Annotated in this window: 53 protein-coding genes (1 of these 53 running past the window's edge); 32 read left to right on the top strand and 21 right to left on the bottom strand. The window is 45.5% G+C overall.

Going from position 1 to position 57,671, the window contains the following annotated elements:
* Positions 1–29 precede the first annotated feature (29 nt).
* A complete protein-coding gene (gene deoD, locus PG915_RS17705) occupies positions 30–740 on the bottom strand; it encodes a purine-nucleoside phosphorylase (protein WP_042495091.1) in 711 nt (236 codons plus the stop codon).
* A 347-nt stretch (positions 741–1,087) separates the two neighbouring features.
* Between deoD and PG915_RS17700 the strand changes: the two genes are divergently transcribed.
* The 4 genes from PG915_RS17700 to PG915_RS17685 are packed head-to-tail and all read left to right on the top strand — an operon-like array spanning position 1,088 to position 5,160.
* Positions 1,088–2,038: a YbgA family protein gene (locus PG915_RS17700; RefSeq protein WP_353499739.1), complete on the top strand. Its 951-nt coding sequence runs from the start codon at positions 1,088–1,090 to the stop codon at positions 2,036–2,038.
* A complete protein-coding gene (locus PG915_RS17695; protein WP_353499738.1) occupies positions 2,028–2,846 on the top strand; it encodes a MerR family transcriptional regulator in 819 nt (272 codons plus the stop codon). The genes PG915_RS17700 and PG915_RS17695 overlap by 11 nt, the downstream gene beginning before the upstream one ends.
* Positions 2,843–4,249, top strand: a complete 1,407-nt coding sequence (gene phrB, locus PG915_RS17690) for a deoxyribodipyrimidine photo-lyase (protein ID WP_353499737.1) — start codon at positions 2,843–2,845, stop codon at positions 4,247–4,249. The genes PG915_RS17695 and phrB overlap by 4 nt, the downstream gene beginning before the upstream one ends.
* Positions 4,249–5,160, top strand: a complete 912-nt coding sequence (locus tag PG915_RS17685; RefSeq protein WP_353499736.1) for a L,D-transpeptidase family protein — start codon at positions 4,249–4,251, stop codon at positions 5,158–5,160. The genes phrB and PG915_RS17685 overlap by 1 nt, the downstream gene beginning before the upstream one ends.
* A 100-nt stretch (positions 5,161–5,260) precedes the next feature.
* Here PG915_RS17685 and PG915_RS17680 read toward each other — a convergent pair whose 3' ends face one another.
* Complete coding sequence (locus PG915_RS17680) at positions 5,261–5,509, bottom strand: Lpp/OprI family alanine-zipper lipoprotein (RefSeq protein WP_042495096.1); 249 nt, start codon at positions 5,507–5,509, stop codon at positions 5,261–5,263.
* A 411-nt stretch (positions 5,510–5,920) separates the two neighbouring features.
* Here PG915_RS17680 and PG915_RS17675 point away from each other — a divergent pair, with 411 nt between their 5' ends.
* Positions 5,921–7,252 carry a DEAD/DEAH box helicase gene (locus tag PG915_RS17675; protein ID WP_353499735.1) on the top strand — a complete coding sequence of 444 codons (1,332 nt, stop codon included), beginning with the start codon at positions 5,921–5,923 and terminating at the stop codon, positions 7,250–7,252.
* Between the two features lie 49 nt (positions 7,253–7,301).
* Here PG915_RS17675 and PG915_RS17670 read toward each other — a convergent pair whose 3' ends face one another.
* Positions 7,302–8,162, bottom strand: a complete 861-nt coding sequence (locus tag PG915_RS17670; RefSeq protein WP_353499734.1) for a LysR family transcriptional regulator — start codon at positions 8,160–8,162, stop codon at positions 7,302–7,304.
* A gap of 387 nt (positions 8,163–8,549) precedes the next feature.
* Between PG915_RS17670 and PG915_RS17665 the strand changes: the two genes are divergently transcribed.
* The 6 genes from PG915_RS17665 (at position 8,550) to pstB (ending at position 13,476) form a co-directional block, all read left to right on the top strand.
* Positions 8,550–8,846 (top strand): hypothetical protein, encoded by a 297-nt coding sequence (locus PG915_RS17665; protein WP_353499733.1) that lies wholly within the window; start codon positions 8,550–8,552, stop codon positions 8,844–8,846.
* Positions 8,847–8,933: 87 nt separating this feature from the next.
* Positions 8,934–9,563 carry an outer membrane beta-barrel protein gene (locus PG915_RS17660; protein ID WP_353499732.1) on the top strand — a complete coding sequence of 210 codons (630 nt, stop codon included), beginning with the start codon at positions 8,934–8,936 and terminating at the stop codon, positions 9,561–9,563.
* Positions 9,564–9,912: 349 nt separating this feature from the next.
* Entirely contained in the window at positions 9,913–10,734 is an 822-nt protein-coding gene (locus tag PG915_RS17655; RefSeq protein ID WP_353499731.1) for a phosphate ABC transporter substrate-binding protein, read from the top strand.
* Positions 10,735–10,827: 93 nt separating this feature from the next.
* On the top strand, positions 10,828–11,760 hold the full coding sequence (gene pstC, locus PG915_RS17650; RefSeq protein WP_353499730.1) for a phosphate ABC transporter permease subunit PstC: 933 nt from the start codon (positions 10,828–10,830) through the stop codon (positions 11,758–11,760).
* Between the two features lie 5 nt (positions 11,761–11,765).
* Positions 11,766–12,629 (top strand): phosphate ABC transporter permease PstA, encoded by an 864-nt coding sequence (gene pstA / locus PG915_RS17645; RefSeq protein ID WP_353499729.1) that lies wholly within the window; start codon positions 11,766–11,768, stop codon positions 12,627–12,629.
* A gap of 97 nt (positions 12,630–12,726) precedes the next feature.
* Positions 12,727–13,476, top strand: a complete 750-nt coding sequence (gene pstB, locus PG915_RS17640) for a phosphate ABC transporter ATP-binding protein PstB (protein ID WP_353499727.1) — start codon at positions 12,727–12,729, stop codon at positions 13,474–13,476.
* Positions 13,477–13,742: 266 nt separating this feature from the next.
* Here the strand turns inward: pstB and PG915_RS17635 are convergent, their stop codons facing one another.
* The 3 genes from PG915_RS17635 to PG915_RS17625 all read right to left on the bottom strand — a co-directional run bounded on the left by PG915_RS17635 (position 13,743) and on the right by PG915_RS17625 (position 15,626).
* On the bottom strand, positions 13,743–14,039 hold the full coding sequence (locus PG915_RS17635; RefSeq protein ID WP_353499726.1) for a hypothetical protein: 297 nt from the start codon (positions 14,037–14,039) through the stop codon (positions 13,743–13,745).
* A 171-nt stretch (positions 14,040–14,210) separates the two neighbouring features.
* Positions 14,211–15,431 (bottom strand): MFS transporter, encoded by a 1,221-nt coding sequence (locus tag PG915_RS17630; RefSeq protein WP_353499725.1) that lies wholly within the window; start codon positions 15,429–15,431, stop codon positions 14,211–14,213.
* A gap of 12 nt (positions 15,432–15,443) precedes the next feature.
* On the bottom strand, positions 15,444–15,626 hold the full coding sequence (locus tag PG915_RS17625; RefSeq protein ID WP_353499724.1) for a hypothetical protein: 183 nt from the start codon (positions 15,624–15,626) through the stop codon (positions 15,444–15,446).
* 201 nt (positions 15,627–15,827) lie between these two features.
* Between PG915_RS17625 and yjjG the strand changes: the two genes are divergently transcribed.
* The 6 genes from yjjG (at position 15,828) to PG915_RS17595 (ending at position 23,598) form a co-directional block, all read left to right on the top strand.
* A complete protein-coding gene (yjjG, locus tag PG915_RS17620) occupies positions 15,828–16,502 on the top strand; it encodes a pyrimidine 5'-nucleotidase (RefSeq protein WP_353499723.1) in 675 nt (224 codons plus the stop codon).
* A gap of 216 nt (positions 16,503–16,718) precedes the next feature.
* Positions 16,719–18,761, top strand: a complete 2,043-nt coding sequence (locus PG915_RS17615; protein WP_353499722.1) for a sensor domain-containing protein — start codon at positions 16,719–16,721, stop codon at positions 18,759–18,761.
* Positions 18,762–19,060: 299 nt separating this feature from the next.
* Complete coding sequence (locus PG915_RS17610) at positions 19,061–19,405, top strand: c-type cytochrome (RefSeq protein WP_420884629.1); 345 nt, start codon at positions 19,061–19,063, stop codon at positions 19,403–19,405.
* Between the two features lie 10 nt (positions 19,406–19,415).
* Complete coding sequence (gene ccoN / locus PG915_RS17605) at positions 19,416–20,837, top strand: cytochrome-c oxidase, cbb3-type subunit I (protein WP_353499721.1); 1,422 nt, start codon at positions 19,416–19,418, stop codon at positions 20,835–20,837.
* On the top strand, positions 20,834–21,445 hold the full coding sequence (locus PG915_RS17600; protein ID WP_353499720.1) for a cbb3-type cytochrome c oxidase subunit II: 612 nt from the start codon (positions 20,834–20,836) through the stop codon (positions 21,443–21,445). The genes ccoN and PG915_RS17600 overlap by 4 nt, the downstream gene beginning before the upstream one ends.
* A complete protein-coding gene (locus PG915_RS17595; RefSeq protein WP_353499719.1) occupies positions 21,442–23,598 on the top strand; it encodes a c-type cytochrome in 2,157 nt (718 codons plus the stop codon). Before PG915_RS17600 ends, PG915_RS17595 begins: the two co-directional genes overlap by 4 nt.
* 71 nt (positions 23,599–23,669) lie before the next feature.
* Here the strand turns inward: PG915_RS17595 and PG915_RS17590 are convergent, their stop codons facing one another.
* From PG915_RS17590 to PG915_RS17570, 5 genes are all read right to left on the bottom strand, one after another.
* The gene (locus PG915_RS17590; RefSeq protein WP_353500150.1) at positions 23,670–25,292 is read right to left on the bottom strand and encodes a peptide MFS transporter; all 1,623 of its coding nucleotides are present in this window, start codon (positions 25,290–25,292) and stop codon (positions 23,670–23,672) included.
* Positions 25,293–26,232: 940 nt separating this feature from the next.
* Complete coding sequence (locus PG915_RS17585; protein ID WP_353499718.1) at positions 26,233–29,292, bottom strand: efflux RND transporter permease subunit; 3,060 nt, start codon at positions 29,290–29,292, stop codon at positions 26,233–26,235.
* An 8-nt stretch (positions 29,293–29,300) separates the two neighbouring features.
* Positions 29,301–30,383, bottom strand: a complete 1,083-nt coding sequence (locus PG915_RS17580) for an efflux RND transporter periplasmic adaptor subunit (RefSeq protein WP_420884628.1) — start codon at positions 30,381–30,383, stop codon at positions 29,301–29,303.
* A 157-nt stretch (positions 30,384–30,540) separates the two neighbouring features.
* Positions 30,541–31,494: a LysR family transcriptional regulator gene (locus tag PG915_RS17575; RefSeq protein WP_353499717.1), complete on the bottom strand. Its 954-nt coding sequence runs from the start codon at positions 31,492–31,494 to the stop codon at positions 30,541–30,543.
* A 96-nt stretch (positions 31,495–31,590) separates the two neighbouring features.
* Positions 31,591–32,109: a porin family protein gene (locus PG915_RS17570; RefSeq protein ID WP_353499716.1), complete on the bottom strand. Its 519-nt coding sequence runs from the start codon at positions 32,107–32,109 to the stop codon at positions 31,591–31,593.
* A gap of 270 nt (positions 32,110–32,379) precedes the next feature.
* Here PG915_RS17570 and PG915_RS17565 point away from each other — a divergent pair, with 270 nt between their 5' ends.
* A complete protein-coding gene (locus PG915_RS17565) occupies positions 32,380–33,009 on the top strand; it encodes a GNAT family N-acetyltransferase (protein WP_353499715.1) in 630 nt (209 codons plus the stop codon).
* A 70-nt stretch (positions 33,010–33,079) separates the two neighbouring features.
* On the opposite strand, the gene PG915_RS17560 is transcribed toward PG915_RS17565, so the two are convergent.
* Both PG915_RS17560 and PG915_RS17555 read right to left on the bottom strand, forming a co-directional pair.
* The gene (locus PG915_RS17560) at positions 33,080–33,289 is read right to left on the bottom strand and encodes a hypothetical protein (protein ID WP_353499714.1); all 210 of its coding nucleotides are present in this window, start codon (positions 33,287–33,289) and stop codon (positions 33,080–33,082) included.
* The gene (locus tag PG915_RS17555) at positions 33,289–34,233 is read right to left on the bottom strand and encodes an SDR family oxidoreductase (protein ID WP_353499713.1); all 945 of its coding nucleotides are present in this window, start codon (positions 34,231–34,233) and stop codon (positions 33,289–33,291) included. Before PG915_RS17555 ends, PG915_RS17560 begins: the two co-directional genes overlap by 1 nt.
* Positions 34,234–34,412: 179 nt before the next feature.
* Between PG915_RS17555 and PG915_RS17550 the strand changes: the two genes are divergently transcribed.
* The 3 genes from PG915_RS17550 (at position 34,413) to PG915_RS17540 (ending at position 36,625) form a co-directional block, all read left to right on the top strand.
* Positions 34,413–35,306 carry an AraC family transcriptional regulator gene (locus PG915_RS17550; protein WP_353499712.1) on the top strand — a complete coding sequence of 298 codons (894 nt, stop codon included), beginning with the start codon at positions 34,413–34,415 and terminating at the stop codon, positions 35,304–35,306.
* Between the two features lie 116 nt (positions 35,307–35,422).
* Positions 35,423–36,121 carry a fibrobacter succinogenes major paralogous domain-containing protein gene (locus PG915_RS17545; RefSeq protein ID WP_353499710.1) on the top strand — a complete coding sequence of 233 codons (699 nt, stop codon included), beginning with the start codon at positions 35,423–35,425 and terminating at the stop codon, positions 36,119–36,121.
* Positions 36,122–36,190: 69 nt separating this feature from the next.
* Positions 36,191–36,625: a hypothetical protein gene (locus PG915_RS17540; protein ID WP_353499709.1), complete on the top strand. Its 435-nt coding sequence runs from the start codon at positions 36,191–36,193 to the stop codon at positions 36,623–36,625.
* A gap of 72 nt (positions 36,626–36,697) precedes the next feature.
* Here the strand turns inward: PG915_RS17540 and add are convergent, their stop codons facing one another.
* Positions 36,698–37,702: an adenosine deaminase gene (add, locus tag PG915_RS17535; protein WP_353499708.1), complete on the bottom strand. Its 1,005-nt coding sequence runs from the start codon at positions 37,700–37,702 to the stop codon at positions 36,698–36,700.
* A 134-nt stretch (positions 37,703–37,836) separates the two neighbouring features.
* On the opposite strand from add, the gene PG915_RS17530 reads away from it, so the two are divergent.
* Both PG915_RS17530 and PG915_RS17525 read left to right on the top strand, forming a co-directional pair.
* On the top strand, positions 37,837–38,751 hold the full coding sequence (locus tag PG915_RS17530; RefSeq protein WP_353500148.1) for a LysR family transcriptional regulator: 915 nt from the start codon (positions 37,837–37,839) through the stop codon (positions 38,749–38,751).
* 30 nt (positions 38,752–38,781) lie between these two features.
* Positions 38,782–39,813 carry an alpha/beta hydrolase gene (locus tag PG915_RS17525; RefSeq protein WP_353499707.1) on the top strand — a complete coding sequence of 344 codons (1,032 nt, stop codon included), beginning with the start codon at positions 38,782–38,784 and terminating at the stop codon, positions 39,811–39,813.
* A 173-nt stretch (positions 39,814–39,986) separates the two neighbouring features.
* Here the strand turns inward: PG915_RS17525 and PG915_RS17520 are convergent, their stop codons facing one another.
* Both PG915_RS17520 and PG915_RS17515 read right to left on the bottom strand, forming a co-directional pair.
* Positions 39,987–40,781 (bottom strand): sulfite exporter TauE/SafE family protein, encoded by a 795-nt coding sequence (locus PG915_RS17520; protein ID WP_353499706.1) that lies wholly within the window; start codon positions 40,779–40,781, stop codon positions 39,987–39,989.
* A 79-nt stretch (positions 40,782–40,860) separates the two neighbouring features.
* On the bottom strand, positions 40,861–42,753 hold the full coding sequence (locus PG915_RS17515; protein WP_353499705.1) for a DUF3604 domain-containing protein: 1,893 nt from the start codon (positions 42,751–42,753) through the stop codon (positions 40,861–40,863).
* A 456-nt stretch (positions 42,754–43,209) separates the two neighbouring features.
* Between PG915_RS17515 and PG915_RS17510 the strand changes: the two genes are divergently transcribed.
* The 3 genes from PG915_RS17510 (at position 43,210) to PG915_RS17500 (ending at position 45,948) form a co-directional block, all read left to right on the top strand.
* Positions 43,210–44,646: a PTS transporter subunit EIIC gene (locus PG915_RS17510; RefSeq protein ID WP_353499704.1), complete on the top strand. Its 1,437-nt coding sequence runs from the start codon at positions 43,210–43,212 to the stop codon at positions 44,644–44,646.
* A 196-nt stretch (positions 44,647–44,842) separates the two neighbouring features.
* On the top strand, positions 44,843–45,466 hold the full coding sequence (locus PG915_RS17505) for a Crp/Fnr family transcriptional regulator (protein WP_353499703.1): 624 nt from the start codon (positions 44,843–44,845) through the stop codon (positions 45,464–45,466).
* A 2-nt stretch (positions 45,467–45,468) separates the two neighbouring features.
* Positions 45,469–45,948: an AAA family ATPase gene (locus tag PG915_RS17500; protein WP_353499702.1), complete on the top strand. Its 480-nt coding sequence runs from the start codon at positions 45,469–45,471 to the stop codon at positions 45,946–45,948.
* Between the two features lie 79 nt (positions 45,949–46,027).
* On the opposite strand, the gene truD is transcribed toward PG915_RS17500, so the two are convergent.
* Both truD and PG915_RS17490 read right to left on the bottom strand, forming a co-directional pair.
* Positions 46,028–46,981: a tRNA pseudouridine(13) synthase TruD gene (gene truD / locus PG915_RS17495; protein WP_353499701.1), complete on the bottom strand. Its 954-nt coding sequence runs from the start codon at positions 46,979–46,981 to the stop codon at positions 46,028–46,030.
* Positions 46,982–47,030: 49 nt separating this feature from the next.
* Positions 47,031–47,624 carry an NADPH-dependent FMN reductase gene (locus tag PG915_RS17490; RefSeq protein WP_353499700.1) on the bottom strand — a complete coding sequence of 198 codons (594 nt, stop codon included), beginning with the start codon at positions 47,622–47,624 and terminating at the stop codon, positions 47,031–47,033.
* Between the two features lie 429 nt (positions 47,625–48,053).
* Here PG915_RS17490 and PG915_RS17485 point away from each other — a divergent pair, with 429 nt between their 5' ends.
* A complete protein-coding gene (locus PG915_RS17485) occupies positions 48,054–48,953 on the top strand; it encodes a class I SAM-dependent methyltransferase (RefSeq protein ID WP_353499699.1) in 900 nt (299 codons plus the stop codon).
* Positions 48,954–49,062: 109 nt separating this feature from the next.
* Here the strand turns inward: PG915_RS17485 and phnX are convergent, their stop codons facing one another.
* The 3 genes from phnX to phnW are packed head-to-tail and all read right to left on the bottom strand — an operon-like array spanning position 49,063 to position 52,370.
* Entirely contained in the window at positions 49,063–49,881 is an 819-nt protein-coding gene (gene phnX, locus PG915_RS17480; protein WP_353499698.1) for a phosphonoacetaldehyde hydrolase, read from the bottom strand.
* Positions 49,882–49,899: 18 nt separating this feature from the next.
* Positions 49,900–51,267, bottom strand: a complete 1,368-nt coding sequence (locus PG915_RS17475) for an aspartate aminotransferase family protein (RefSeq protein ID WP_353499697.1) — start codon at positions 51,265–51,267, stop codon at positions 49,900–49,902.
* Positions 51,267–52,370 carry a 2-aminoethylphosphonate--pyruvate transaminase gene (phnW, locus tag PG915_RS17470; protein ID WP_353499696.1) on the bottom strand — a complete coding sequence of 368 codons (1,104 nt, stop codon included), beginning with the start codon at positions 52,368–52,370 and terminating at the stop codon, positions 51,267–51,269. Before phnW ends, PG915_RS17475 begins: the two co-directional genes overlap by 1 nt.
* A 242-nt stretch (positions 52,371–52,612) precedes the next feature.
* Between phnW and PG915_RS17465 the strand changes: the two genes are divergently transcribed.
* From PG915_RS17465 to PG915_RS17445, 5 genes are all read left to right on the top strand, one after another.
* Positions 52,613–53,620, top strand: a complete 1,008-nt coding sequence (locus PG915_RS17465) for a putative 2-aminoethylphosphonate ABC transporter substrate-binding protein (protein ID WP_353499695.1) — start codon at positions 52,613–52,615, stop codon at positions 53,618–53,620.
* 194 nt (positions 53,621–53,814) lie between these two features.
* A complete protein-coding gene (locus tag PG915_RS17460) occupies positions 53,815–54,921 on the top strand; it encodes a putative 2-aminoethylphosphonate ABC transporter ATP-binding protein (protein WP_353500147.1) in 1,107 nt (368 codons plus the stop codon).
* A gap of 45 nt (positions 54,922–54,966) precedes the next feature.
* On the top strand, positions 54,967–56,670 hold the full coding sequence (locus PG915_RS17455) for a putative 2-aminoethylphosphonate ABC transporter permease subunit (protein WP_353500146.1): 1,704 nt from the start codon (positions 54,967–54,969) through the stop codon (positions 56,668–56,670).
* Between the two features lie 49 nt (positions 56,671–56,719).
* Positions 56,720–57,427, top strand: a complete 708-nt coding sequence (phnR, locus tag PG915_RS17450) for a phosphonate utilization transcriptional regulator PhnR (protein WP_353499694.1) — start codon at positions 56,720–56,722, stop codon at positions 57,425–57,427.
* Positions 57,428–57,514: 87 nt separating this feature from the next.
* A protein-coding gene (locus PG915_RS17445) for a multidrug transporter (RefSeq protein ID WP_420884631.1) crosses the window boundary here: on the top strand, positions 57,515–57,671 show its 5' end (the start). The gene runs 746 nt beyond the window's last position; the window shows 157 of its 903 coding nt (coding positions 1–157); its start codon is at positions 57,515–57,517; its stop codon lies off the right edge, out of view.

The following is a 57,671-nucleotide window of genomic DNA, read 5'->3' as shown; positions in this document are numbered from 1 at the left end:
CACTTCAGGCTTGAGCTGGCTTTCTTGTTTTATAGGTTGATCGCTGTTTCTAGCGCAACGACCATCATATCGTTGAACGATTTTTGGCGATCTTCTGAGCTTAGTTTCTCACCACGGATGATGTGGTCAGATACCGTCAGTACCGTCAGAGCTTTTGCGCCAAGATCTGCAGCAACGCCGTAGATACCCGCCGCTTCCATATCGACACCTAGGATGCCAAGGTGCTTCATTTTGTCGAAGATATCTGCTTCTGGAGTGTAGAACAGGTCTGCCGAGAAGATGTTACCTACTTTAACCGGTACTTCTTTAATGCGTGCTTGCTTCACGGCTTCTTCTAGAAGACCGAAGTCAGCAATCGCAGCAAAATCGTGGTCATTGAATCGAATACGGTTCACTTTAGAGTCTGTTGACGCGCCCATACCGATCACAACATCCATTAGGTTTACGTCGTCACGTACCGCACCACAGCTACCTACGCGAATTACGTTTTTAACGCCGTAATCTTTGATAAGTTCGTGAACGTAGATACAGCAAGAAGGGATGCCCATACCGTGACCCATCACTGACACTCGCTTGCCTTTATAGGTACCTGTGTAGCCAAACATGTTGCGAACGTCACACACTTTCTCTACGTCTTCTAAGAAAGTTTCTGCGATGTATTGTGCGCGAAGTGGATCGCCTGGCATTAGTACTGTCTCTGCGAAATCACCTGGTTTTGCATTGATATGAGGGGTTGCCATGGGGGTCGCTCCTAAAGTTTTAACTAATTATGTTGAACGCTATGTTCGTTGTTGATGAGGATTTTAACGCGCCCAGCAAGGGCTCTATGAGAGTTTAGTCACAAATTTGTCGGTAACGAACAGAAATTCGCTTGATGATAACTAATTTTGTTGAAAGTGGCTGGGCAATCGATTTTATCGATGATTGAAAGTGGGGGAAATATTTGTCTCGTGAGTGAACCATTTGTCTGCGACAACCATACAATTGTACAAAAGAAAATTTTGTATCACTCAACAAAGTGATCTAAAACTTATACATAAGCGTATTTTGTACAATGTAAGCGACGGCAAGGTGTGAGGAAAGGACGATGAGCGAGAAAATTACCGTAGGGATCAGTTCCTGCCTATTAGGCGAAAAAGTGCGTTTCGATTCTGGTCATAAGCAGAGCACGTACGTCAACAAAGAACTAAGAGACTACTTTGACTTTGTTTCTGTTTGCCCTGAAGTAGGGATGGGCTTACCTGTACCAAGACCGACGATTCGATTGATGAGCAACGAAGAGCGTATTGCACTTGTGGATACCAAAGATGCATCAAATGATCACACAGATGGCATGATGCATTTTACTCGAGAAAAAGTCGCCGAGCTAAAAGATACAGAAATGTGTGGCTATATCGTTTGTGCCAAATCTCCAAGTTGTGGAATGGAGCGTGTGAAGGTTTACACTCGTGGTCATGCTCGAACCGATGGTGTTGGCTTATATACCGAGCACTTAATGAAAAAAATGCCTTGGCTGCCAGTTGAGGAAGATGGGCGACTTAACGATCCTGTATTGAAAGAGAACTTTGTAGCGCGTGTTTACAGCTTAAAGGATTTTTATGCGTCAATGGGTGGAGAGCCAACGCCAGGTAAAATCGTCGCTTTCCATTCTCGCTACAAGTTGACGCTCATGGCACACGATCCACAGTCTTATAAGAGTCTTGGACGTTTAGTTGCAAACCAGGCCGACTACCAGCCAGACGAATTTTATCAAGCCTATCGCCTAGGGTTGATGGAAGGATTGAAAAACCGCGCAAGCCGAAAAAATGTGACCAACGTGCTCATGCACATTCAAGGGTACTTCAAGCGCTCGCTCAATAAAGACGAGAAAGCGGAGTTGGCTCATGTCATCGACGACTACCGTACAGGACTGCTACCGATATTAGCGCCATTGACGCTGCTTAAACATTACCTCAATGCTTACCCAGATGACTACTTGTCACATCAGCAGTTTTTGCAGCCTCACCCAGAGGAGATGCGTTTAAGATATGGCTTGTAGTAATACCTTGAGTAATACCATGTACGCGATCCGTGAAGTGGCGGATATTACGGGCGTTAAGCCCGTTACGCTTCGGGCTTGGCAACGACGGTACAACTTGATTCAACCACAGCGAACTGACAAAGGGCATCGTCTCTATACAGAGAAAGACGTTGAGCGTATTAACAATATCCAAAGCTGGCTCAGTAAAGGAGTCTCCATAGGTAAAGTTAAGGCGCTCATTGATTCTGATACATTGTCTCAAACCGATGTTGAAACCGAGCAGTTGGAAGAAGTTACGACGTTACTGGATGCCCTTGGCGCTTTAAGCAGTAACAAAGTCGACGTCATTATTGATACTGTGTTGAAAGAGTATCCTTTAGATGTGGTGGAGATGAAGTTTGTTATCCCAGTCCTTAACGCAACGGACTACTTGAAACTAAGCCCCAAAGCGATACAGCAGTCACTGTTTAAAACAGCGATGATTCAAAAGCTTGCCATCATGGCTAATGTAGAGCGCAAACGAAAACGCTCAACATCCACTTTGCTGGTGAGTATGGATGTCACCGGCAATCTATTTGCCTGGCTGAATTATGCACGGTTGTCTGAACAGGGCGTCAACGTCACCTTCATTGATGGGGTCGAAGATGTGTCGGCGCTTCAGCTGGATTCAGTGAATTTCGACTCGGTACATCTCTTTGCGGAGAAATCCTTGTCTGAAAAACAACTTGATGCAATTCGAGTGCAGCGCGAGCAGGATAAACCGGCTTGGTTACTGTCTCCAGTCGTTGAGCACTTAATCAGTAACAATGCGGGTAAGCTGTCATGAAACTAATGCTGTTTAATCGTGATCTTAGAACCATTGATAATACAGCGCTCATCGCTGCTATTGATGGTGTCACACCTGTGGTTGCCTGTTTTATCGTTACGCCGCAGCAATGGGCTGAGCATGACCTTGCTCCTATCCAAGCCGATCTGATATTTAGACGTTTGAGAGAGCTTGAAAACGAGCTTAGTGCGCTGAACATACCTTTGATAGTGGCGAGTACAGATAACTTCGATGGAGCCAATCAATGGCTCGTAGAATTCTGCGCGAAACATGATGTCGGTGATATCTACCTAAACCGAGATTACGAGTTCAATGAACGTCAGCGAGTAGAGCAATTAGAGGCACTGGCGGCTAAAAATGGCGTAAATGTGCATGCCTTTGACGATAAGTGTATGTTGTTGCCTGGTAGCGTTCTCAACAAACAAGGCGGTTACTTTAAAGTTTTCACGCCATTTCGAAAGGCATGGCAAAATCAGTTTTCAAAGGCTGAAGTTGTTAAGCCACCAGCATCTGCACCATGCATTTCCGACTTCCAAGGTTTACATTCTTTAGAGGAATGTTTTACTTATCCAAGGCAAGATAGCAGTCAATACCACGTATCGACAGATTCAATATTGACCCGTTTAAGGCAGTTTTCTGACGAATCAGTACGCAATTATCACAATGAACGTGATATACCGGCGATTGATGGTACGAGTCAATTAAGCCCCTATTTAGCGATTGGCGCCCTGTCCGTTCGTCAATGCATAGCTCGTCTTTACTATGATGCTGAAGGTGAGCCTTTGTCTGAAGGGGCGCAAGTATGGCTTAGTGAGCTTATTTGGCGAGAGTTCTACCAGCATCTCATCCACTTTGAACCGAAGCTCTCGAAGCACAAAGGCTATCTAGAGTGGGAGAAGGGGCTGCGCTGGCCTGGAGAGGATGTGTGGTTTGAGCGTTGGTGTGAAGGAAAAACAGGCTATCCGATTGTAGATGCGGCGATGCAGCAGCTTAACCAAACAGGTTGGATGCACAACAGACTGCGGATGATTGTAGCGAGTTTCTTGACCAAAGACCTCAACATCGATTGGCGTCGCGGGGAGCGTTACTTTATGAGTAAATTGGTGGATGGCGACTTTGCAGCCAATAATGGCGGTTGGCAGTGGTGTGCGTCGACAGGGTGTGATGGACAGCCCTATTTTAGGATTTTTAATCCCATCACTCAGGGTGAGCGATTCGATGCCCAAGGGGAGTTTATTCGCACTTGGTTGCCTGAGCTTAGCGATGTTCCTAATAAATTTATTCATAAACCATGGATGTGGCCGCACTTCGATGGAGTGGCATATCCGGCACCAATAGTTGATCATAAGACGCAAAGAGAGATAACCTTAGCACTATACAAAGAAGCTAAGGATCAATATTGATGTTACGTAAGACCTTACTGGCAGCTTGCTTAGGATTTTCTCAGTGGTTAAGTGCAGCGACTTTTGAGCTTCCAACCGATGGTAGTAATATGGTTGGAACACTCCAGTACCACAGTGTTGAAGCGGGCGAGACCATGTCTGACATTGCCAAGCGTTACGATGTAGGCTTTTTGTCACTGATGGCCGCCAACAAAGGCGTCGACCCATTTTTGCCATCCGAAGGCTACGTATTGACGATACCGTCTCAGGCCATTCTGCCTGAGGTGGATTACGAAGGTATCGTGATCAATTTGGCTGAATTACGTCTGTATTACTTTGAGCCGGACAAGAATTTGGTGCACATTTTCCCTGTGGGTATTGGGCGTATAGGTCAAGACACCCCTGAAATGACCACTACGATCAGTCAATTGCGTGAGAACCCAACCTGGACACCACCCACTTCTATCCGTAAAGACTATTTAGCTAAAGGGATTGAACTTCCGGATGTTGTGCCGGCAGGTCCCGAAAATCCGCTTGGTGATTACGCAATGCGCCTTGCCTACGGTACAGGTAGTTATTTGATTCACGGTACCAACAAAGACTTCGGCATTGGACTTCGTGTGAGTGCTGGCTGTATTCGAATGGATCCTAAAGATATCGATTGGCTGTTCTATCAAGTGAAGCTTGGCACTAAAGTTCAAGTGATTGACGAGCCAATCAAAATAGCGCTTGAGCCGGATAGAAGCGTCTTTATCGAGGCTCATGAACCACTTACCCGTAGCGACGGCACCAAAAAAGCGATGGAACTTCCTCAAGAGCTAACATGGTGGCTAGAAGAGTACGGGATCCGAGATCAAATTGCTCGTGCGGCGGTATTGGCTCAGAACGGCGTGCCTATTGAGGTGGTGCCAGCGATGGATGACCTAGAGTAACGGTATCTTGAGCGACCGATATAATGCGGTTGCTCACTGTAAAGCAGATATAAAACGCCCACGATATCGTGGGCGTTTTTCATTGTCTTAAGCTAGCATCTTACTTAGTGTAAGATTGAGCGATGTTGTCGATACGCTCGTTTGCACGTTCAGCTTCTTCTTGAGCTGCCATTGCATTCTTGTTGCCTGCTTGTACTTCGTTTTTAAGCGCTTGAACGTCTGCACTTAGCTGGCTAACTTGGTTGCTTAGGTCATCCATTTTTGCTGTTGTTGCTTCATCTGGACCAGACGCACAACCTGCAAGTAGTAAAACTGACGATGCTGCAGCTGCAATTAAAACTTTCTTCATTATAAGCTCCTTCAGGATTAGTATTTAGAACAGCCCTGCAACGTGAATGTTCGCATAAAGGCTATTTCTGAGTTTAGTGCCTAATTTTAAGAACGCAAATTATTTAAAAGTCAGAAAAACCAAAAAATTACGCCATTTTGGGGTTAATCTTCCTTTGTCTTAATTATGAGATTAACCTCAGCAGGATTAATGTGATCTATGTCACGTAGATGGAATCATCTCATTATAAGTCTCTGTAACCGCTGATTTTATTTTTTTCAGGTCAAGAAATGAGCGGTTTTGGTTCAGACTTCTCCTACAATGTGTCTAGATGCCTTGTTTTTCACCTCGATTGTTCGCTGGTGGCAAGGAGAATTATCGGGTATCATGCGCCCTCATTTTTAGCCTGCAACCGTCTGAGGAGAACTTGCATTGCAATTTAAAGAACTTGGCCTAGATAACCGACTATTGAAGAACTTAAGTCACTACGACTTTAAAAAAGCGACCGACATCCAGAAGCAAGCTATTCCGGTCGCGATTGCTGGTAAGGATTTGCTGGCGTCTTCAAAAACGGGTTCTGGCAAGACTTTGGCATTTGTATTGCCGATGCTGCATAAATCTCTTAAGAACAAAGCATTCTCTGCAAAAGATCCACGTGGTGTGATTCTGGCACCAACGCGTGAACTAGCGAAGCAGGTGTACGGTGAGCTTAAATCTATGTTGGGTGGTCTGTCTTATGAGGCTGCGCTCATTCTAGGTGGTGAGAACTTTAACGACCAAGTGAAAGCGCTGCGCCGCTATCCTAAGTTTATTGTAGCGACTCCAGGACGCCTAGCTGACCATTTAGAGCATCGCTCAACATTTCTCGACGGTTTGGAAACTTTGGTTCTTGATGAAGCTGACCGTATGTTGGATCTCGGTTTTGCTCCAGAGCTTCGCCGCATCCACAACGCTGCGAAACACCGCCGCCGTCAAACGCTGATGTTTTCTGCGACGCTTGATCACGCTGAAGTCAATGACATTGCAGCAGAGATGCTGGATGCGCCAAAACGTATCTCAATTGGTGTCTCTAACGAAGAACACAAAGACATCACTCAGAAATTCTACCTTTGTGACCATCTAGATCATAAAGAAGCTTTACTAGAGCGTATCCTCGAAGAAGCCGAGTACAAGCAGGTGATCATCTTTACTGCAACTCGAGTTGATACCGATCGTTTGACTAAATGGCTGAATGAAAAGCAGCTTAAGGCTATCGCGTTAAGCGGTAATTTAAACCAGACTCAGCGCAACACCATTATGAGTCAGTTTGAACGTCATGTATTTAAGATCCTGGTGACCACAGATGTAGCTTCTCGAGGCATAGATATCGCAACGGTTACTCACGTAATTAACTTCGATATGCCAAAGCACACCGAGGAATACGTACACCGTGTAGGCCGTACCGGCCGTGCAGGTAACAAAGGTGATGCAATTTCTTTGGTTGGTCCAAAGGACTGGGATAGTTTTAAACGTGTTGAGGCTTTCCTTCAGCAAGATATTGGCTTCTCGGTACTAGAAGGACTGAAAGGTAAATTCAAAGGCTTCCGTCCTAAGAAACCAGCCGTTAATAAGAAAGCACAGGCTGCTAAAGGTAAAGCACAGCAGAAGAAAGCGACGCCTAAGAAACCAGCGAATCGCGATAAAACCTTTTATAAAAATGTGGCTGTGGGTGATTCGGTATTCATTCCGAAGAAAAAGCCTAAGCCAGCTGCAGACAGTGAATAAAGTAATCGGCCTTACCATATATTGGTGAGGCCTTTTTTGTTTTAAGGCGTTAGCTATATAACGCTCGTATTGCTTTATGCACTTTTCCAGACTCACTTCCTATCTTCCAAATGAGCGCCGCTGGGATTGCTTTTCTCAATGATGGCTCCACATTCAACTTCACAATCTGACCTGACTCTATTTGCGGACGAATAAAAGGTTCGACCGCGATTCCCCAGCACAGTCCGTAACCAATGGCGGTTTTCGCCGCTGAAATAGATTCACATTCCCAGATATTGGGTGAGATTGCCGTGTCTGAGGCTTTGCGATTATGTGACAGATAAGCTTGCCTGTAACGTTGTAGATCCACCAAAGAGACAGTATCGAGTTTAGCTAGTGGATGCTCGGGGCTAGCAATATAGAGCAGCTCCGCACTTGGGAGTGAAATTGCGCCGAGATTACTGAAAATAGGCTGCTCCAACAGCGTAAATCCTATGTGGGCTTCTCCTTTAACAACCGCGGAAACAACCTCTGAGGATGGCATCTCTCGGAGCTTTAACTTGAGCCTCGGAAAATCCTTTGCTAGCAAATGGAGGATGTCTTTCTCATTCGGGACGCTATAGACGTTATCAACGGCCAATATGAACTCTGTCTCTTCTTCAGGCTCCAACTCATTTGCGAGACGCTCAAAGTGTTCACACTGTGCCAAGATAAGCTTGGCTTCCTTTAGCAGTACTTCGCCAGCGGGCGTCAGCGTGGGGTTGCGCGTAGAACGATCGAATAGCTCTTGGTTCACGTCGAGCTCTAGATTAGAGACCGTCATGCTAATTGCAGAGTGCGTTTTCTTCATTTTTCTGGCAGCAGCAGAAAAAGAACCGGTTTCAGCCGAGAGAACGAAGGCCTGAAGTTGTAGCAAATTCACGGTTAACATATCAGTTTAGCTTACACCTTTAATGGTCTTTATGTTTGTATTCCTTAAGGTTAGTTAAGTGAGTGATGTTTGCAAGATGATTATTCAAGGAGGAATAAAAACACAACCTGTCAATTATTCTTAAGGTTTAATGAATTTGTATTTCAGTAAAGATGACTAATATAAGCGGTGTCAGAGGGGAAACGAGACCAATCGTTTTGACAACATAGTGGAATGGATGCGCTTTATTAGACATAAAGAAGGTAAAGACCATGACTACTGACATCAAATCAACCAACAACAAAGACATAGACCCAGCAAAATCTTATGAACGCAAAGTCTCGCTAAATTTGGCTTTCTATTCGCGTTTTGCGACTAAAAATAACGCTGTCAAGTAAAGAGGTCTCCATGTCAAATCAATCTGATTTAAACCTGTATTCGTTGGCTGATACTCCACTAAAGAAGTTGGCGCTGGTCACCTTTATTCTCACCAATATTGGTATGTTTGCCGTACCGGCCGGCTTGGGGGCGCTGGGTTCCGCCATGGACTGGCCGGCAGCAGAAACGGTATCGGTGGTAGGAATTGGGTTTGTTATTAACGAGGTGATTCTATTTGGTTCAATAGCCATTTTGGGAAAAACTTTAGTGAGTCTTATTCGCTCAAAGCTTAAATGCCTTTTCCGCTCAAAGAGCAGACATCAATAACGTCACTTTTCACTCCCCCCGCCTTCGTGCGGGGTTGAGGGGTTGTAAACATTTGTTTAATTCCGAATTAACTTAGAGGTGAATAAAATGAAAAAGGCGTTAATAGTAATGTGTGTTGCAGGCATGTCTTCAATCGCGATGGCAGATACGGAATACTCTGGTTTTCGTGTTGGTCCGGGAGCGACCATGGGGCAAGCGACAGAACTTGGTGGTTTAGGTGCTCAACCGAGATTAGAGCTTGGCTACGATGTTAACCGTGTATTTTCAGTGAATGGCTATGTTCAAGGGCTCAAAGGGAAAACTCAAGGGGAATATGCCTTTGATGCAGCTGAACCATACATGGGACAAGTACTACCGCCGGTGGTTGGGGCAGCAGAAGCAGAAGTCGACGGTTGGCGAGCAGGTATCGAAGCTGAGGTAGGTTATGCGTTTGACCTTGGGGTGGTAGATATAAAGCCTTACGTCGCTGTGGGCGTCGCGACTCAAGGTGGCGATTTTGAAGTTAATCATATGAGCAATACGATGCCATCAGATAACTTGGATACCTTAGGATCTGAAAAATTGAGCGGCTCTACAGTGACGGCTGCGATTGGTGCGCGAGTGAACACTGCTTTGGGGATTTATGTTGATACTCGATTGGAGCGGGCGCCATTTAGAAGTCGCGGCATTATCAAGGATCAAACGCAGGGCAGTCTTTCTCTCGGGTACAAATTTTAACCAAAAACCAGAGGTCTTCCTCTGGTTTTTTGCCATTCGGCGACAAAAGAGTACGTGTTTTAGAGTTAATTTAGCGTTTAGAAAGGCTGAAATTGACGAACTTTTGTGCAAACAAACCACTTTATGACAAAGATTACAGTACAATTTTTGACTGTCATATTGGGGTCTATACTCAATTACCCATGATAAAGTACTGATTTTAAGTGATCTTCTCCCATAAACCCCCATCTTCAAAATTCTCATTTGTCATAGACCTTTCAAGGAACTGAAACACAACTGTCATATTCGACCTCTAATCTTGTCAGCGTTCAAACGAAACAAGGCAATCAAGCCACTAAAGGAAATTGTGATGAAAAAGACAGTTATCGGTGCAATCGCTCTACTAGGCGCACTAACAGTGACATCAGCTTCAGCAAAAGAAACTATCTCTGTAGTAGGTTCTAATAGTGCTTCTCCACTGGTTGAAGTTTTTGCAGAAACTTACATGAACAAAGGCGAACCAGTGTTTATCGAAATCCAAGCACCAGGTTCTTCAGCAGGTATTCGTGCAGCGAAGGATGGCAGCGCAGACCTAGGTATCTCTTCTCGTGACCTTAAAGCAGAAGAAAAATCAGCAGACCTTAAAGAGCTAGTTATTGCTCGTGACGGTATCGCAGTTGTAGTGAACCCAAACAACAGCGTAAAAGAGCTAACGTCAGAGCAAATCACAAGCATCTACAAAGGCGAAATTACTAACTGGAGCCAAGTTGGCGGTCAAAACAAGCCAATCGTTGCTATCACTCGTGATACGGCTTCAGGTACTCGTGGTGCATTCGAAGACATCATGAAACTAAAAATGAAGATCAGCGGTAAGAAAGTATCGGCTATCTCTCAACGTGCTCAAGTTGCTAACGGTAACGGTGCACTGAAGGTATCTGTAGCAAGCAACCCATACGCTATTGGCTTCATCTCTCTAGGTACAGTAGACAATACAGTTCAGCCTCTAAAAATTGACGGTGCTGCAGCAACAGTAGATAACGTGAAGAACGGTTCTTATAAAGTTGCTCGTCCATTCCTTGTTCTTTACAAAGATGGCAAACCTTCTGCTGAAACTCAGCAGTTCCTAGACTGGATGGTTGGCGAAGAAGCTCAAGCTATCTCAGGTAAGAAAGGTTACATCACTGTTAACTAAGCAACACCAGTAAATATTTAAGTTGCTCAGCCCACCTTTTCGGGCTGAGCCTTTTGCGCGTCTATCGAAGTAATTAAACATAGAAGCAGAATTATGACCATCGCAACAAATAGTGAGAAGCTTATGAACAATGAAGCGACTCAGTCTGAAGCTCGCCGCCTTAAGGCTCAAACACGAGTTGATTGGAAAGAGAGATTCTTCCACGGACTATTTCTTACCAGTGCAGTAATCGGCATCGTTTCTCTTGCCATTATTGCTTACTTCATCGTTAAAGAAAGTATCCCGGCATTCCAAGAAGTGGGTGTGAGTGGCATCGTATTAGGTCAGCATTGGTTACCACCTGCGCTTTACGGTGTTGCAACTATGATCGTGGCATCGATTGTCTCTACGCTTGGCGCTGTCGTCGTTGGTGTTCCAATTGGTGTTCTAACGGCTATCTTTATCGCAGAAATCGCACCAAAGCGCCTTGCGGATATTATTCGTCCAGCGGTTGAACTACTGGCGGGTATCCCATCGGTGGTTTATGGCTTCTTTGGTTTGATTATCATCGTACCGCTTATCCAACAAGTATTTAATGTACCAGCGGGCAACACGATTCTTGCGGGTATCATCGTATTAGGCGTGATGATTCTTCCAACGGTAATTACCGTTTCAGAGACATCGATTCGCGCTGTGCCACGCACCTACAAAGAAGGCTCACTGGCTCTAGGTGCATCAAAGATTTACACCATTTTTAAACTTCTCGTTCCAGCGGCTCGTTCAGGCATTATGACTGGCGTAATTTTGGGTATTGGTCGTGCTCTAGGTGAAACTATGGCAATCATCATGGTAATGGGTAATGCGCCTGCAATGCCTGGCAGTATTTTGGAATCAGCCCGTACGCTAACAGCAAACATCGCAATTGAAATGTCCTATGCAAGTGGCGTTCACGCAAATGCTCTATACGCGACCGGTGTTGTGCTTCTGGTATTTATCATGATGCTCAACTCAGCTCTCCTTTACTTGAACCGCGAGAAAGCGAAGTAATTATTATGGATACAGTAAAACTAAAGAAAGCGCGTGTTCAAAAAGACGCGATTCTCAATGCCTTTGTTTGGGCAGCAGCGGCAATGACCGTAGGCTTCTTGTTCTGGATCATTTGGTACATCCTATCCAATGGTCTTCAGCACGTAGATTGGAACTTTATCACTGATAACTACACGGCAACGGGTGAAGAGAAGGGCATCTTCCCGATGATCATCTCGACCGTTTACATGGTTATCGCATCGATTGCAGTTGCAGCGCCTTTAGGCATCATGACGGCTATCTACCTAACCGAATACGCTAAGGTAGGCAGTAAGCTGGTTAAGGTTATTCGTTTCTGTACTGAGTCGTTGGCAGGTATTCCATCGATCATCTTCGGTCTGTTCGGTATGACGTTCTTCGTAGTAATCATGGGCTTTGGCTTCTCGATTCTATCGGGTGCACTTACTCTAAGTATCTTGATTCTACCGGTTATTATCCGTACGACAGAAGAAGCCTTAATGGCGGTACCGCAAACTTACCGTGAAGGTTCTTACGGTTTGGGCGCATCGAAAATCTACACCATTTGGCGTCTTATTCTGCCAAGTGCAACCCCAGGTATTCTTACTTCGGTCATTCTAAGTATTGGTCGTGTTATCGGTGAATCTGCACCGGTATTCCTAACTGCAGGTATGGTGGCACGTGTACCAGACTCACTGCTAGATTCAGGTCGTACCCTAACGGTTCACCTGTACAAACTCACAACGGAGCTGTTTACCATGGATGAGTGGAACCAAGCATACGGTACAGCGACTGTACTGATTGTGGTCGTCCTACTTATCAACACGCTAACGAAGTTTATCGCTAGCCGCTTTAACACAGCAACGTACTAATTGAGAACAATTCGACTGATGGTGAGGCCAGACCATAAAGAGCCAAGCCATCAAATTTACACGAATTAACACGACAAAGAATTTAGAGAATAGAGACATGAACAAGTTTAACATTGAAAACCTAGACCTTTTCTACGGTGAAAACCAAGCACTTAAAGCGATCAACCTACCGATCCCAACTCGCCAAGTAACAGCGTTAATTGGTCCGTCAGGTTGTGGTAAGTCAACACTGCTTCGCTGTTTGAACCGCATGAACGACCTTATCGAAGGCGTTAAAATTACCGGTTTGCTAGAAATGGATGGCACGGACATCTACGGCAACATCGATGTTGCAGACCTACGTATCAAAGTAGGTATGGTATTCCAGAAGCCAAACCCATTCCCAATGAGCATCTACGAGAACGTTGCTTACGGTCTTCGTGCGCAAGGTATCAAAGACAAAAAGCACATTGACGAAGTGGTAGAGAGCTCGCTTCGCCGCGCAGCACTTTGGGACGAAGTTAAAGATCGTTTGAAGTCACATGCGTTTGGTTTGTCTGGTGGTCAGCAGCAGCGTTTATGTATCGCTCGTACAATTGCCATGCAGCCTGACGTTATCCTAATGGATGAGCCAACGTCTGCACTTGACCCAATTGCGACACACAAAATCGAAGAGTTGATGGAAGAGCTTAAAAAAGACTACACCATCGTTATCGTTACTCACTCAATGCAGCAAGCGCGTCGTATTTCAGACCGTACTGCGTTCTTCCTAATGGGCGAACTGGTTGAGCACAACGACACTCAGGTTATTTTCTCTAACCCAAGTGATGACCGTACTCAAGGTTACGTAAACGGTGACTTTGGTTAATGGCAGCGTAAGGCTTGCAATTGTTTGAACACAATTTCCATTTATCGCACGATTCGTTTTGAATCACAGCATTAGCGAATGACAGAATTTACTGGCATATCACTATAACTATAAGCGATGGTACTATTGCCCTTCCTTGTGAAGGGCTTTTTTTCGCCTGTAAAAAGTGAGCTTGTTGATAGTTTCGCTGTTGAAAAATACAAACAAAAACGTCAAACCTCGCTAAAGGTTTGACGTTAGTCGTACGTGTTGCTTGTAATAGCGAGCTAGTTTTGGAATAGAAATACGCAACTGGTGAGGTAATCCAACATCTCTTGATGAGATACCGCCTGATCGGTGAGGTAGCCAGTTATCAATCCGTAAACAATGGCGTAGTTTTTGTCGTTGTGTGCGACATGCTCTTGGGCGAAGAAGTCAGAAATCACTTTACTCAGCTCAAAGATATCACTGCGGTCTAATGCCTCAGCGCCTGTATTTTCTGCTGGGGAAAGGTCACCGAGCTTATTCGTTAGCCATTTGACGAGTTGCGAGTCTTCTACGGGACTTTGTTGATCAATTTCCACAATGTAATTCCAAGTATGAGTGAATGCTCTAATGCTAGGAAAGTTTTCACTCTCTTGCCATAGGAGAAAAGTCGCAACTATCGAAGTTAGCGATTGAAGTCACACTGACCTTTTAAAAATAGAAGAAAGCCAACGGATAAACGTTGGCTTAGTGAGATTGTGTTGCGTTAACTAGGCGGTTGCAGTTGCCGTTGCAATTGGGCGCAGCGGCTTATCATTGATTGGCAAATGAATCAGCGCGGCGGCAAAAGCAAGAACAACCGTTGACCACCAGATAGGCTCGTAAGAGCCGTAGTAATCGTAGATCCTACCGCCAGCCCAAGCACCAAGGAAACTGCCTACTTGGTGAGTAAAGAACACCAAACCGTACAAGGTTGATAGGTAACGCGCGCCGAAGATCTGACGAACGAGGCCTGACGTCAGCGGTACTGTACCTAGCCAACAAAAACCGATGGCACCACCAAATAGCGCTGCGGTGTGCTCTGTGACAGGCATCGTCACAAACGCAGCGATCACAACCGTTCTAAATAAGTACAGCATCGACATCACATGGCGTTTACTGAACTTATCGCCCATCAAACCCCAGAAGTACGAACCAAAGATATTGAAGATACCTACGTAGGCAAGAGCCAGTGCTGCACTACTAGCAGGAAGGTCTTTATCAGCTAAGTAGCTTGGTAAGTGTGTTGCGATGAACATTACGTGGAAGCCACACACGAAAAAGCCTGCATGGATAAGCCAGTAACCTTTGTGGTTGAAGGCCTCTTTAAGCGCTTGTTTTAGTGTTAACTCGTTTTCCTCAGCAGCACCATTAGCACTATTTGCTGGACGGGCTGACTTCATAAACAGTGAGAAAGCAATCATCATGGTACAAAGCACAGCAAAGCCCTGCAGTGCACCCTGCCAGCCCATGTCTTCTAGCATCAATTGAGCGCCAGGAATCATCGCGAACATACCAAATGAACCGGCCGCGGTAGTCAGGCCAAATGCCTTAGCAGCATGCTCAGCTGGTACCACTTTTGCTACCGCACCTAAAATGATGACATAGCTGGTGGCACTAAGACCTAAGCCAACCAATGCACCTAATGAGAAGTAAAGCATTGAAGCTTCTGTAGTGACAGAGGTCAAATACAAGCCCACGGCATAGGCGATAGAGCCCATCAAAATGATGCGCTTTGATCCCCATTTGTCCGCAGCCATACCAACAAAGGGTTGGAACATACCAAACAGTAAGTTTTGCAGCGCAATGGCGAAGCTAAAGAATTCACGCCCTGTTTGGAAATGATCGGAAATTGGCATCATGAAAATGCCAAATGACTGGCGAATGCCCAAGCTGACGATAAGGATGCCAATACCCAGCCAAACTAGGGCTGGAAAGCGGAAAATACTCATTGTAATAACACTCTAGTGATGATGGTGGTGTGAGTGATCCATAGGATCAGATGGGTTTTGTTGGTGACACCCACTGTTAATGGCTTGCTTGGCCAAAAGGTCGAGCAAGGTGGGTGAGTGGTGCACCGCCATCAATGCCACGGCAAGAAGCAGCAACATTCGTATTAGCTGAGCAAAAATGGATTGTGAGAACATAAACTCAATTCGCGTTGATGCGCAAAAGTGGCGTTAAAAAAGAGCGCGCAGTGTAATGATCTACCGGGTATGACTCAAATGACATTTAGTGAAGTAATGTATGCATAAAATGCATACATAAATATCAACGTTCTCACTGAGTACCTATTCGCCATTTGAACGGTTATAATTCTGCCGTTCATCACTAGGGATACAACAATAATGAAGTACGATTGGGTTCTGTTTGACGCAGACGAGACGCTGTTCCACTTTGATTCATTTGGTGGCATGAAGCTTATGTTTGAGCGTTTTGGCGTTAATTTCACGCGTGACGACTATGACGCGTATCAACTGGTCAATAAGCCGTTATGGGTGGACTACCAAGATGGCAAAATCACTGCTGATGAGCTTAAAATCATCCGTTTTGAAGGCTGGGCTACGAAACTTGGTATCACACCTTTTGAGTTAAATTCTGCATTTCTAGAGGCGATGGCGGATATCTGCACACTGTTGCCCGGCGCAAAGGAGTTGCTTGACGCACTTTCAGGCAATGCAAAACTGGGTATCATTACCAATGGCTTTACTGAGTTGCAAGCGATTCGTCTTGAGCGTACAGGGCTTAGCGACTACTTTGAGCACGTGGTTATCTCTGAGGAAGTGGGCGTAGCAAAACCGGACCTCGGGATTTTTGACCATGCTCATCAATTGATGGGGCTACCATGCAAAACTAAAATTTTGATGGTGGGCGATAATCCTCATTCCGATGTACTTGGCGGTATTAACTTTGGTATTGAAACGTGTTGGTTAAACACACAAGGTGTTCAGACGCCAGCGGGTATTCACCCACACTATGAAGTGAACTCCCTCGAACAGCTTAGAATGACGCTGTTCGCATAAGCCTCGGATATTCCGAGTCATAGTCGACTTTGGGGTGAATTGTGAGAAATTGTAAACTCAGCTTTGCACTTTGCCCCTTTAGAGTTACTGACTATCTTCACATTCAAACATTTGTTCGGTATAAATCTTCACCTGCATTTAGTACGATATGTTGAAACTTCGGCCGAGGGAACTTTGGCCTAGCCGAACGAATGAGTAGTTCTGAGTTTCTGTATCATGTCTTTAAAAAATCTTCCTACGCTGCAGCAATTTATTGATGCGCTCGATGACCATATTTGGGTCAAGAATGCTGATGGTCAGTATGTTGCTGTCAACGAAGCCAGCGAAACCGCTTGGCGTCATTCTCGCGAATATATCTTTGGTAAGACCGACGAACAATTGTTTAGTACGGAACGCGCTGAGTATTTTAAACATATCGATGAGAAAGTGATCGCTAATGGCGGTCAGCGAACGGTTGAAGAGTGCGCTGCGCTAGATAGAGAGGGCAACGAAGTTTGGCTAGAGACAGTAAAATCTCCGATAAAGGATGAGGCCGGAGACTTGGTCGGTATCATTGGCATGACGCGTAACGCCACAAGAAGAAAGCAAGTAGAAGCTCGATTATCGCTTACTTCAGAGATATTTAACAATTTCCAAGAAGGCATGATGATCACCGATCACAATGCTAACATCATGGACGTTAACCACGCATTCACTGCCCTTACTGGTTATGAAGAAGCTGAAGTGATAGGGCGCAACCCGAGCTTTCTTCAATCTGGTCAGCACCATCCCGACTTTTACACTGAGCTGTGGCAACAGTTAAGGGAGTATGGTCAGTGGAAAGGGGAATTCATTAACCGTAAAAAGAGCGGCAGTATTTACCCTCAGTTGGCGACTATCAGTGCTATTACCGATGAAAGCGATGCGATCCTGCACTATATTTGCGTATTTGAGGACATTTCACTGCGCAAAGCGCACGAAGAGAAGCTGCGCCGGATGGCCTTCTTTGATCCGTTAACCAATTTGCCTAACCGTGTTCACCTTACCCACTTATTGGAACAAAGCATTGCTTTGGGCGAAAAGAGTGATACTCCATTTGCGACTTTGTTTCTCGATCTTGATCATTTTAAACACATCAACGATAGCAAAGGGCACTTGTTTGGTGACCAACTCTTAGCGCAAGTTGCTGAGCGTTTACAAACGATGCAAGCAGGGAATGCAACAATAGGCCGAATTGGTGGTGATGAGTTTGTTATTATTCTTACCGATTATGATTGTGAAGCGACACTGCTCGATATTATCGATCAGACCTTAGGGGTATTTAATACACCGTTCGTGTTTGAGCACAATGAGCATCTTCGAGTGTCGGGTAGTATTGGCGTCGCACGATATCCGAATGACGGCTATGATAGTGAAACATTGCTCAAAAATGCCGATACGGCCATGTATCTGGCTAAAAAGAATGGCCGTAGTGGCTACGCTTTCTACTCCCCAGATTTAACCGACAGATCGGTGCAGCATGTACGTATTCAATCTGCCCTTCACGATGCTGTCGACAAAGAGCAGCTCTCGCTCGCTTACCAGCCACAATATCGCCTTGAAGATAACGCTCTAGTTGGCGTAGAGGTGCTGCTACGCTGGGAACACCCAGAACTGGGCTTTATTCCTCCGAGTCTTTTTATCCCAATTGCAGAAAAAACAGGGCTGATACAACACATTGGACAGTGGGTGTTAAAAGCCGCGTGTCAGCAAGGAAGAGCGTGGATAGAGCAGGGGCTTTCCTTTGGAAAACTGGCGGTGAATGTGTCAGCCTTACAACTACAAAGAGCGGAATTTGTAAAACAGTTGGCCGATATTACCGACCAAACGAAGTTTCCTTTAGAACAACTGGAAATTGAAATTACCGAGAGTTTTCTTCTTCATAATCAGCAGCATGCGTTTAATACATTGAATGAGTTACGTGAGCTAGGAGTCGATGTTTCGCTGGATGATTTTGGTACCGGCTACTCTTCTCTTTCTTATTTGAAAGGTCTGCCGATCAACAAACTAAAGATTGATCGCTCATTTGTGAATGATGTGCCAGAGCAAAGTGATAGCAACGCGCTAGTACTTGCGATTATCGCCATGGGTAATGCTCTAGACTTGCGTGTAGTCGCTGAGGGGATTGAAACCGAACAGCAGATCGACTTTCTTACCCAGCATGGTTGTCAGTTTGGTCAAGGCTACGCCTTCGCTAAGCCACTGACAGAGAAAGACTTCGTTTCCTTAATTTCTTCGTAATTGTCGGCAAACCTTATCGTTCTAACTTGTAAGGTTTGCCAAGTATATCCTTAAAGAAAATACGCCTTTGTTTGCACTATTGTTGTCGCTAACCCGTAACAATCATCGTTAGGGCTTAGCGATGTTAGAACACGGGCACATCACCCTCAATAAAGAAAACACGTATTAATCGCCGGTGATTTTTGACTGACCACGTAACCCGTTACTATGCTTTCTAATCAAGTTAGCTTTATCAAGAACGGTAAACGTTACGTCAGTAAGTATGCAGTCCTGACTTTCGTCAAACAAGGAAGCGCATCATGGGTAAATTTACCTCCGGGGTGATTCTGGGTCTTTTCACTGGAACACTCTTGTTTTCATTTCAGACGCTCGCAGATGAGCGATTCAAAGTGGGTATGGAGAAAGCCAAAACCTGTGCCACCTGTCACGGTGACGAAGGGATCTCCAGCATTGAGTCCTACCCCAACCTACAAGGTCAAAAGATGGGATATCTGATGACCGCTCTTCGAAGTTATCAAACCAGAGAACGCAGTAGCGGCCTTGCTGTTCTGATGCAACAACAAGCTGACGCATTGAGTGATCAAGATATCGCTGACATCGCGTACTACTATTCCAAATTAGGCTCTGACGCCAACAAGCAGTGAAGGAGCCTTTATGGACATCACGGCGAATCACTACGACATAAAAGTCGTTCGTTACTTTATTTTAGCGTCACTCATCTGGGCAGTTGCTGGCATGGTGATCGGCGTTATATTGGCTGCTCAGCTCTACTGGCCTGTGCTCAACTTTAACTCCGAGTACTTTCAATTCGGCCGGCTCAGACCGCTTCACACCTCTGGCGTGATATACGGATTTGTCGTCAACATACTGATGGGGACTTCCTTGTATATTGTTCAGCGCACATGCCAATGCGCGCTGTTCAATAAAAGCTTGTCTTGGATGGTATTTTGGGGCTGGCAGTTGGTGCTGCTTCTTGCACTTATTTCTTTGCCGCTAGGTTACACGACATCGAAGGAGTACGCAGAGCTCGAATGGCCGATCGATTTACTAATCGTGTTGGTTTGGGTGCTTTATGGCGTACTGTTTTTCGGTACGATAGCGAAGCGAAAAGTCGAACACATCTTTGTTGCCAATTGGTTCTTTGCAGCGTTTATCATCGTGATTGCGATGATATTTGTCGTTAACAACCTGGCTATGCCAGCTTCGTTTATGAAGTCATACTCCGTGTATGCCGGAGCGCAGGATGCTATTGTCCAGTGGTGGTGGGGGCACAACGCCGTCGGTTTCCTACTCACCGCAGGGGTCATTGGTATGAACTACTACTTCATACCTAAAGTTGCCGACAGACCTATCTACTCTTACCGTCTTTCGATTATCCACTTCTGGGGCTTGGTGGGCTTTTATACCTGGGCAGGTACACATCATCTCATCTACAGCTCGGTTCCACTGTGGGTGCAGAATATTGGTATCGTGATGTCATTAATACTTTGGCTCCCATCTTGGGCAGGGGCGTTTAACAGTGCGATGACCTTACTTCAGAACAAACAGAAGCTGAAAACCGACTATATCATGCTGTTTTTCTTCTCTGCCATTCTCTACTACTGTCTTGCCACGTTTGAAGGGCCGCTGCTTGCGATTCGTTGGTTCAATATGATTGCGCACAACAGTGAGTGGGTGATAGGACATGTCCATTCCGGCGCCTTAGGTTGGGTTGGTATGTCAGGGATTGCCGTATTCTATTACTTTATCCCTAAGTTATGGGGTAAAAACGAGCTCTGGTCACCAAGGTTGCTCAAGTGGCACTTTTGGCTTGCTCATGCTGGTGTTGCTTTATATGCCATTGCGCTTTGGGTAGCGGGTATCGGAGAAGGGGTGATGTGGCTTGCACAAGGCGATAATGGCGAGTTGCAGTACAGTTTTGTTGAAGCGATGAATTTCAAAGCACCGTGGTTGTTCTTACGCTTCTTTGGCGGAGCGCTGTTTGTTCTTGGCTTATTCCTGATGGTCTTGAACCTCTACAACACGGTGCGCACGCCGCTTACTCGTCGGGTGAGTAGTGAAGGAGGCGTATCATGAATGCTGATTTTACTAAGTCTTTGGTGATATTGATCGTATCGACCGCTGTGGTGGCGTCTTTCTCCATTTTAGTATGGGTGCTTCCAAATTTATTACGTACCCCAGAGCTCGTTCAGCAAAGCCAAGCGAAGCCGCTCACGGCGATAGAGGTGGCCGGGCGAGATATTTATATCAGTGAGGGGTGCCATGTGTGCCACACGCAAATGGTTCGTCCACTTGAACCTGAGATAAAACGCAATGGCCGCGCCAATCAAGAGTCTGATGATATTTATGAGTTTCCGAATCTATGGGGCTCGAAGCGCACAGGACCTGATCTCACCAATCTAGGCAGAAAGTATTCAGATCAGTGGCATGCCATTCACCTGATTGATCCACGCCGCGTTGTCCCAACGTCCATCATGCCTGCCTATCCTTGGTTGTTCGAACAAGTTCTGTCTGGCGATACCATAACCGGAAAGATGCAAACTTTGAAAGCACTAGGTGTGCCTTACTCTGAGGATGAAATTGCCAACGCAAGGTTAGAAGTTAGAGGAAAAACCAAGGGTGAAGCGCTGATCCGCTACTTGCAAAGTCTTGGTGTCGATACAGCTGAGGAGAGTGTGCAATGAGTAGTTTCTGGACTCTATGGGCTGCCGTGGGCACCCTTGTATTCTTCGTTCTAATGGTCGCTGTGATTGTTAAGTATTGGCGCAATAATCATCAAGCGGACAAAGACAAAGTGCTCGACACGTTCGATGGCATTGAAGAAAAAGATGCGCCGCCGCCAAAGATATTGTTTGTTTCCTATTTTGCTGCGTTCGTTATCTCATTTGGCTATCTAATCTTATATCCGGGGATCAGCGGTTGGTCAGGGTTGCTTAATTACGATCAGGCCGACGACAAGCTCAGCGCGCCGACGACAAGCCTTGATGCTCAGTTTTCCCTGGTACAAGACCAGTCTCTCATCTCGTTGGCGGACAACACTGAGATAGTCTCTTCAGGGCAAATGTTATTCCAAACCCATTGTGCTGCTTGCCATCGCGACAACGCGCAGGGAGCGAAGCATTTCCCAAACCTTATCGACAATGAATGGATGTACGGTGGATCCGATGAGGCTATCATCCATTCCATCGAACTCGGTAGAAATGGTGCGATGCCCGGGTGGGTAGATGTGCTTAGGCCAGATGAAATCGCTAAAATTTCTTATTACCTCGCATCACTCAACCAACGCCATACTGATGTGCCAGAGGTTAAGGTGGAGCTTGGTAAAGACTTGTTCGTGAAAACGTGCTCTTCTTGCCATGGCGACGGTCGCTTAGTGAATATGGAAACGGGCGTACCTGATCTATCCGACAACATTTGGCTTCATGGAGGCAGCATAGAAGAGATCCAACACACCATACGTGCAGGGTTAAATAATGTGATGCCTGCCTTTGGTGAGCAGCTCTCTCAAAATGAAATCCTCGCGATTGGTGCTTATATCACCCACGCTCGCTTGCAAAACGATAACCGACTTGCGTCACTGGATGCAGAGGCGGTTGAACGCGGCGAGTATCTGGCTCATGCAGGAGACTGTGTGGCTTGTCATAGCGCCGAGGGGGGAGAGCCGTTTGCTGGTGGCCTGCCGTTTGTCACGCCATTTGGCACCATTTACTCAACTAACATAACGCCTCATGTCACAGAAGGTATTGGTAGTTATGACTACGAGGACTTTAGAGCCGCTCTCGTTGATGGTAAAGGGAGACATGGGTATCTATATCCGGCAATGCCGTTTACTTCCTACCAACATGTTACTGAGCAAGATTTGCGCGATATGTGGGAATACATGCAATCTATTGGTGCTGTATCAAGACGAAATGACGCCAATCAAATGATGTTCCCGTCGAACATTCGCTTAGGTCTCCTTGCCTGGGACATTGTTTTTGCCGATCGCAAACCAATGGAATACGAAGTGCCTGCCGAACTACAGAATAAAGTGGAGGATGTAGAAAAGTGGCAGCGCGGTAAATACTGGGTTGCTGGATTGGGTCACTGCTCGGAATGCCATACGCCAAGAAATATCGCTCAAGCGCTCGATAATGATCGTATATTCCAAGGCAATTTAATCGACGGATGGCATGCGCCGGACATCACGGCAGAAGAGCTGTTTATCGATGGTTGGGATCTGACTTCTTTAACTGATTTCCTCCATACAGGTCACTCTGATAAGGGCAGTGCGTTTGCTGGTATGGCCGATGTAATCAAGAACAGCTTGAGTTTGATGACCAGAGAAGATATTGAATCCATGTCTTATTACCTATTGGCGGGTGACTCCAATAATATGATCAGTGATGCCGCGGTACGATTAGAGCCCAAAGGGTTTGATGAAGTCTCGTATGCAGAAGATATCTATGCCACCTACAACCAAACTTGTGGCGCATGTCATGGGCCAGACGGTAAAGGACGAGATCCCATTGCGCCAACTTTGCTAGATAATGGCATTATCATGCACAGTGATCCGTTCAATACGATCGCTGTAACTATTCGCGGGCTCCAGCCTACGTATTTAGACAAAGAGCGAAATTTTATGCCGATGGCGAGCTTTGAAGATGTGTTGTCGGATAAAAAGCTGGCAGAGCTGATCACCTTCGTTCGACTCCATTTGGGGGCACGTGAAGTGCCAGTCACGGAAGAGGATGTGAAACAAGTGAGGGAAATGTTGGAAAAAGCAGGCTACTCAGGAGGTTTACACGTTACGCCTGAAATGTATGACCAGCGTGATGGCAACATTAACGTCAACTAAGCCTGTTTTGATCTGGGTTTAATGGGAAGAAAAAGGCTCGCTAAATTTAAAATAGCGAGCCTTTTCTATGGTTAACTTTCCGCTTCCGTCAGTTCCACTTGCTCTTTCGGTTGATGAGCATCCGCTGCGGCAAGCATCTTGCGAATTGCAATGGATGAGAGCAGAGCAACGAGCACCATTACAACGGCTAACATCGTTAATAAACCAAAGTAGTCACCATAAACGGTTTGCACGAACTCTTGAGTGATTTCTTGGCCTTTCTCTGCTGCGATTGAAGTAGAGAACACAGCGCCAACAATACCAGACAAAGCGATTGCCACTGAAAATAGGCTTACCGAGAAGTTCTCAATGTGTTTCGGTGCCACCGATAGAATGAAGGCGACAACTAATGAACCAACAATGACTTCAGCAAACGCTTGGAAGAAGTGAATCACGAGGAACACCTCAGGGCGGATAATCACATCTTCGCCAACATTCTTCACTGCAAACGCCAAAATACCAAACGCAATCGCTGTCATGATGAATGAAAAGCCAATCTTGGTGGCGGTCGTAAAGTGGATGTTGCGTTTTTCTAGTCCAGAGAAAGTCGCTGCAATCACAGGTCCTGCAACAATACACCAAAGTGGGTTCATCGACATTGACGCTTCAGGTGCGATTGGAATGATGCCAAACAAATCACCACGCATGGTGTTGATGGTCACCATAGTCATTGATGTCATCATTTGTCCGTAATAGACAAAAAACGCTGTCGTTAGAACGGTAACAATAATGATGGTTCCCATGCGAAGTGCATCGGCTTTTTCGGCTTTTAACATCAGTGAGATGAAATAACCAATAGCAGTCAAACCAATGGCGTAAACGATGTTTTTACCGATGTCCATGTTCGAGAACATAAAGAACACCATGCCGATCATGGCCACTGAAGTAATCGCAAACTTGATCCAGTTAGCGCTAGAGACTGGCGCTTTATCAATATCTGCACCGATACCTTGCAGCTGTTTTCTGAATGTGAACAGCATAAACAAAGCCGTAAACGCCAAAATTCCGGAAAGCGCAAAACTGCCATAGAAGCCAATCACCAAAACAAACATTGGGAATAGGTACTGGCCAAGTAGGGCGCCAATGTTGTTCACTGAATAGTTAACAGGGTAACCATTTTCAAAGTCTTCTTGGCTTTTGAACGTGCGCTTATAAAGGCTTGGGTAAGATGGGGACATTAAGCCACGTGCGTAACTTGCCAGTGCGATACCAGCGAGACTTATTGGAATGTTAACGGTTGATGCGCCCAGAACTAGCAGAGCATAACCACAGGTAAAACCAAGGTAGGCGATGGTTAAAGACCGAAACGCGCCTAGAAATTTGTCGGCGATAAAGCCACCTGCAATGGCGAACAGTGGGCCGATAGATGAGAAGGCACCGACGACCATCATGGTGTCCGCTTCGCTGTAATCGAGGTTCTCGAGGAAGAATCGAGTTAAGATGACCATGACGCCGTAAAATGATAATCCAAACATCATTTGGCAGAACATCATGGATTTATTTAGTTTATTCCACATAACTTTGTCCTTAATAATTGCTATTAAGCGGTTTAAATGTCCGAACTTATGATAGCAGACAAGATTTGTTACATGTTTTATCGCTGGGTGAGAATGTGGGGCGCGAGCACGAGTTTTTCTAATCAACAAGGTGAGTATTACTAATGTGGCGGTATTTATGTTTGCAGAAGACCGTAGCTAATCTATAGTCACCTTAACAGCCCATCGCTTCGAAAGAGGCGATGGGCTGTTTTTACTAATGTCTCGTAACACTTTTCCAAGCGGCTCTCTTGCTACTTGCAATAATGACTTCAACAACCTGCCAGCCTACGCCCGTAATTTGTCGAAACTCGGGAACATTCAGAATAAAACGAGCCCCACCATTCTGAATTAGAAAGTACTTCATTATTTTCCTCTTTGTGCTTTGTGTTAGGGAAGTGAATAGCCAAGCCAACAACGTATTAGTTTGCTCAAGCTTTGTGGTAGATGCTAGGGCTGATTGCGATTCATACCAATTGAGTTTGTATTGGTCATTCGAATAGATAATTGAGCGAGTACGATGAGACTGGCGTAAGCCTTAAAAAATTTTCCGCAAGCCTTATCTCCATCGTGGGCACTGTATCCATTGTGAAATCCGTTAGAACATGCAAGATTCACCAATAAGTGAAACTTCTGGCTAGTTCAAAAACTGAGCAGTTCATTGATAAAATTACCTCTCCCTTTAAATGACCAAAGAATTTCTGATTGAGCTTTGCCGAGCGGCGCTCGCGAGTGATTCATTATGTCAATTTCTAAAGGGTAGGATGGAGCAGTGGCAGCAAACGGATTTGGTACCTAAAAATTAAATTAAGTATCAGAGGCGAAAATGAACGATTTGACCGACATCTGGGGTTATATAGTAAGTCACCCGACAGAAGCAATAGAAGTGTATGGAATGTCCTGTCTGGCTATATACGCGCTATATCTACAATTTGTAACTAAAGGGCAGCAGTATTAACGTGAATCAGGCAGTTGCTTTGTACTGTTTATAGTAGGTGTACACGTTTGAGGCTCCCCCCGATGTAATCAAGGGGAGCTGTGAAGGAACTTATAACTCAATTTACTTAGCTGTTTTCTTCACCATCAAGCGATACATGACAGGAACAAAATAGAACGATAATAGTGTTGTCAGTACTGTACCACCGGCAATGGCGACTGCAAAAGGTGGCCAAAAGCCACCACCTGCAATGATTAAAGGCATGAAGCCACCCACAGTGGTAATGGTGGTGGAGGTAATGTGACGGGTACACGACATGACGGCATCAACAGAAGCGTCGATATCACCACTGGCGGCTTTTTCATCCATTCTTAGCTCAGCGAGTATGACGATCGCGGCATTAATTGCGAGTCCCATAATACCCAACATCGCAATGATAACGGTAAAGCCAAACGGGTAGTTAAAGATCCACACAGACAACAGACCTAAACCGCCGGCCAGGCCAGCCACCATGAAAATGATTGAGCTTAGTCTAAATGAGTTGAACGACATCACCACAACTAAGACCATCAAAACCACCACGACAGAGATATTGGAGATGAGCAATGCCACCGAGCGATCGCGCTCAGCGGATTCACCACCAAAATCGATGTGGTAGCCAGAGGGCAAAGTATAAGATTCAAGTCTTTGTTGAAAGTCGATTAACACTGTTTGTGGTAATACGCCTGCTTGAATATAGCCTTCGATAGTATTAACCCGCTCACCATTGCGACGCGTAATAGCACCACGGCTGGTTGTCAGCTCAAGTTCGGCCAATGTCGATACGTTGACGCCAGTGGTGTAAACCTCAGAAGCAATAGGCAATCTTACGTTACCAAGGTGTGATAGATTTTCGCGCTCTTCATTGGCGACTCGAACACGTATTGGGATCGACTCACTGCCTTCCGTCACAGAGCCTGTTTCTCGCCCTACCATGGTAGCCTGCAACATATTGGCAAATTGATTGAGTGAAATGCCATTAAGCTTTGCGGTGTCTTCATCGACTTTAAGCCAAACTTTGGGCGTGCCAGGTTGAAGCGTTTCTCGCGTATGCGTGACGTGAGGTGTATTAGCCAAAATAAGACGAATATCTTCACCTATCGCTTTGAGTGTATTTAGGTTTTTACCATAGACTCGAAGCTCAATAGGGGCGCGGAACGGAGGGCCTTGTTCGAGCTTTCTCACTAAGATCTGTGCTCCAGGAAGCTCGCGATTTAGGCGAGCTTGCAGATTCGGTATTAGCGAATTAGCCTGCTGAAAGTTTTCCATTTTAACCATGGCCTGTGAAAAATACGGTGCGTTATTTTGCGTTGCTTGTAGGTTGTAATAGAAAGAAGGAAAGTTAGCACCCACTAGCCAATCAACACGCTCAACGCCCGGGTTGTCGCGAATAATGGCATCGACGTCCTTAGTCGTCGCTTTCGTCGCATACAAGCTAGCTTGTGGCGGCAGATATACTTGAACCTCAAACATATCTCGATCCGAGGGTGGGAAGAATTGCTCGGTTAGCTGAGATATACTCCAATAGCCCGTCACCGGGACGGCGAGAACCGCGACGAGTGAAATAGCTGGATGTTTGATGGCTAGTCTGACTGACTGGCTAAATCCACGGGTCAACGCTGGAATGCGTAGGCCGCTGTTATACCAATGGTTGCCAGTGGCATGGCTTGGCAGCAGCATAGTCGCAAAGCCTGCGATTACGGTATGCGACAGAATATAAGAGCCAACCAACGAGAACGAGACGGTAATGGCAATCGCGCCAACAAACTCTCCTGTTGCGCCCGGCATTAAGAAGATAGGCGCAAATGCCAAAATGGTGGTCAGTGTGGAGCCAAGGAGCGGCACCCATAAGTGGGAGATAGCATTGATGGTTGCTTCTAGCCTTGCTTGACCTTTGAGTCGATAGCTCTGAATTGTATCCACCATGACCACCGCGTTATCGACCATGATTCCCAGCGCGACAATGAGTCCGGTTACCGACATTTGGTTAATAGGAATACCCGTCATTTTCATCAATGACAAGGTGATCATACAGGTCAGTGGCAGGGCTATCGCAACGAGTATGGCTGCGCGTACACCAAGGGTGACAAAAAGTACGATGAGGATAAGAGAAAAGCCAATCAGCAGGCTTTTACCTAAATCGACCAAACGTGTTGTGGTGTAACCTTGTTGGTCGAATAACAGAGTGACTTTGATGTTGCTTGGAAGGTCGCGTTCGAACTGATTGATGACCGTTTTTGCTCGTGCCGTCCATTGATCAACTCGAAGTTCCGGCTCCATGCGGGCAGCAATAATCACACCAGGATGGCCATCGATAATTGCCACTTCACTTTCTGGTGTTTTTTGGCTTCGAGTGACGGTTGCAATGTCTTCCACACGGATGATATGTCCGTTCCTAGCGACAAGAAGAGGCACCTGTTTGATTCGCTCAATCGAATCTAGTTCAGATTCAATTTCCAAGCCGAATCGCGAGAACTGGCTTACTAGTTGCCCTGCTGAGTTCTTTGCATCAGCACCACGCAGGCTATCACCTATTTGAATGCTCGATGCCCCAAACGCTGCAGTATCTGCGGTTCGTAGGTTTACTTGGATCTCTTCTTTCGGCATGCCGTATTCATCAACAAACTCGGTGCCAGATAAAGTGCGTAGCCTCTTCGCTAGCTCCTTGCCATAACGACCTAGTGTCAAAATATCCGATTCGCCCGCACCGTCCCAAGTCAGTGAAGAGATGACAGTAAATGCATAGGTATGATCGCTATCGAGATCGGGTGGTGCGGTTCCAACTGGAAGTAACGGTTCAACATCTGAAAGTTTGTCTCTGGCTTTTGACCAGATAGGCTCTGGCTCTGTCACTTCGTCTTTGAGCTCAATAGTGACGATAGAAACTCCAGGACGCGAACTGGATGTGAGCAACTTAACTTCACTTAGCTCGCGCAATTTGTTTTCTACGACTTCAGTGACCAGTGTTTCCACACGATCGGCGCTCGCACCAGGAAAACTGGTGGTGACGTTGGCAAAGCGATTACTAATGATGGGATCTTCTGCCCGTGGCAATGAAGTAAACGCGGCCAGACCGCTGACGATCAATAGTGCGGTAACCAGTAGCAATAGACGAGTATTAGTGATTGCATCAATAAGCTTCATAATGATCCTTATTGCTGCGCAATTTGAACAGGTTGCCCTGGTACTACACGATGCAATCCACTGGCGATAATGGCTTCGCCATCTTCTATAGCCCCGGATACAAATGCGCGCTGACCATCAGCATAAAGCACGTTGATGCTGCGTCTTTCAACTTTATTGTCCTCTCCGACCACGTATACGTTCCAGACGCCACGGAGTCCATCGATAAGCGCAGTAAGAGGAACCCAGTAACCGCTGTCTTGCACCGTTTCATTAAAGGAAAGGTAGGCCAGTTGACCTTCTAGTAGGTCGGGGTTTTCGGGTAATTGATATCTAAGCCCAACGCTTCGTGATTGGGTGTCTACCATCGCACCCGGATTGAGCAGTGTTGCGGCATAGTCGTTGTCATCGACTCGGATGATAGGAGAGGTGAGGGCGGTAACACGCTTTAGCTGCTTAGCAGGGATGCCAATAAATGCCTCTTTCCCTTCTGTTGCAAGCAGTACAAATGTCGGGGTACCCACATTGACAACGTCACCTAACGAGACGTAACGCTCAGCGATACGTCCCGCGTACGGAGCCAGAATAGTCGACTTCTCGATGCGCAGTCTATTAGCGCGAATTGCCGCTTCCAAACGGACAAGATTCGCTTGTAGGACGCCTTTTTCGCTGGTAAGTGCATCGATTTCTGCATCCGCACTAAACCCTTTGGATTTTAGCGATTGTTGACGTTTGAAGTTGGCATTGACGAGCTTTAATTGCGCGCGCACCTCTCTGTCCTGGGCGTTAAGTTGACCAAGTTCCGTTTTCAAAAGGTCGGTATTGAGTCGCACTAAAGCAGTACCTTTTGCAACGCTATCACCAACATCGACCAAAATGACCTCAATCTTACCCGCTAGCTCAAAGCCAAGTTTAGCTTGTTGGCCGGCTTTGACTGTGCCTACGTATTCTCGCCTCACTTGATAGGAAGGGGTGAGTTCGACATCGGTAGTGGAGACTGTTAATGGCTCGACAGCGATGAGGTCTGTTTCATTTTTCTCGCTACAGCCTAAAACTAGAGCTATAGCACTTAACACTGATGCTTTAATTAGTATTTTCGAAGTGCGCATCATTAATTCCTATACAACCAACTGCAATGTATAGGTTAATCAATGAGTTTCACTGCTGTCTACCTTGGGTATGTTTATGAAAGGTAAAACACCAAGAAGATGGTCGGGGTGTGAGGTTGATCGGAAAATGAGCAGGTATTTGAATTAAGGCGGCTCAGTTTTAGTGCTTTTTACTTCGCTCAAAAATATGAGTTAAAGATTGGATATACCAGTTCATCATTTCACTGTTGGCGTGTCGAGAATGGAAGTAACCATTTGCAAAATAGTGAATTTCGGGCACATATACTTCAGGGTCAAGCATCACCAAATCAGGGTAGTCTTGAATAGAAAAAATGTCGTTTATTCCCATAAACATATCAGAGTGACGCAGCACATCCAATAATACGACTGGAAACTCAGAAGCAAAGCCTACTTCAAGTTCAAAACCCAAACGCTTAAAGGTTTCAACGGTAGGGCTATTTAGTTTGCTGTAGTCGCTGACGAGAAGCCTTGCTAGGGGGTAGGAGGCGAGATTTTCGGTAGTAATAGGTTGGTTTGCTATAGGGTGGTCTCGTCTTAACAGTACTTTAGCGGTGAGCTGAGCTAACTCCTGCTCAACTAAGAACGGTAAGCGCTCTGTGATTGGTGCGTTTATGCCAAGTAAGATGTCACCCTTTTCTATCCCAGAAATCGTGTGATCGTTCCATGAGGTGATGTGCACTTTTAAGTTCGGTGCATGCTTTTTAAAGTGACGATAGATGTCTCCAGAAACAGAGAAAACGAACTGAGACGACAACGCAATCGTAATCTCTTCGTCAAGCTCTGCCGGATCAAACAGACTGCTAGCGTTGACCACACTTTCAAGCTGATGAATCAGTGGCAATAGATCACGGGCAAGTTGTTCGGAAAACGTGGTTGGCTCAAGTCCGGTTTTCACTTTGACGAACAGTAAGTCATCAAAATGATGTCGGAGCTTTTGCAACGATTGGCTAACGGCGGGTTGCGATACAAACAAACGCTCAGCGGCTTTGCGCATGTTTTTCTCTTCAAGCAGAACTTTAAACACTCGAAGTAAATTGAGGTCGAGATTGTTGAATCGATTTTTAGCCAAGATGCTTGCTCTTGTTCGTGACATAAACGCGAACCTTAGCATAGCGTGTTTGGAGAATGTCATAGAGCCAACAAATTGCCCGTTGGCTCAGAAACTAAATAGTAACCAACTATGAACGTGCTAGAAGCGGTAGCCAACAGTAAATGATACTGAGTCTGTATCAATACCATCATAGCCACTCATGTCATAGCGAAGATCTGCGTAGATGCCTATTTGCGTTTGAGCTCTCACACCCATACCGATCATTAAGCTGGTATCGTTGGCAGACAAGCTATCGTGGCGATCAGAAATCTTTTCATTGGCAAAAGCAAGACCGATTGCGCCATAGGGTTTTAGCCAAAGCTGGCCAACGTCGAACGCATAGCCAATATCAGTATCGATTTTGAATGTATTGAAATCGTAGTCGAGATCAAATGCGCTTTTGCTGTTCATACTGTATGACGCGTTGACACCAAAGATGTGGTTGATGTCGTAACCGTATTCGAGCTTAAAGCCTGAATCGAGTTTTAAGTCGTCTCCACCTTCGCTTAGTGTTACACCAGAAATACCTGCGCCTACGCGATGACCTTGAAAATCCGTGTTGGCAACGGCGCAAAATGAAAGCGTTGAGATGGTGGCGATGATGAGTGTCTTTTTCATGTTAATGTGCTCTTGTTGTGTATAAATCACAGCGTCCTAGCCGTATTGATCACTCCTTGTCGAATGAGCTGCATTGTAGAAACTTGTTGTTTTTCAGACTAATCACCTTTGTTTACTAGTCTCATTAGCTCTACTTATCATCAGGCTTACTTTCATGATTTACCTTCAACTGGTGAAAGATACCTTGAGAAATCCTCACTGTTATCCGTTGCTTTCGCTTGTTAACTTGGAATGACGTAAAACCGAAGGATTGGAACACAGTATGGAACTATGGATAAAGCTGGAGTATCTGGCGCTGCAGATTTGGGCGATTTATTTGATAAAAGCACTGCTGTTTGGATAAGTTTGTTCGCTATTAAGGCACTTAATCGTCACTCATTAGCATCAAATGTTGTAGAAATTAAAATGATTGAAACTGAAAGATTGATACTCCGACCCACAATACAATACGATCTACAGCTCTATCGTGCGCTATTTCAAGATCCCGATATCGTCAGATATTTACCCGGTGGCGAGCCATACTCATGTGATTACATTGCGAACTACGTATCTAAAAAGTTGGCACATTGGGAAAAGGGCTTTGGTACGTTCACCGTCACGCTAAAGAATCACCCCGAGGTCTGTGTTGGTTATGCCGGAATTGAGCAGTTACCCGATTCTCACTTTCACGATATTCGATATGGCTTTCTGCCTAGCTACCAAGGGCTAGGTTTTGCTACGGAAGCGGCTCGCGCCTCAATAGAGTTTGTATTTGAAAACCGCTTTGTAGAAGAAGTATTTGGTGTGGCTGTTGTCGACAATCTTCCCTCTATTCGTATTTTGCAAAAGTTGGCAATGACACCGTCTTCCGCGACGCTCTATGAGAGTGATGATTTAGTCACGTTTTCTATTCGTAGGTAGTCGCACCGTTGGAGGCGATTTAGCTGTCATCTCCACTTAATCGCCACAATCTATTTACTGGTTATTCTCTTTATAGATAGCAGGCTTGATATCCAAAAGAGCGGTGCATGAAGCCCTGCACTCCGCCCCCACCAAACGCGACACCAAGCTCGTGTTTTTCTGTCGGCTTTGTTTCCGTCGAGTTGAGGTCTTCATCGACGTTGGGGGATGAGCAAGCCGCCAAAACGGTGGCGGCGAACACGACGGATATAGTCTTTAGTGCCTTGGCTCTACGTAGCATTATAGTGACCATTTGATAGCGGTTTTGTCTAGCGACAAGTCCCACAGCTTCGTTGCCATTTCTTTGTCTAAGGCAATCGCATCAAGCTCGTTTTCTCCCACAGCGCCTACAGTATTAGCGCGTTGGGTTGGGCCATAAAGTTTGCCTGTTTGAAGGTCTTGCTCTGTTGCACACATAACTTCCGGCCACGCGCCACGCTCCGCAGATTGGGCAATCACTCGAGACATCACTGCCCACAGCACTTTATTGAATGTACTTGCCGTATCTTTTAGCAGGTTGGTGCGTGATGCGCCTGGATGACAAATATGAACTTGTACATTTTTTCCCGCAGCTTCAATACGACGCTGTAACTCCAAGCCAAACATGATCTGCGCGAGCTTGCTTTGAGCATAAGAATCCCAAGCTGTGTAGTTGTCATCAAAATTAAGATCTTCAAACTTAATACGTTTTAGCCCCATCTTGTAGGCGTTGCTGCCAACCATCACAATGCGACCTTGAGAAGCTTCAATTCGGTCAAACAACAGTCCACAAAGTAAAAAGTGTCCAAAGTGGTTCACGCCCAATTGACTCTCAAAACCATCAACGGTGAACTGCTGTGTTGCAACTTGAGCGATTGCGCCGTTGCAGATCAATGCATCAATAGAAGTCACAGTTTCTAAGAGCTTTGCGGCTGCCTGACGCACCGAATCGAGACTTCCAAGATCGATTTGTACAAAGCTGACATCAATATCATTGCCCAAAGTTTGCTTCAGTTCATTGATGGCAGTTTCAGATTTCGCTGGGTTGCGGTTCAACATAACAACTCGAGCACCTTTGGAAAGCAGAGTTCGAGAGGCTTCAAAACCAGCGCCACTGTTCGCACCAGTGATGACATAAGTTCTACCTACAAGAGAGCTTATACGTTCTGGAGTCCAACCGTTTTTACCGAAAAGTTGAGCAGTCATAGTGTTTACCTTTGTGTAATTTCTGAGCTTTTTTGTCACGCGACAAATCAAGTTGCTTGTCGTTTTCAACAGTAGTATCGTTGTCTGAAATCTACTATAACTCTCGCAATGGTTGATAAATAGGCGAATTAATCTCTATTAATTGCCTATTAGTATCATTTTTGGTTTAAGGTGTTGAAATGATAAAGCAACAGATAAAACAGCTTGTAGAAGATCGAATCACTGAAGACGGTATGCTTGATACTGGTATACAAGGCGTTCGGCTGTTTAAGGTCACGACAGCAGTACCTTGTGTCCCTGCCGTCTATGAGCCAACGGTTATCGTTATTTTGAGTGGTAAGAAAGAAGCGATACTCGAAGGTGCTCGCTATGTTTACGACAATAGTCAGTACATGTGTTGTACAGTATCGATCCCCGTTGAGGCAGGCACTCCAGAAGCATCACCTGAAGAGCCACTGATCGGTGTTTATATTTCACTCGACACCAAGTTGATGACGGAGCTGGCGATTGAAATGGAAAGCACTGCGGGTGCGGTTAAGCTTCCAAAAAGCAGCAATCAGCCTCCGGGCATGTCTCTCGCCGACTGGGACGATGCATTTGGTGATGCCTTGTTGAGACTGCTTCAGCTTGGTGATGATAAAGCGGATGTGTCTATACTTGGTGAAAGTCGATTGCGTGAGCTCTACTATGCCGTGCTCAAAGGAGAGGCTGGGGTCTCTGCTCGAAGAGCGTTTGGTGTTGGAAATGAAATTGCGCGCTCGATAGAACACTTATCTCTTAACCTCAGTAAGAATGTCACCATTGATGAACTGGCGTCATTAGTTGGAATGAGTAGGGCTGTGTTCCACCGAAAATTCAAACAAGCGACTCGAATGTCACCGATCCAATTCATGAAATCGATGCGTCTCAACAACGCAGCAATGAAGATCGCAGCAGGTATGAATGTCAGTAAGGCTGCAATGGCTGTGGGCTATGTGAGTTCTTCTCAGTTTAGCCGAGAGTTTAAACGTCTTTATGGTGTATCGGCAAAGCAGTGGAGCCAATCTCAAGACCTACCCAAGAACATTGCCTAGAGTCGTCTTAAACTCTTACTTGATACAAATAGGCAAGTAATGGAGATTATATTGCCTAGTTTGCAGTCAGTTTGAGAGATAAAGTAAAGATAGACCAACAACGAAGGTAACTCGTCGTGAAGAAGCTATTTTTATCTATAGGAGTCACTATGGTTCTTGCTGCAACATCATCCGCGAATGACATTAACTCTGCGTTAAACACGTTAGAAGGTAACGTTCAAGACAATGAAGGTAATGTTTATCGAACGGTTCAGATTGGCGATCAGGTTTGGATGGCTGAAAACTTGAGAAGCACTAAGTATCAAGACGGCTCAAAGATAAAGACCGCAGCAATCCCTAAAGATGATGACTCAAACCTACTCAAATATGGGCGCCTTTACGATTGGCACGATGTTGCAGATGAACGCAATCTTTGTCCAGAAGGTTGGCGTGTCGCAACCGATGAAGATTGGAAAGAACTTGAACGAACCATAGGTATGTCAGAAGAGGACATCGGTAAAGATGGATGGCGTGGCGACAATGATATCGCGATTCAGCTTAAAGAGAGTCAACCAGACAGCTTGTTTAAATCGTTCGATCAGTCTCAGGTAAATAAACAAAACTTTTTCGCCCGCCCTGCTGGGGTGAAATGGAAAGGTTTTTATATTACTCAAGGTGTTTATACCGAATTTTGGACAGGTACTAAAGCGAAGGATGACAAGGCGTTCATCCGCACACTCGCTTACTCTTGGTGGAATCCTCATAAAGGTGAAATCAGACGCACTACGAGCTCGAAAGACTATATGTTTTCGGTGAGATGTATAAAAGTAGAGTGATTTGGACTCTGGGCATTGTTTAGACGGTCAGTGATCCTAGAAATGTTTGTAAAATGATAAGGAACAAATATGACCAAAGAGCAGCTCCTCCCCCAGCTTTTCTTTAGAGAATCGCACACAAACAAACTCGTGTCGCCAACCTTTGATGCTTTGGGCTCGATCGACCCAATAATGTTTCAGGAATGGCAAAACAGCAAACGAGAGCTTGTTCTTGCCGATGTAGCAGACACCCATTGGGTCAAAACATGTACGGAAGGCTATATCACCGAAGTGGTGTTTCATGCAGATGGTGCGCTAAATGAGTATCGGTTGTTCGATCGTTTTGAAACGCAGGGGAGGTGGTTCTTAGCTGACGGAATCCTACATGTGGAAATCATCAAAGGGGAAAATCGCTATTCCTTTGGTGTAATAGGCAATGCAGATGTCAATATTCACTCTGCGGTTGAGTACAAGAACGATGAGCTGCACTCTTACCTGAAACTGGCGCAGATTAAGCCAAATTGATGACAATTGAATGGTTGGAGCTGGAAGTGCGATAGCCTAAAGAACGGCTATCGCAACTCATACCGACGCTAGTTACACTATGATCTGGCCTTCAAAACCAAGTAGGTGCTGCTTGACTTCTTTGGATGCAAAAGACTTAGAAACACTACTCAAATAGATGCTTCTATAGTCCTCTTGGGTGAGTTTAAACGTCTCACACACCTTCTCCACTTCTTTAGTCATCGTGGTATTAGACACCGTGCGGTTGTCAGTGTTAATGGTGACGACCACATCGTCTTTATGGAAATCTCTGACAGGGTGATCAGCAAATTTCTCAACGCATTTGGTTTGCACATTGCTTGTCGGACATAGCTCTAGCGCAATTGCATTATCTTTCACTACAGAGTAAGCCTGCTGGTGATCTTTCATATGAACGCCGTGACCAATGCGCTCGGCATCGAGCATAGTCACTGCGTCATACACATTTTGGCCACACCATTGCTCCCCTGCATGAATTGTGAGTCGATACCCTTTATCGGCAGCGTACTGAGTAAATTCAGGAAACTCGCTGCAAAAGCCTGGTTTTTCTCCTCCTGCGATATCAAAAGCAACCACGCCTTTATTCAGCCAAGGAGCACCAGCATCAATGACAGATTTGATGTCATCAGTTGGCATGCCACGAAGCACAGACAAGATGTAGTTGCCGTGGATATCGTAAAGTGCTTCCGCTCGCCTCATTCCTTTAACAACACTGTCAATGATCTCAAAAAGCGCTAAGCCTTTCTGTTGATGAAGCAATGGCCCAAATCTTACCTCTAAGTACTTAACGTTTTCTTTTGCCGCGTCTTCAAATAGTTCAAATGAAATACGCTCTAGTGCCTCTGTAGTTTGCATTACCTGCAAGGGTAGAGCGAAACAATCTAAGTACTCGTCGAGATTCTTACATTCTTCTGGAACGGACAGGGAGTTAATTAGTACCTCTTTGTTACGGCCTTCGGTTACTCCGTCTTTTAGCGCCAGCTCATAAATGGTTTCTGGTCGCGCGCTGCCGTCAAGGTGGCAGTGTAAATCGATTTTTGGAAGTGCCGCATAGTTCATAACATTAACTCCAAGCTGGTTGTTTAAGAGGTAACTTAGCTGAGATGGTATATGATTGGAATTGACGATATTTCCAGAATGATATGAATGAAAGGAATACTACAGTGAAGTTTAACGCGCCTATAAAAACTGACATGAATTTACTCTCATGTTTTCAGGTGATTATGGAGGAGCGCAATATAAGCCGCGCCGCAGAAAGGCTATTCTTGACTCAGTCGGCGGTGAGTAAGCAGCTTACTAGGCTTAGAGGCTGGTTTGATGATCCTTTGTTCGAGCGTTCACCAAAAGGGCTGTTTCCGACACCGAAAGCGCTGCAAATCGCGCCACAGGTTGAGAGTATTTTGCTACAAGTGGATATGCTGAGTTGGCAGGAAGACTTTGATCCCGGTGAGAGCGAGCGTTTGTTTCAATTTGAGCTGGTGGAAACTGCGTATAGCTCTATCTATTCAAATGTTGTGATAGAGGCGTTGGAACAGGCACCAAGTATTCAATTGAAGACCAAAACTTGGGATCAGCAAACGTTCGAGCGTTTACTTAAAAGGGATGCGGACTTTGGTATTGGAATGGTTGAGTACGACGAGCGAGCGAGTAACCAAGTTCATAAACTGCCAAAAGATCTCGAGTGTGTGGAGCTCGTTCGTGATTACTCAGTGTGTCTGATGCGCCCAGATCATCCAGCATTAAAGATAGATTGGGACGTAACGGCATTTACTCAATATCGGCATATACACGTAGTGACTGGCGGTGTGGGCAGTTGGTTGCTGATGGACATACTCAATAAGCGAGATATACCTCTTGATATCGCCCTCAATGTCCCGGATGTTGAGAGTGCAATTTCGGTCTGCAGACACAGCGATTTGCTGATGTGCTATCCCTACAGCGCGGTTAAACATATTGTCGCTGAGGGCACTCTCGTTGCTAAACCGATACCGATAGAGCTTGAACCTGGGGCGCTATTTCTATTCTGGCATAAGTTTTTCAACACCGACCCGAGCCACGTTTGGATGCGCAAGCTCGTTGAAATGACATGTCGAAATAATGGGAATTAACTGGCTAAAAACGAAAAGATTGGAGACATCATGATAAGTTTTTTGATGATAGTAGTGCTGTGCATTTTAGCGCTGTGCCTGTTTAACTTTTGGGGAACTCGTTTTCGTGAATCAGGTATGAAGCCGATAGATTCAAACTTATTGGAAAACAGCCAACAAAAGATAGCAATCACGAGAGATGGACGGAGTGTCGCTTATTGTGTTTACGGCAGCCAAGACCTTACGGCACCAGTGGTAATCAATATGCACGGCTCTGGACTTGAAGCGGGTTTCGAGCGCCAAACCTATCAGAAAATCAGTTCTTCTTTGGGTTGTAGAGGTATCGCCATTAGCTTACCTGGCTGTGGGTTTTCTGATGAAAAGCCGGGTAGAAGAGTGGTGGACTGGCCAAAGGAAGACTTGGAGGCGGTGTTAAATGCAGAAGGGGTTGAGGCGTTCCACATTACGGGGCATTCTCAGGGCACGCCTCACGCTATGGCGGCTGCCCTCCATTTTGGAGATCGCTGTATTGGCTTAGGGCTAAATGCACCGCTGTTACCAACGGCTTTGTGTGAGGAACTCGGAACCGGAGCAACCATTGGTACCGGAGGGACACCAACCTCAAAACAGTTAAAGCAGTTTTACATGGGTTGGTATTTTGCCTTGTTTCGCTTGGTATTTGGTGTGTTACCACCGAGCTTGGCGAGTACTCCAATCAGAAAAGGTTTCCCAAAGGTCAAAGCAGACAAGGAATTAGTGTCGCGGTTTGAAAAGGCCATGCGGCGCTCTGTTGTACGTGGTACGTCTGGCGCAGCTTGGGAATCTGCACAAGATACGTGTTTTGATTGGGGCTTTGATGTAAAGCACTTAGCTAACTCCAATGCTCATGTTTGGCATTCTGATGATGATTCTGCCATACCTGCAGAGCAAGGGAAATGGTTAGCAGAGCACTTAAAAGCGAACTACAAGCATGAACCTGAAGGCTATGGGCACATGACTTATTGTGTAGGAAAGTACCAAGAGCCCGAGAATTCAATGATAGCGGCACTACTGAGTGGTGTTACTAAAGGGAGTCAATCGTAATCGATTCACCCGCTTTAATAAGACAACCCGGAGAATGAAAAATCACCGGGTTTTACCACCGCTTTTCTTACCCCAAATGGTCGCTAGAAGAGTTAGAACGCTGTCTATCATTAAGATATTGAGGCGGTTTTTGAGTGAGAGGCAGACGCCTGTGTAACCCCAAACCTTACCCTTCAAAGAATAACGGTGGTTATTAAACTGGTTAAAATTGCGAACAAGGATAGATTGATTAAGGCTCTATCGGATGTTTTTTCTAGTACTTTAATGCCAATCTTCACGCCTACGAAAGAGCTTAATACAACGAGCAGCCCGATAGCAATGTTACTTTGGCTACTGCTGCTATAACGAATCGCCGTTACTCCAGAGAGTATGACGGCGATGACGATTGAGCTCCCCACAGCTTGCCTGACTGTAGCTCCTAGAATGTTTTTTAGTGCTGGTAGCAGTATGACGCCACCCCCAATTCCCGTCGTACCAAGTACTGATCCGCTCAACGCCCCGACGCTGAGAGCAGCGGACGTATTTGTTTGTTTACTCGAGGATGTCAGTTCTGTTTTGCGCCCTAAATAGAGAGAAACGAATGCGCCGGCCATAGTGATGACAACGCAGCCTTGCACAAAACGTTCAGTGAAGGGCTGAAGTGTTGGGTTAGCTGCTGATCTTACGATAATTTCAGTGGCGATGATTAGCGTAGGAATGGCGCTGATAAGAATGACCTTTACATGATGCCAGTTCACGTTTTTGCAGCGGATATGATTCAATGCTGCGTTTATTTTAATTAAGGTCGCAATGATACTCGCAGTGCCAACAGCTGTGACTATTGGCATGGAAAAGCTGAGTTGTAGCGCGGGAATAATAACGACTCCACCACCAACACCCGTCATGGTCATAAGCGCACCCACAGTGATACCAATGAATATTGCGTACGTGATTTGATGGAGTGGGAGGGTGAGAATGTCAGCTAACATGATGAACTCCAGAGAGCGATTTTCTTTTTAGCTCCCTCTACTGGCAATAACCAACTAAGGGAGCTAAGGGGGGGGGAAGTTACTTAATCCAAATCGGACTTGTCCAACCGATATTGCGATCTTTTTGGAAAACACGCAGGTACACGTAGGTTGCTCCTTCCTCTAATGAGAACTCATTCAAAGTGATATCAAACTTGTGACCACCGACTGACCATTTCTCGAAAACCTCACCGTTAACAACAAGCTCGACCTTGGTCATGGGATTAGGGGTAATGGCCTCGATGTGCAGTTGATAACTATCTGATTCGCTAGCATCGTTGCCGATTTTTACGCTGTCCAATTGAAGGTCTAGGAACATACGTGGATGGGTGGTGGCAATAGTACGACGTGCCTTCATGGCATCGAAGATATCTGCACGGGTTTGGGAGTCGGCTATAACTCCAGTAATACCGCCATAGCCTGGGTTTCCATCATGACCGTCACTATTAGAAACGAAGCCAAATTTTTTGCCACGATTTAGGAAGTCGACGACCGTATTGTCTTTGACGTTATTACGAGCTTTATGAACCATAGGGTTTTTGGCATATTCAAATCTTCCCCATTGAGCGGAATAGACTTCAATCATGGTTTCATCGTTACTACTAGGTTCCCAGTTGGCGAGATCAAACCCTTTCTCGAATTTAGCGTCTTGATTGTCGACATGCTTAGGGTTGCGGCCATTACAGAATCTATGCAGGTGAGGGATGGTAATGAACTCACGCCCTTTGTAGATGTCCCAAATATCATGGATGATGCTGACCTCACGATCTGGATACTTTTCTTCTAGTAGTGAATTTTTGAATAGCACCACCGTATCACCACGTCGGCCATGGAGTTCAAAGCCACAGAATGTGACGAATGCGCCTTCCTGATTGAATTTGTCGCATTGTTCGCCAATTTCCTGCCATGTGGCTTTGTCGATGTTGAGGCTTCGGTCTTCATTAAAAGTAAATGTTTGTTCCGATAGCGCTACAAAGTCGAGACGAGCAACATCTTTTGCGTAAGTGTATGCATTGCGAGGGTATGCACCACAGTCATTGTCACGAATGTTGGCGGTTAAATTTGAGTGCGTGTGTGTATCACCCCAATAGATCTTTTGCTCTACAGTTTCCTCAACCTTGATGGCGGCTGGGGCAATGTGTAGTTCGGTATTTTCTGCTGTTGCAAGATAACGACCAGTAGGGAGTCGTGCTTCGACATCTCCATATGGGACATTCTGAAATTGGAGTCGCTCACCGCTATCAAGATTAGTGAAGACAACCGTTAACGGGTCACATTGATAATCTTTGACAGGATTCTCAAACCTATCCATTGCAAGCATCGTGAGTTTGAAGGGCTTATCTTGTTCAACCAATGTAGGGGCAACCAGTGAGAGTTCTGTTGCAGCTCCCGGCTTAAGCGTTATCTCTGGGAATACAGGTAAGCGTCGAGTGACATCATGGCCACCTAAGGTGATATCAAATGTTTTTTCAATGCGACAAACATCCTCGTTAAATGCACGAATACCCACTCGGGTTGGCGCCGCGTCACCTTTTAAAAATAGTCGGTCTACGCCGCCAAATTGAACATGAAACGATTGTCCGGTTTGAAACTCGTCAATTAGAGTAATGTGCGCTTGTCTAGAAGAGTCCTTCCAACGGTTGATATGACTAAAGTTTGTGTCGACTTTCTTGATGGCGACATCAATTTCTAGACTTTCTTCATCAGCTAATGCGTAAATGTAGCTTGGTTTCCAGTAGTCGTAGCATTGTAAATACTCTTCAGACAGTTGATGCTGATATGGTTGAACGGTAATGACAAACTTGGTGCCTGATGGCAATGTGCATTTTGGCTCAACTTCTAGCCGCCATTCGTACTCACCATTTACTTCTATTTCTGCTTGCTGTGTTACACGAAAAACCGCAACGTCATCTAAATAAGTATATACATTCATAATCTCTAATTCTCTACGTCTGTTTCCGAATAAAACTTATTCTTCGTAATGTGTGTGGCTAGTTTAATATTGGTGCGTATGCTTCATTCTGTTTGGATTATTTAATGTTACATAATTACCAGGTTGATTAATAAACTAGCGTATATCTAAATAAAATAGGTGCACATCAATGTGGGGGATATGAGCACCCTGGTAAGTCGTTGTTTTTAATATATAGGTGCATCGAGAAGATACAGTATGACTGTCGTCATACTGGTTTATGGATTTTTAGTGTTTGTTGGAAAAATAAGCCGTAGTTCACACATTGATAAAGTTGTCATCGTGCTATGATCATCATCATATCTGCGTAATACAAAACCTAATAACGTTTAATTACGAAAGGATGTATAGCTCAGGGCTATGAATTGGGTTGTTATTATAAATAGTATAATTTAAGCAGAATGCTTGGAGGCACGTGTGAAACAATTACTGTCATCAATATTAAATCAACTACAGAGGGTAGGCGGTGCTTTAATGCTACCTATCGCTGTATTACCTGTGGCGGCCTTGCTACTTCGTTTTGGGTCTGCAGACTTGCTTGATTTACCATTTGTGAAAGCATCTGGGGGAGCGATATTTGGCGGGCTACCTTTACTGTTTGCTGTCGGTATCGCCGTCGGATTGGCCAAAGACCACAATGGTACTGCTGGCGTTGCTGGCGTTATCGCACACCTGATCATTCTCGAAGGTGCAAAAACCATCACACCTGACCTTAAGATGGGTGTCTTATCTGGCATTATCGCCGGTATTATGGCGGGCTATCTCTACAACAACTTCAAAGATACTAAGTTGCCAGATTGGCTTGGGTTCTTTGGAGGGAAGCGTTTTGTTCCTGTCGTGACGGCACTGTGCTCTATCTTCATGGCCTTCATTGTTGGGCATGGCTTCCCTGCTATTGGTGCTGCAATCAACGACATTGGTATGTGGATGATCCAAAGTGGCGAACCCGGTCTATTTGTTTATGGTGCAATGAACCGTCTTCTTATTCCATTTGGTTTACATCACATTCTGAACAGTATTGTCCGCTTCATGTTTGGTTCATACACAGATGAAAGTGGTGCAGAGATCATTGGCGACCAGCTACGTTTCTTTGCCGGTGACCCTGAAGCGGGTGCATTTATGACGGGCTGTTATGTCGTGATGATGTTTGGTCTACCAGCGGTCTGCTTAGCGTTCTATGTAACAGCTAAAAAAGAACGTCGTCCAGCTTTAGTGGGGATGTTGGTCTCTATAGCGCTTACAAGCTTCCTGACGGGGATCACAGAACCTGTTGAGTTCTTGTTCATGTTCACCGCGCCAATTCTATTCGCTCTACACGCTATCTTTATGGGGGCATCTTACGTAATCAGTGATTGGCTAAATATTAAACATGGCTTTGGTTTCTCGGGAGGCTTCATCGATTACGTGTTGAACTGGGGGCTCGCAACGAACCCGATTCGAATCATCCCTCTAGGTCTTGCTTATTTTGCTATGTACTTTGTTACCTTCACTGCCGCAATTAAGTACTTCAATCTTAAGACTCCTGGGCGCGATGATGAGGAGGAAGAAGTTGTCGCCTCAACGACAGATACGAGTGGGTTAGCCGCTGCTTACTATGATGCTGTTGGAGGGTACGACAATATCACCAATATTAACTGTTGTATGACGCGTCTTCGCCTTACCGTTACTGATAGCTCAACGATTGAGGATTCGGTTTGTAAGAAGTTGGGAGCCGCAGGTGTAATTCGACCAACTCCGACAACGATTCAGATTATTGTTGGCACTTCGGCTGAAGCCATCGCCGGAGATATGAACGCTATCCACAAAGAGAAAGCGTTACAGGAACAAAAGCAGTTTGAAAGCGCTAAAGCTTAGCTGCAGAATGTGAGTCTTTTAGCCGAACTTAGTCTATGCTAAGTTCGGCTTTTTTCTTGTTTTTGCTACTAGAGAATGTGGTGTCGGTTCATATAATTGATATTATCGTTCGTAGTTAGATATCCAGCCTAGCAAGCCCAACCTTTATGCTGGTATCGTCGGTGGATATGAGGTTACGAAGCATTCCGGAGGGAAAATGGAACACTACCGATTAGCGGCATGCGACATAAAAACGGTTGTTTTGCCAAAGGGAAAATTTCTCTATGATCAACATGACGAACCAGACTGTTTCTATTTTATCGTCTCTGGTTTGGTATCGCTGCAACGCTTATTGCTGAATGGAAAAGAGGTGATGAGTCGCGTTTACAAAACCAATCAATATTTTGGCTATCGAACGCTTCTTTCTGGACAGAATTATCACGTAGGTGCCAAAGCTTTAACTGATCTCACTCTTGAACGTGTCGTGGTGCGCGATTTAGATCAGTTCTTTCAAGAGAACCCAAAATTCGTTCGTTATCTATTCTCTGAAATGGCAACAGAGCTTCGCCACGCTGAGATCCGTTTGTCCAAAATGTCTACGCACAGCGTCGAGTTAAGGGTAATTGATAGCGTGATTGATTTAGTTACCGCTGATGTAGGTTATAAGTGGACATACAGGGAAATTGCGGCTTATTCGGGATGTTCAACAGAAACGGTTATTCGTGTTAGCAAAAAGCTCAAGAACAGTGCTTTAATGCATGGAGAAAATACCAACAAGTCTTTTGAACTAGAGAAATTGCAGCAAGTGAGAACACAACTAGCGCTAGGAGAAAAGCTGTAAGAATGACCCAAATCTATTTCGTATGTGGCTTTATTGGCTCCGGTAAGACAACGTACTCTAAAGCATTGGCCGCTAAACACGCTGCGTTTCGGTTTTCTATTGATGAGTGGATGATCCCTCTATATGGCGAGCATATGGAGCGGGAGCTCTTTGATCGTCGTTTGGCAACGCTTCAAGGGTTATTTAAAGACTCTGCCTTACAGCTTTTTTCGCTCGGTGTGCCGGTTGTATTTGATTTTGGTTTTTGGACGAAAGCGGATCGGCTTGCTTTTACTGAATGGGCATCGAGTGTAGCTGCGAGCAGTGAAATTCATTATTTGGATGTCGGATTTGATGTTTGTAAGCAGAGAGCATCTGCTCGTAACTCAGAACTCAACGGCCGATCTTATGAAATGACACCAGAGATGCTGGAGTTGTTTTGGTCTTGGTTTGAGACACCGACATCAGATGAGAATGTGGTGTGGATTCAGTCAGCGGGCTAACTATTGCTGCGCACATTGACGGAGAAACGAAAAGGACGAAAGGTGTCGCACCTTTCGTCCTTTGTAATACTAAGGCCAATTAAACACCTAAGATGCCTTTTATTGCCATCGTTGCGTAGCTACCAGTCGGCAATGTGAACTGCAACTCACAGCTATCTGAGTCGAGCGGCTCAGATTTAAAATGACAATAAATAAAGCAGTCCCTGGTTGCAGACAGTTTCTTTATTTCGCCGTCGATTGCTCGCCACTTGTCTATGGCTAATTTATTCGGAAGCTTATGCGCTGCAAAGTCATCTTGGTTTGGAGCAAAGTAGCTGTTGTCCGCGATACGGATAGAGGCGCTAGCGGAGCCTTCTGCTTGTATGAGTTCACTGAGCTTCTTGTTCCACATGTGTGAGCCATGAGAACAAAGCCAAAAAGCCCTTTCGCGCATAGGTATTAAAAAATCTAGGTTCTCTAGCGTTACCTCTCTATTCGCCAGCACACCCGATTCCCGTGCGAATTCAAGACACTTATCGAGATTACCTTCAAGGTAGTGTTGTCCGATCAGATGTGTCAGCGCAGGTTGATTGGGTAAGCCGAAACGTTGGCTGTCATAGTAATTGGGGACTCTAAGCTGAGTTTCATTAATGCTTGTAAGGGCATTTTGAGCCTCTTCGTCAAGTCCTCTTAATACGATATTAAATGCGTTTCCAAGATTAGAACCAACAGTGATTTTATTGTTGGAGAAACCGATTTGATATAACTCAAGCCAAAAGTTACTGTCTTTATCATTAAATTTACTAGGGACTTTATGACTTTCAATTGTGAGATATTGCTGCGTGATCCCTTCTTCATCTTTTAAACCGGCTACGCCAATTTGACCTTCCTCTAGGTTAAATTCTTGGCTAATAATATCTATAGCGTTAAATGTTGAGATACCACTCTTCACTAAACAAAAAAGTTGATAGTTAGTAGGGCTATCGGCAATATCTAAGTTAATGACTTCGCATACCCTAAAGTCTTCATTTTTTTGTTTTATTCTATACTTCATCCATTTCTCCTTGCGATTACGCTTTATCTGGTTGAAAGTTAGTTGTTCATTACATTCCGTATCGAAATGGTTTACCGATACTTACCATGTCTCGGTGTACGGGGGCTAAAGCATTGGCATAGGCTGCGAGTAACTTGAGCGTATATTCGCTTCTAACATGTTGATTTTGGTCTGTACATTGGTGATCGGCAGTCAACGTTTGTTCGCAGTTTCTAAAGATAAGATGGTCTGGCAAAAAACAGACGTGATTGTTTTTATTTCCAGTCATACGCAGTTCGCTAATAGGGTATACGCCATTGACGCCAGCAGAGACGCTTACCAATAACGCCGCTTTGTGTGCCAATTCGTCGTCGGTAGTCAACATCAAAAAATTCTTTAGTGAAGGTGTTGCCATTCCATGCCATTCTGGCGTGATAAAAATAAAGGCATCAGATTGCTTGAGTTGTTGTTTAATGGGTTGAAATGGTGCCCATTCCTCGCTGTCTTGCCACACGCCTTCATTCCAAAGTGGTAAAGCTAAATGATGCAAGTCGAGAACATTGACCTGTTCAAAGTGTTCGCCAGCGAGTGTTGCCAGATAATTAGCCACATTGATACTTTGTGAGTTTGTTCTTTGGCTACCGGCAACGATTGCGATGTTCATTCAAAATTCCTTTTTGGGGTTTAAAATTTACTCTAAGGGAAGTGTTCTTTAATATTATGACTGTCGTCAATGCCGTTGCCCTTGAAATGGCGATTGCGTCGAAGAGTTATAATAATTCTGTTCTTGTTTTAGAATGTTTAAATCTAATTAGAGGTGTTCCAGTATTTTAATTAAATTACCAATCTCGGTGGTATGCTTATATGTCGTTTTCTGGTGAGGTTTTAAATGTGTGATCTTTATCGAGATATTTTGTGTGAGTAGTTTTAGTTCTATTACTTAATTCAAAGTAAAGGAGTGACTTTTAAGCTATATTGGTATTTTTGTCATTAAATGTTTGTGTTTGATTAGTATTTTAATGATTGTTATCTCCTTCTCACATGTTTCTAGGTTCGAACTGTTCACTCTACAAAGAACCCGAGGTAAGCAACTATGAGCTTTTGGTTTGGTAAAGATGCGACCGCGCAAGGCGTGGCGAAGCAACGCTTAATCGAGACACTGGCACCACCGAGTAAGAGGGTCATTAGCGATCCGTACGCAAAACGATTCGTGTTAGGTGCGAGTCTCATCAAGCTGATGGGTCATCGGCTATCTGTTTTGATCACAGAGAAGTTTGCCCCTGGATTCCATCAGCACCTTATTGCGAGAACTCGATTTTTTGATGATTGTATTCAAGAGGCGGTGGAAAATGGGGTCGACCAATACGTGATTTTGGGTGCAGGTTATGACTTAAGGGCGCATCGCCTTGACCTGCCTTCCAGCCTCAGGGTTTTCGAAGTCGATCAAGCTGAAGTGCAAAAGAGAAAGCGTAAAAAACTACCCCAACACTTATTTAACTCAGAGAATGTGAGTTACGTTAGTGTGGATTTTAATCACCAATCTCTCGTTGAGCGATTATTGGCATCCGGCTTTGATCCAAATAAACCAACTATCTTCACCTTAGAAGGTGTTTCTCAGTACATTACTAAACCTGCGTTAGCCACTACCATTGAAGCATTGGCCGCTCTCACACATCGTACAGATGCAACTTTCTTGATGTCTTACGTTGACGAACGCCTTAACAGCGATCCTAAAGCTTGCTTTGGAGATGGCTATCCCCATGTAGTTAAACGTGTGAACACGATTAAAGACTTATCAGATAAATTTGGGGAGCCGTGGGTGTCTTTCTATCGCAGTGATGAGATAGAGCAAATGTTGTCTGGCTACGGCTTCAAAGTGGCAGAAAATAAGACTCTGGAGGATCTAAATGGGCGCTACTTCGAACCAATTGGTCGAAAAGTGCCTGAGCAGCACGTAATGAAGTTGGAGCACTTTGTTGTTGCGAGAGCCTAACGACCGCTCGACACCACAGTGTTGTTTAGTTTTTGTCTATCAAGGAATATTGGATGCGAAAAGCTCACGGTTAAACCGTGAGCTTTTTATTTTTCTTAGCTTGCTTATCTTACGGACGCTCACCCGCTAAAACGCGTTTCTCAATATCTGCGATCACACCTGGAAGGTCGGCAATCGTATCAACTAGATAGTGAGGTGAAGCTTTACCAAGCTTGATGCGTGCACGTTCGCGAGCTGCTGTTAGAGTTGCTTCATCAGCGGCTTGGTATTGGTCAAATGTAAGGCCAGCCTCGTTGCCAGAAAGCAGTAGACCCACAGTCCACATGCCTGCATTGTGACCTTCTTCGATACCGGGTGCTGCGTCATCCACTTTTACGCAAGCACCGACGCTAGTCGCGCCCAGTTCGATAGCGTTTTTCAGTGCCATAAATGCAGCAGGGCGGCCGCCTTGAGGTAGGTCATCAGTAGCGACGACATAGTCTGGTTTATAGCCGTAATCTGCCGCCACTGGAATGAGAACATCCATTACTTGACGTGGGTAGCCAGAACATGAGCCGATCTTGATGCCTTTGTGTTTAAGGTCGTTCACAACGTCAACCGCGTTAAGGATTGGCTCAGCGTGATCCGCTACTTTGGCTTTTTGTAGAGGCATGAATGCGGCGTAGATGGCGTCAACATCGCTGTCTTGCATTTCTTGGCCAAACTTGGCTGTCCAACGTGCTGTTACTGCTGGGATTTGGCCAACGGCTTTAATGTGATCCCATTTACCAATACCCATTGGCTCGCGAGCTTCGTCTAGAGAAATCTCGAAATCAAAGCCTTGTTTAAATGCTTCGACAAAAATGCTGGTCGGGGCAAACGAACCAAAGTCAACAATAGTGCCAGCCCAGTCAAAGATAACGGCTTGAATCGGTGATGAGTGAGACATGATGTCATTCCTTAAAAGTTAATTTCTTACGTTTGATACGTGAGCAATAGCTTGCTCGAAAATGTCGAGCGCTTTGGTTAGCTCGTCACGGGTAATAATCAGCGGAGGGCTAAGCTGAATGACGTTGCCTTGCGACACCTTAAAGCTCAGACCTTGATTTAAGCATTGATAGAGAACTTGCTCGGCTTCATCGTAGGCTCTGTGTTTTGTGATGTGGTTTTTTACTAGTTCCACACCCCACAGAAGACCAATGCCACGTACATCGCCAATAATTGGGTATTGCTGCTTCATTTGAAGTAGACGTGCTTTGACAAACTCGCTGTCATTACGTGTCTTCTCTAGGAGCTGTTCTTGCTCAATCGCTTCCATGGTGGCAAGTGCCGCCGCGCAGCCAAGGGCACTTTTCTCGTGCGTGTAGTGACCTAGAGAGATTTCCGCAGCCGTGTTGTATTTGTCTTTGGTTACCATTGCAGCGATTGGAACCAAACCGCCACCAAAGCCTTTGCCGATACAAAGAATGTCCGGTTCAATGTCGAATGCCTGATAGGTAAACCATTCACCACTGCGCCCCATGCCATTCGGAATATCGTCAATAATGAGTAGGACATTGTGTTTGTCGCAAATCTCACGGATGCGTTTCCAGTACGCTTTACTTGGTACTTGCACATCGGTATTGCGAACGCCTTCTGCGATAAACGCGCCGATACCGCCTTCTTTTTCAATCACGTATTCGAGATAGTCAGCGTAGTGAACATCACTCCCGTCTTGTGAAGGGAATGCACCGCGATAAGACACCGCTGGTGGGATACGCTCAACACCTGCCATGAGCGGGCCCATGCCTTCACGAAAACACGCTTCACCACCGACTGAAATCGCATCCAATGATGCCCCATGAAATGAGTCCCACAGTGACACGACTTTGTAGTTGCCTGTGATATAGCGAGCCAGTTTGAGCGCCATTCCAACTACAGATGTGCCGCCGGGCGCAAATAACACTCGGTTGAGATCGCCGCCGCAGACTTGGGTTAGCTTTTCAGCACATTTAACCGCTGTTTCGTTGGTAAAACGGCGCGGCGAAAAGGGCAGTGAATGCATCTGCTCCGTTACACGTTTGATGACATGCGGGTGCGCATAACCAAGCTGATGTACGTTGTTACCATGAAAGTCCATGTAGCGCTTTCCGCGTGTGTCTTGGATATAAATCCCTTCTGCCGCTTCTAGTGAATCTAGGCATGGCGTTGACATAGACTGATGCAAGAAAACATCGGCGTCGCGTTTAAGCAGTGCTTGTGTCGCTTCGTCTTGTATTTGTTGATTCCACTCTTCACGTGCTGGGGTATTGTTCACATCCCCCTCGCTACGTAGGTGCGTTGCTTGGTCTGCCATTACGCCAGCTCCCAGTACATTGCGTTTTTCACCGCGCTGATTAAGCGTTCAATGTCCGATGGGTACACATCACCAATATTGCCAATGCGGAAGCAATCAGCATTAGAGACTTTGCCGGGGTAGATAACAAAACCTTGCTCTTTTAAGCGGTTATAAAAGGCTTTGAACTGGTAATCACTGTGCTCAGGTGAGTAGAACGAGGTAATGATCGGAGAATGAAGATCGTCGTTTAGTAGCGTGCGGAAGCCCAATGAACGCATACCTTCGACTAGTGTTTTTTGGTTAGTCTGATAGCGATTGAAACGCGCTTCAATACCGCCCTCTTGCTCAAGTTCTAAAAGAGCTTGATAGAAAGCACGCACGGTATGGGTTGGGGAGGTGAAGCGCCACTTGCCGTGATTCACTTCCATGCAGTGCCATTGATCATAGAGATCGAGACTGAGTGAACGCCCTTGGCCTTGGCATTTTTCTAATTCTGATTGCTTGGCAACCACAAACCCAAAGCCAGGAACGCCCTGAATACATTTGTTGGCAGAGCTGATCATAAAGTCGATACCGAGCTCACCAATATCCATTGGGATGCCACCAAAACTCGACATCGCATCAAGGATCACAGTTTTGTCATGTTGCTTTGCTAGTTTGATGAGCGCTTCTATAGGGTTAAGCATGCCAGTTGTGGTCTCACAGTGAACAATCGCAACATGCGTAATGGCAATGTCTTGCTCTAGGATGCTGGCAATCTCATCTAGATTCGGTCTGCTAATTTCGCCCGGTGCAATGACATGGGTTTCGATATTTAGGTAGTCAGCAATCTGCGCAATACGTGCGCCATAGGCTCCATTGTCGACAACAAGCAATTTGCCCTTTGGAGTGATGGCGCTGCCAATTGTCGCCTCAACAGAAGCGGTTCCGCTTCCTTGCATTAGGACACTGGTGTAGCCCGCTTGTTTTGTGGCAAGTCGAGTCAGTTTAGTGCGAATGACCTCAACAATATCTTTGTTGTAGTCGTCATCCCATGTACACCAGTCTTTTAACATCGCTTCGCGCACGGTTTCAGATGTCGATAGCGGACCCGGAGTTAATAGCAAGTATTCGTTTTTCATCTTGATTCTCTATTTGGACTATACCAATAAGTTGTGGTTACTCTAGCAATCAAAAATGCGCGTCGTAAAGCGTCAAAACCAATATTCATAAAAGTTTAATACGCGGTTAAATGCGTCTGTTTCGATCGTCAAATCCAACTCTATTTAGTAAAACTGCCACTTTTTGTTCATTTAATCGTCATAAATCGAAATTAAGGTGGCTTACATAAATTGGTACAGACCAAATATAACTGGAGACGAAAATGAAAAACCGTTTGATGAAGGGAACACTGGCGACACTGGTTTCTCTACTTGCCACCAACGCACTAGCAGCAACAGAGGTCACTGTGTACACCGCTTTCGAAACGGACATTCTTGCGAAATACAAGAATGCATTTGAGAAAGAGAACCCAGATGTGAAAATCAAATGGGTGCGTGACTCAACGGGTATCATGACAGCGAAACTTTTGGCGGAGAAAAACAACCCGCGCGCTGAAGTGGTTTGGGGTTTGGCAGGCTCTTCCATGGCATTGCTCAAAGAAGAGGGTGTGCTTAAGCCATACTCGCCGAAGGGACTAGAAGACCTGAAGCCGAACTTGAACGATCCTCAGTCAAACCAAGCATGGTTTGGTAATGATGCTTTCTTTAACGCTATCTGTTTTAACGAAGCCGTGGCTAAGCAGCTTAACCTTCCAAAGCCACAATCTTGGGAAGATTTGACCAAGCCTGTTTATCAGGGTCACATTGCAATGCCAAACCCGGCGTCTTCAGGTACGGGTTACATGCAAGTATCTGCTTGGTTACAAAATATGGGTGAAGACCAAGCTTGGAACTACATGAAAAACCTCGATAAAAACATCGCACATTACACGCACTCAGGCTCTAAGCCATGTGTTCAAGCAGGAATGGGTGAAGTCGCTATCGGTATTTCTATGGCGGTACGTGGTGCTAAGCTAATTAACCAAGGCGCACCTCTCGCAGTGATCACGCCAAAAGGGATTGGCTGGGAGTCAGAAGCCGTTGGTTTGGTGAAAGAATCGGATGCCGCTAAGCGCGTTGTAGACTGGTCTGTGTCCAAGTCGGCAAATGAGTTGTATGTTGAATCTTACCCAGTGGTTGCCCATAAAGCGGTAACAGGCAATGTTAACAACTACCCTGAAGTTCAGGGGGCAATGGCCGAGATGGACTTTGGTAAGATGGGCACGGAACGTGCTGAAGTATTGAAAACCTGGTCTCAGAAGTTTGATGCTAAGTCTGAACCAAAATCCTAACAGTTTCGTTCGGCTGAATGGACTTGTTTGAAAAGCTTTGTGTGGGGCGATCTTAGGATCGCCCCTTTGTCGTTATACGTAAAGCCAGTCAACTACTTCAAAAAATCCTGCATTGCAACCTACCTGCTATAAAACTGTCATGCCAATGAAATAAACCAGATTTACATTTGGTATATACCATTGGAGAGACGATGATGACAGTATCCAACCCTTATCTAGATATCAAAAATGTGGTGAAGCAGTTCGGTCAGTTCACGGCATTAAAGCAAATTTCACTCGCCATCAATAAAGGTGAGTTTGTCTGTTTTCTTGGCCCATCGGGCTGCGGAAAAACCACCTTGTTGCGAGCTATTGCCGGATTGGATCTTCCAACCTCTGGTGAAATTCATCAAGCGGATCAAGAGACCACTTTTCTGCCACCTGAAAAGCGCGACTTCGGTATTGTGTTTCAATCTTACGCGTTATTTCCAAATCTAACGGTGCAGGAAAACATCGCGGTTGGCCTTAAAAATCAAGGCATGACCAACAAAGAAGCGCTTGAAAAAGTCGAGCATTGGCTAGAGATGATTGGCTTGCCAACCTCTGGCAACAAGTACCCAAATCAACTCTCAGGCGGGCAGCAGCAGCGTGTTGCATTGGCGCGCGCACTGGCGTTGTCTCCAGGTCTGTTATTGCTGGATGAACCACTGTCTGCACTTGATGCGAAAGTGCGTACTCACCTTCGTGAAGAAATTTGTCAGATGCAGCGCAGGCTTGGCATTACCACGATTATGGTGACTCACGATCAAGAAGAAGCATTGTCTATGGCGGATCGCATCGTGGTAATGAACCACGGCGTCATTGAACAAGTAGGCACGCCGCAAGAGGTGTATGAAAAGCCTGCGACTCGCTTTGTAGCAGATTTTGTTGGCAGCATGAACTTTATTGAAGCGTCGGTTGCATCGACTACCAGTTTGCGTATTGCGGAAAGCATGTTGCCGTTGCCAACATTGGAGAACATGACGCTTGAGCAAGGCGAAATTTTCGACCTCGCAGTGCGACCAGAGAGCCTCCGTTTTGTTGAGCGAGCCTCTAATGCCATTCCAGTAAAAGTTTTGGCGAAAGAGTTTCAAGGGGCATTTTATCGCGTCGAAGTTCAGATGCAGCATTCTCCAACCTCAGCGCCTATCTATATCGATGTGCCTATTAAACACGTGAACGAACTTGATTTACGCCGCAACGACATTCGTTATATCGAATTTGCCGAAGATGGCCTGCTTGGTTACGCCTGCAGCAAATCATCATTGGGCGCTGCAGCGTAGAGGCCGATGATGCAGATAACTTCAACATTAAATGCGAGTGAGACTATGAGACAGCGAGCGGCAACATTCACCGCACAACATGTGACGGCGAAACTGAGTAAAGACAATATGGTGCTTTTCAGTCTGCTAACGGTGCTGTTTGTTGGAATGGCGTTGTTCATTCTTATGCCGCTGTGGGCTATGGTGAAAAAGAGTGTGCAAAACAGCGATGGTGAGTTCGTCGGACTTGCTAATTTTGCCAACTACTTTACCACCGATAGCTTGTGGTTTTCACTCAGTAACACGATGACCTTAGGTCTTATCGTAACGGTAGTGGTGGGTGTGCTGGCATTTGGCTATGCGTTTGCTTTAACTCGCTCTTGCATGCCATTTAAAGGCCTATTTCATTTAATGGGCACTGCGCCTATCCTTGCGCCTTCTTTGCTACCTGCTATCAGTTTGATCTTTTTGTTTGGGAATCAGGGCATCGCGAAGGAGTTGCTTCAAGGACACTCAGTGTATGGTTTGATCGGTGTTTCCCTTGGTTTGATCTTCTGGACATTTCCCCATGCGTTGATGATTTTAACCACCTCATTGCGTACCTCGGATGCCCGTTTGTACGAAGCGGCGAGGGCACTTAAAACATCACCAATTAAAACCTTCTTCATGATCACCTTACCTGCCGCGAAATACGGTGTGATCAGCACGCTCATCGTGGTGTTTACTCTGGTGGTGTGCGACTTTGGTGTGCCGAAAGTGATTGGCGGCAGTTACAGTGTCTTGGCGACGGATATTTTTAAGCAGGTCGTCGGTCAGCAAAACTTTTCTATGGGTGCGGTAACCAGTATTTTACTGCTGTTGCCTGCGGTGCTTGCGTTTGCTGTAGACCGCTGGGTTCAGAAAAAGCAGAAGAGTATGCTCGATACGCGCTCAGTGCCTTATCAGCCATCACCGAACAAGCTTCGTGACTCACTATGCTTTATTTACTGTTTGTTGGTGTCGCTTGCTGTACTGGCGGTATTGGGGATGGCGGTGTATGGCTCGCTAGTGACTTTCTGGCCGTGGAACAAAGCTCTAACTCTAAACAACTATAATTTTGCTGAAATGAGTACGTATGGCTGGAGCCCTTACTTTAACTCGTTGAAGCTGGCGACATGGACTGCGATTATTGGTTCTGTGGTGATTTTTGTCGGCGCTTACTGCATTGAAAAAGGCCGCGCGTTCGCGCCAATTCGCCAAGCGATGCAGATGATGAGTGTGATCCCGATGGCAGTGCCAGGATTGGTTCTAGGCTTGGGTTACATTTTCTACTTTAATGATGCCAATAATCCACTCGGTGTGCTTTATGGCACCATGGCGTTTTTGGTGATTAATACCGTGGTGCACTATTACACAGTGGGACATATGACGGCGCTAACCGTTCTTAAGCAGCTACCGACTGAGATTGAGGCTACCGCCGCATCGGTCAAATTGCCTCAATATAAGCTGTTTTTCAAAGTGTCACTGCCGTGTTGTTTGCCTGCGGTGTTGGACATTGCCATATATCTATTTATCAACGCTTTAACAACGACCTCGGCAGTAGTATTCTTGTATTCAACGAATACGATTCCAGCATCAGTGGCAGTGCTGAACATGGATGATGCTGGCCAAACAGGCAGTGCAGCAGCGATGGCGGTGATGATTATGCTTTCTGCGGCTATCGCGAAACTGCTCCACATGTTTGTTGGAAAGGTGTTTGAAGCAAAGACTCAAGCTTGGCGTAAACGCTAATATTGAAATGTAGGATCGTGACTAATGACGATTGATATAAGGATGCCTAGTGCAATACGTAAAAATTAAAGACGCTATCGTTGAGCAAATTGAGTCTGGAATGCTGTCGCCAAGGCAAAAGCTACCGGCGGAGCGAAAGCTTGCGGAGTCATTTGACACCACCCGGGTCACCTTGCGAGAAGCACTCTCATTGCTTGAAGCTGAAGGGCGGATTTATCGCGAGGATCGCCGTGGCTGGTTTATCTCGCCAGAGCCACTGCGCTACGACCCTACGCAAACGCTTAACTTTACCAATATGGCGATTGCTCAGAATAGGCAGCCTCGTACCGACCTTTTGTCGGCAAAAGGGATCTTAACGACCAAACAAGCGGCGCAACTGCTTGAACTTCAAGCTTTTTCTGATATCTACCGAGTTGATAGAGTGCGTTATCTTGAAGAGCGCCCTGTTGTTTTTGTCACCAACTTCATTAGACCTGAGAAGTTTGCGGGCTTGCTCGACCTTGATTTGGCCGGTGCGTCACTGACCGATATCTACCGTGAAAAATACGGCGTAGTTTATGCCAAGGTGAAGTATCGCGTGACGACGACGTCACTGCTAGGCGACGTGGCTCAAGCATTAAGAGCAACATCGGGCACCCCAGCAATGATGGTAGAGCGCATCAATTACAATCAGCACGGTGAACTGATTGATTGTGATATCGAGTATTGGCGCCATGATGCTATCAGCATAGAGTCTATCGCCCAGCTCGAACGTTAGATCTTCTCGCTACTTTCTACTAAAACTACACCTTTACACCAAGCAGCATAAGTGAATGCTGCTTGGCTGTTCTACATGGATTTTGTTTTGACTCTTTACGCTGCACTTCTGGTGATTTTCTCCGCACTGCTTCACGCTGGTTGGAATATTCTTGGTAAATCCAATAGCGGATCTGGCTACTCCTTCACTTTAGGCGCTGCACTTTCTCAATGCTTACTGCTTGCTCCGTTTATGGTGTGGTGTT

Origin of the sequence: Vibrio sp. CB1-14, from assembly GCF_040412085.2 — a bacterium.
Classification (GTDB): Bacteria; Pseudomonadota; Gammaproteobacteria; order Enterobacterales; family Vibrionaceae; genus Vibrio; species Vibrio chaetopteri.
Note: the sequence above shows the minus strand (reverse complement) of the source record. Positions and strands in the feature narration are given on the sequence as shown.

Excerpts from the sequence above, each read along its gene's own strand:
- PG915_RS17700 (WP_353499739.1), top strand. The coding sequence starts at position 1,088 with ATGAGCGAGAAAATTACCGTAGGGATCAGTTCCTGCCTATTAGGCGAA.
- pstA (WP_353499729.1), top strand. The coding sequence starts at position 11,766 with ATGGATACAGTAAAACTAAAGAAAGCGCGTGTTCAAAAAGACGCGATT.
- PG915_RS17550 (WP_353499712.1), top strand. The coding sequence starts at position 34,413 with ATGATAAAGCAACAGATAAAACAGCTTGTAGAAGATCGAATCACTGAA.
- PG915_RS17615 (WP_353499722.1), top strand. The coding sequence starts at position 16,719 with ATGTCTTTAAAAAATCTTCCTACGCTGCAGCAATTTATTGATGCGCTC.
- PG915_RS17520 (WP_353499706.1), bottom strand. The coding sequence starts at position 40,781 with ATGTTAGCTGACATTCTCACCCTCCCACTCCATCAAATCACGTACGCA.
- PG915_RS17460 (WP_353500147.1), top strand. The coding sequence starts at position 53,815 with ATGACAGTATCCAACCCTTATCTAGATATCAAAAATGTGGTGAAGCAG.
- PG915_RS17500 (WP_353499702.1), top strand. The coding sequence starts at position 45,469 with ATGACCCAAATCTATTTCGTATGTGGCTTTATTGGCTCCGGTAAGACA.
- truD (WP_353499701.1), bottom strand. The coding sequence starts at position 46,981 with ATGAAGTATAGAATAAAACAAAAAAATGAAGACTTTAGGGTATGCGAA.
- PG915_RS17455 (WP_353500146.1), top strand. The coding sequence starts at position 54,967 with ATGAGACAGCGAGCGGCAACATTCACCGCACAACATGTGACGGCGAAA.
- PG915_RS17465 (WP_353499695.1), top strand. The coding sequence starts at position 52,613 with ATGAAAAACCGTTTGATGAAGGGAACACTGGCGACACTGGTTTCTCTA.
- PG915_RS17580 (WP_420884628.1), bottom strand. The coding sequence starts at position 30,383 with ATGATGCGCACTTCGAAAATACTAATTAAAGCATCAGTGTTAAGTGCT.
- PG915_RS17530 (WP_353500148.1), top strand. The coding sequence starts at position 37,837 with ATGAATTTACTCTCATGTTTTCAGGTGATTATGGAGGAGCGCAATATA.
- pstC (WP_353499730.1), top strand. The coding sequence starts at position 10,828 with ATGACCATCGCAACAAATAGTGAGAAGCTTATGAACAATGAAGCGACT.
- PG915_RS17630 (WP_353499725.1), bottom strand. The coding sequence starts at position 15,431 with ATGAGTATTTTCCGCTTTCCAGCCCTAGTTTGGCTGGGTATTGGCATC.
- PG915_RS17505 (WP_353499703.1), top strand. The coding sequence starts at position 44,843 with ATGGAACACTACCGATTAGCGGCATGCGACATAAAAACGGTTGTTTTG.
- PG915_RS17595 (WP_353499719.1), top strand. The coding sequence starts at position 21,442 with ATGAGTAGTTTCTGGACTCTATGGGCTGCCGTGGGCACCCTTGTATTC.
- PG915_RS17565 (WP_353499715.1), top strand. The coding sequence starts at position 32,380 with ATGGATAAAGCTGGAGTATCTGGCGCTGCAGATTTGGGCGATTTATTT.
- PG915_RS17600 (WP_353499720.1), top strand. The coding sequence starts at position 20,834 with ATGAATGCTGATTTTACTAAGTCTTTGGTGATATTGATCGTATCGACC.
- PG915_RS17665 (WP_353499733.1), top strand. The coding sequence starts at position 8,550 with ATGTCAAATCAATCTGATTTAAACCTGTATTCGTTGGCTGATACTCCA.
- PG915_RS17670 (WP_353499734.1), bottom strand. The coding sequence starts at position 8,162 with ATGTTAACCGTGAATTTGCTACAACTTCAGGCCTTCGTTCTCTCGGCT.
- PG915_RS17575 (WP_353499717.1), bottom strand. The coding sequence starts at position 31,494 with ATGTCACGAACAAGAGCAAGCATCTTGGCTAAAAATCGATTCAACAAT.
- PG915_RS17540 (WP_353499709.1), top strand. The coding sequence starts at position 36,191 with ATGACCAAAGAGCAGCTCCTCCCCCAGCTTTTCTTTAGAGAATCGCAC.
- PG915_RS17515 (WP_353499705.1), bottom strand. The coding sequence starts at position 42,753 with ATGAATGTATATACTTATTTAGATGACGTTGCGGTTTTTCGTGTAACA.
- ccoN (WP_353499721.1), top strand. The coding sequence starts at position 19,416 with ATGGACATCACGGCGAATCACTACGACATAAAAGTCGTTCGTTACTTT.
- phnW (WP_353499696.1), bottom strand. The coding sequence starts at position 52,370 with ATGAAAAACGAATACTTGCTATTAACTCCGGGTCCGCTATCGACATCT.
- PG915_RS17475 (WP_353499697.1), bottom strand. The coding sequence starts at position 51,267 with ATGGCAGACCAAGCAACGCACCTACGTAGCGAGGGGGATGTGAACAAT.
- PG915_RS17525 (WP_353499707.1), top strand. The coding sequence starts at position 38,782 with ATGATAAGTTTTTTGATGATAGTAGTGCTGTGCATTTTAGCGCTGTGC.
- PG915_RS17555 (WP_353499713.1), bottom strand. The coding sequence starts at position 34,233 with ATGACTGCTCAACTTTTCGGTAAAAACGGTTGGACTCCAGAACGTATA.
- PG915_RS17695 (WP_353499738.1), top strand. The coding sequence starts at position 2,028 with ATGGCTTGTAGTAATACCTTGAGTAATACCATGTACGCGATCCGTGAA.
- PG915_RS17625 (WP_353499724.1), bottom strand. The coding sequence starts at position 15,626 with ATGTTCTCACAATCCATTTTTGCTCAGCTAATACGAATGTTGCTGCTT.
- yjjG (WP_353499723.1), top strand. The coding sequence starts at position 15,828 with ATGAAGTACGATTGGGTTCTGTTTGACGCAGACGAGACGCTGTTCCAC.
- PG915_RS17485 (WP_353499699.1), top strand. The coding sequence starts at position 48,054 with ATGAGCTTTTGGTTTGGTAAAGATGCGACCGCGCAAGGCGTGGCGAAG.
- phnX (WP_353499698.1), bottom strand. The coding sequence starts at position 49,881 with ATGTCTCACTCATCACCGATTCAAGCCGTTATCTTTGACTGGGCTGGC.
- PG915_RS17655 (WP_353499731.1), top strand. The coding sequence starts at position 9,913 with ATGAAAAAGACAGTTATCGGTGCAATCGCTCTACTAGGCGCACTAACA.
- PG915_RS17685 (WP_353499736.1), top strand. The coding sequence starts at position 4,249 with ATGTTACGTAAGACCTTACTGGCAGCTTGCTTAGGATTTTCTCAGTGG.
- phrB (WP_353499737.1), top strand. The coding sequence starts at position 2,843 with ATGAAACTAATGCTGTTTAATCGTGATCTTAGAACCATTGATAATACA.
- deoD (WP_042495091.1), bottom strand. The coding sequence starts at position 740 with ATGGCAACCCCTCATATCAATGCAAAACCAGGTGATTTCGCAGAGACA.
- PG915_RS17560 (WP_353499714.1), bottom strand. The coding sequence starts at position 33,289 with ATGCTACGTAGAGCCAAGGCACTAAAGACTATATCCGTCGTGTTCGCC.
- PG915_RS17570 (WP_353499716.1), bottom strand. The coding sequence starts at position 32,109 with ATGAAAAAGACACTCATCATCGCCACCATCTCAACGCTTTCATTTTGC.
- PG915_RS17660 (WP_353499732.1), top strand. The coding sequence starts at position 8,934 with ATGAAAAAGGCGTTAATAGTAATGTGTGTTGCAGGCATGTCTTCAATC.
- pstB (WP_353499727.1), top strand. The coding sequence starts at position 12,727 with ATGAACAAGTTTAACATTGAAAACCTAGACCTTTTCTACGGTGAAAAC.
- PG915_RS17490 (WP_353499700.1), bottom strand. The coding sequence starts at position 47,624 with ATGAACATCGCAATCGTTGCCGGTAGCCAAAGAACAAACTCACAAAGT.
- PG915_RS17585 (WP_353499718.1), bottom strand. The coding sequence starts at position 29,292 with ATGAAGCTTATTGATGCAATCACTAATACTCGTCTATTGCTACTGGTT.
- PG915_RS17680 (WP_042495096.1), bottom strand. The coding sequence starts at position 5,509 with ATGAAGAAAGTTTTAATTGCAGCTGCAGCATCGTCAGTTTTACTACTT.
- PG915_RS17610 (WP_420884629.1), top strand. The coding sequence starts at position 19,061 with ATGGGTAAATTTACCTCCGGGGTGATTCTGGGTCTTTTCACTGGAACA.
- add (WP_353499708.1), bottom strand. The coding sequence starts at position 37,702 with ATGAACTATGCGGCACTTCCAAAAATCGATTTACACTGCCACCTTGAC.